The following is a 55759-nucleotide window of genomic DNA, read 5'->3' on the forward strand; positions in this document are numbered from 1 at the left end:
GACGCCGATAGTTGCCTGTCATCCGGGGCGATCGGCAAGCCGCCATATTCTGAAACGCCCAGCCGAATCCATTCGGAGACGGGCTTGCGGATCGTGCCATCGGCCAGCGTGTAGTCGAAGCCCTCGGCGAGATCGACCTCGAACCCCCACGGCTGGCCACGTTGCCAGCCGGAGCTTTGCAGGTAATGCGCAGTCGAAGCCAAGGCATCGGTGGCGCTACCCCAGATGTCGCGGCGGCCGTCGCCATCGAAATCCACCGCGTGGGTGTTGTACGTGGTGGGAATGAACTGGGTCTGGCCCATGGCGCCGGCCCAGGAACCGAGCATTTTTTCCGGTGTGATATCGCCCTGTTGCAGGATTTGCAGCGCGGCGATCAATTGCGCATGGGCGAAGCCCGGGCGTCGTCCTTCGTAGGCCAGGGTTGCCAGGGAGTTGATCACCGATTTGCTGCCCTGGAACTGGCCAAAGTTGCTCTCCATGCCCCACACAGCCACCAGCGCTTCGCGATCGACGCCATAACGCTGTTCGATGCTTTGCAGGACCTGGGCGTTCTGCTGGATCAGGCTCTTGCCTTTGTTGACCCGCAGTGGCGACAGCGCGCCATCGAGGTATTCCCACACGGGGCGGGTGAATTCCGGCTGGCTGCGGTCGGCCTTGATCACGCTCATGTCCGGGCTGACGCCGATAAACGCACGGTCGAACAAATCGGCGCGGATCCCGGCGGTCAGGGCTTCCCTGCGAAACCCGGCCTGCCATTCAGCGAAGGTCTGGGTGGGCGCAATGGCCAGGTCATCACCGGTGGGCACCACGGGCGGCACGATGGCCGGAGCGGTCACGGCGGGAACGGTCTGGAGCGGTTGGGCGTCGGCGGCGGTAGGTTTTTCGGCGCAGGCGACAAGCAGGACAACGCTTGCGGCAACAATCATTTGGCGCAGTGGCCAACGATGGGAAAGACAGAAGGGCATGCACGGGTCCAGAAATACAAATCAGGTGCTGACCTTAACATGCGAAAGGGGCGTAGGGCTTGTCCGAGTGTTTCAAGCGGCCAGAAAGCAAGAAGCCTCCCAGTTGTCAGACTGGAAGGCTTCGCGGCGGTAGCTGCCTTTGCCCTTGGCGGGTCGTTCCTGGCGGCTGCGGAACAGGGGCTGGGCGACGATGGACTTGGCCTTGTTGGGGCCATGCCTGGATGGCTTTTTGCTCATGATGGTGTCTCTCGTGGGGGTGATTTTGCGGTGCAAATCATGGGGCAGAGTTGGGGGGCTGTCCAGTCCCTGCCTGCGAGAGAAATTGTCGCCTGAAATAAAGCTTTCGTGGCGAGGGAGCTTGCTCCCGCTGGGCTGCGAAGCAGACCCAAAAAACAGGGCCGCTTCGCGCCCCAGCGGGAGCAAGCTCCCTCGCCACAAAAAGCCCTCTGGCTTGAATAGTGTGTTTACTCGGCAGGCAACGCCAGTCGTTGACCGGCCATCAACAACGACAACCGGCTCAGGCTCATCCACGGCGAGCCGGCGGCCTGGCCCTTGATCTGCGCATCGATGCGCTGGGCTTCGAGCAGCAATTGCGCCCAGCGCGGTGCGGAATAACGTTGCAGGGCCTTGCTCATCAGGGGTTTGCGCTTGTCCCAGACGGGCGGGCGGGCCTGGCTGAAGGCCTTGTCCAGCGGTACGCCCTGGCTGTACTGCAGGGACAGGTTGGCCAGCAGGCGCAACTCCCGGGCCAGGGCCCAGAGGATCACCGGCGGCTCGACGCCTTCGCCCCGCAGGCCTTCGAGCATGCGCAGGGCATGGGCGGCTTCACCGTTGAGGATCGCATCGGTCAGGCCGAAGACATCGAAGCGTGCACTGTCGGCCACGGCAGCCTGTACCGTTTCTACGGTGATCTGCCCGCCTTCGGCCATCAGCTTGAGCTTTTCGATTTCCTGGGCAGCGGCCAGCAGGTTGCCTTCGACCCGGGCGGCTATCAGTTCCACCGCGTCCTGGCTGGCCGAGAGGCCGGCCTGGGACAGGCGTTGGCGGATCCAGCTGGGCAACTGGCTGACATCCACCGGCCAGATCTGCACGAACTGGGTCTGCTGGCCCTCGACCAAGGCCTTGCCCCATTTGGTCTTCTGCGCGCTGCCGTCGAGTTTCGGCAAGCTGATGAGCAGCACCGTGTCCTCGGCCGGGCGTGAGCAATATTCGATCAGCGCAGCGGCGCCCTTGTCCCCGGGTTTACCGGAGGGCAAGCGCAGTTCCAGCAGGCGTTTTTCGGCGAACAACGACATGCTCGCCCCGGCCTGCAGCAGCGTGCCCCAGTCGAAACTGGCGTCGGCGGCGAAGACCTGGCGTTCGTCGAAACCTTGCTGGCGTGCGGCAGTGCGGATGGCGTCGGCGGCTTCCTGGCACAGCAGCGGGTCATCGCCACTGATGATGTAGACCGGCGCGAGGGCGCCTTGCAGGTGTTTGCCGAGTTGGGCGGGAGCGAGCTTCATAAGAGAAAGCGAGCGGGGCGCCGGAGCGCCCCGCAAGGCTTATTCAGCCGGGATCTGCATCGGCGACTGTTGCGGGGTTTCCGCTTCAGCCTTGCGCGCCGCTTCCAGGGCTTCGGCCTCGGCTTTGGCCTTGGCGTCGGCGGTCTGTTGCAGCTGGTCCAGTTGGGCCGGGTTCAGCTGTTGCAGGCGCAGCATCATGCGTTGTACGAGGTCACGACGCATTTCTTCGCGCACTTCGCTCGACTCCTGGTCGGAACCGGTGATGTTGTTGCCATCGTGCAGGTAGACCTTCTGCACTTGCAGCTTGTCGTCCAACAACACCAGATCGTTCTGGCCGCGGATCTCATAGCTCAGCACGTTGTTCAGTTCGTACTCGGCCGACCGACCGGCACCGGCATAGCTCAGGCTGCGCTGGGTTTGCTGTTCACGGGTCAGTACCAGCTTGTACGGCGCCCCGCCGTAGACTTTCACACCGCTGTTTTCCAGGCTGGCGCGCAGCAACTTGACGGTGTCGCCATAGGCGTCCCGTGCGCTGAGGTCCAGTTCCTTGATTGCCAGCTCGGTGGTGCCGGTGCCGCGCAGTTGGAAGCCGCAGGCGCTCAACAGGACCGCCAGGCCCACTACCAGCAGATTACGTTTGATCATCTTGTTGCTCCCCTTGAACCCTATGGGGGTCGACCATGCGACCCCGCAGGTTGTATTCGGCGCCAGGCTTGAGCCTCGCGCCCGATCCAATTAGCTTGCGACGATGTTGACCAGCTTGCCGGGCACGACGATCACTTTGCGAATCGTCAGGCCATCGACAAAGCGCAGCACGTTTTCATTGGCCCGCGCAGCGGCTTCGACTTCTTCACGTGTGGCGGCGGCCGGCATTTCGATCTGGCCGCGCAGCTTGCCGTTGACCTGGATGACCAGGGTCAGGCTGTCCTGCACCAGCGCGGTTTCGTCCACCACCGGCCAGCGAGCGTCAATCACCGGGTCGGCGTGACCCAGTTGATTCCACAGCTCGTGGCTGATGTGCGGGGTGATCGGCGCCAGCAGCAGCGTCACGGCTTCCAGGCCTTCGTGAATCAGCGCGCGATCCTGCTCGGTGCCTTGCGCGGCTTTTTCCAGCACGTTCATCAGCGTCATCACCTGGGCGATGGCGGTGTTGAATTTGTGGTTCTGGCCGACGTCATGGCTGGCCTGCTTGATGGCCAGGTGAATCGAGCGACGAACGGCTTTCTGCTCGTCGTTCAGGCCGGCGACGTCCAGCTTGCTCGGCAGGCCCTGGGTGACGTGGGCTTGGGCCAGGCGCCAGACGCGCTTGAGGAAGCGGTGCGAGCCCTCGACGCCCGAGTCGGACCATTCCGCGCTCATGTCAGGTGGCGAGGCGAACATCATGAACAGGCGGCAGGTGTCCGCGCCGAACTGGTCGATCATCGACTGTGGGTCGACGCCGTTGTTCTTCGACTTGGCCATTTTCTCGGTGCCGCCGATTTCCACCGGCAGGCCGTCGGCGATCAGCTTGGCGCTGATGACCTTGGCCTTGCTGTCGCGTTCGAGCTCGACGTCGCTCGGGTTGAACCAGGTGTAGGCACCGTTGGCTTCGCGACGATAGTAAGTCTCGGCGATCACCATGCCTTGGGTCAGCAGGTTCTTGAACGGCTCGTTGGAGCTCACCAGGCCTTCGTCACGCATCAACTTGTGGAAGAAGCGTGCGTAGAGCAGGTGGAGAATGGCGTGTTCGATGCCGCCGATGTACTGGTCCACCGGCAACCAGTGGTCGGCCGCGGATTTTTCCACCAGGCCGCCTTCATAGTGCGGCGAGGCGTAGCGCGCGTAATACCAGGAGGACTCGACGAAGGTGTCCATGGTGTCGGTTTCACGCTTGGCCGGTGCGCCGCATTTCGGGCAGCTGCACTCGTAGAACTCGGGCATGCGTGCCAGGGGCGAGCCGGCGCCGTCGGGCACGACGTCTTCCGGCAGGACCACGGGCAACTGGTCTTCCGGCACCGGTACGTCACCGCAGGTGTCGCAATGCACGATCGGGATCGGGCAGCCCCAGTAGCGCTGGCGGCTGATGCCCCAGTCCCGCAGGCGGAACTGGGTGCGCGAGGCACCGAGGTTCTTCTTGATCAGGGCGACTTCGATGGCATCGAATGCACCTGGGAAGTCCAGGCCGTTGAACTCGCCGGAGTTGATCAGTTCGCCGTGTTCGCCATAGGCGTCCTGCCAAGGTGCCGGAGTCTGGTCGCCGGCGCTGGTGCGCACCACCGCTTTGACCGGCAGGTTGTACTTGTGGGCGAATTCGAAATCACGCTCGTCGTGGGCCGGCACGGCCATCACCGCGCCGTCGCCGTAGTGCATCAGCACGTAGTTGGCGACCCACACCGGCAGCTTCTCGCCGGTGAGCGGGTGCTCGACGAACAACGACGTCGCCAGGCCTTTTTTCTCTTGAGTGGCGACATCGGCTTCGGCGACGCTGCCGCCCTTGCATTCGGCGATGAACGCCTGCAGCTCGGGGTTGTTCTGTGCCGCCAGGGTGGCCAGCGGATGCTCGGCGGCCACGGCCACATAGGTGGCGCCCATCAGCGTGTCCGGACGGGTGGTGAAGACTTTCAGGGTGCCGGCTTCGCCAATGGAGGCGACGTCATACGGGAACTGCACTTCCATGCCCCGGGACTTGCCGATCCAGTTGCGCTGCATGGTCTTGACCTGCTCGGGCCAACCGGTCAGCTCGTCGAGACTCTCCAGGAGTTCATCCGCATAGGCGGTGATCTTGAAGTAGTACATCGGGATCTCGCGCTTTTCGATCAGCGCGCCGGAGCGCCAGCCGCGACCGTCGATCACTTGCTCGTTGGCCAGTACGGTCTGGTCCACCGGGTCCCAGTTCACGGTGCCGTTCTTGCGGTAGATCACGCCTTTTTCGAACAGGCGGGTGAACAGCCATTGTTCCCAGCGGTAGTAGTCCGGCTTGCAGGTGGTCACTTCGCGGGACCAGTCCACCGCCAGGCCCAGGCTGCGCAGCTGGGTCTTCATGTAGGCGATGTTTTCGTAGGTCCACTTGGCGGGGGCCACGTTGTTCTTCATCGCGGCGTTTTCCGCCGGCATGCCGAAGGCGTCCCAACCCATGGGTTGCAGGACGTTCTTGCCTTGCATGCGCTGGTAGCGGGAGATCACGTCGCCGATGGTGTAGTTGCGCACGTGCCCCATGTGTAGCTTGCCGCTGGGGTAAGGGAACATCGACAGGCAGTAATAAGTCTCCTTGCCTGGCTGTTCACTGACTTCAAAGGACTTTTGCTCGTCCCAGAACGACTGGGCGGCGGCTTCGATTTCACGGGGCTGGTAGTGTTCGTGCATGGCTACTTTTGTACTGAATGGGGTGGCCCAATCCTCTTCGTGGCCATGCTGGACGCAGACGACGCCGAATGCGGCGTTTTCGATGCCCAGCCAAGCTGGAAGTGGAGTTACAGGAAGCGCCGTAGCATACATGACCGCGCTCTACCGAGGGAAACCCTGATTGCGTGCTGGCCATCGACGATCACCGGCGCGAACCCGTGTTCAGGGCCGTTGGTCGCGGCGCCCTGCCGGTTTGCCCAGCGAAGCTAAGCTTCTCAATGGGGAGTGAGTCTTATCTTCAATGAGGTGAGGGATGGTTGAATCACAACGAAAAGTCGCTACACCTGAGTTGTATGAAAAACTGATCGATCGTCTCGGGGCGGCCCTGGACGCTGCAAGAACCGCCGGCCGCTTGCGGGATGAGCGTCCGGTAGAGCTGGAGCTGCGTGGCTTGAGCCCCGCAGAGTTCGAACTGGTCGAGGCTTACCTCGAACAGGCCGGACATCAACCCCCCGCCAGTGGGGCCCAGGTAATCAAGCGTCTCGAGGCGCCCCGTTCGGCCAAGGTTGTATGGCTCAAGGACCGGACGCCTGACAAGGATGCTGTAAAGGTCCGGTCACTGCAGTTCAAGTAGCGCCGGATTCACGCGTGTCGCTTTTTTTGATTCAAGGTTTTTTCGAATCTGTTGTCGCTTTGCGTCAACCCACCTAGGCTTCGGGCATCTATGGAGATGCCCGATGCCGTTTCGCTATTTCATCAAACAACTTTTATTGCCGCCCGGCATTCTTTTGCTGTTGTTGGCGCTTGCCTGGTGGTGGCGTCATTCGCGGCCGCGCCTGGCTCGCCTGTGTTTCGCCGTGGGCCTGGGCGGCTTCTGGCTGATGAGTCTGCCGGTGGTGGTGCAGTGGAGCGCCAAGGCACTGGAGCGTGAACCGCCGTTGCTGCGCAGTGAATGGGCGACCCTGGCCCAGCGTGCCGACGCCATCGTGGTGCTGGGTTCCGGTCGCGAGCGCGGTGACCTGGCTTGGGGGTCGGACCAGCCCACCGGTGTCGGCCTCGAACGCCAGCGTTATGCGGCGCGACTGGCCAAGGCTTCGGGCTTGCCCGTGCTGACGACCGGTGGCTTGCACTATGGTACCCCACCCAGTGAAGCGAAGTTGATGGCCGATTCGATGCGGGACGACTTTGGCGTCACCGTTCGCTGGCAGGAAGAGCGCAGCCGCACGACCTGGGAAAACGCCCAGATGAGTGCCGAGATCCTGCTGCCGGAAAACATAAAGCGCATTGTGGTGGTCACCCAGGCCTGGCACATGCCGCGTGCGGTCTGGAGTTTCGAGCGCTCAGGATTTGAAGTGGTGCCGGCGCCTGTCGGCTTCCTGGGCCCGGACAACGCCCGGCCATTGGGTGGCTGGATGCCGGAGTTCAAGTCGATCTGGCAGTCCGGGCAGTTGATGAATGAGGCGATGGGGTTGGTGGGGTATTGGTTGTTCTATCGCTGAAGATGATGAGGTAGAGAGGGAGTCCCCATTGTGGCGAGGGAGCTTGCTCCCGCTGGGCTGCGCAGCGGCCCCAAAATTTCTGGGAGCGCTTCGCACTCCAGCGGGAGCAAGCTCCCTCGCCACAAGTGCTTCCAGAAGGCTTTAAACCGTCTTGGCCATCCGGCTCGCCACCAACGCCCAGCCCAGCAGCAACACGCACAAAATGATCAGCGGCCACGAGCGCCATTGCAGGTACGGGGTCAGGTTGTGCATCGGCACCACTTCGCCGTAGAGGATGCCGCGCTCGAATTGCGGGATCTGTGCGGTGATCTGGCCGAAGGGGTTGATCAGGCCGGTCACGCCGTTGTTGGTGGCGCGGATCATCCAGCGGCCGGCTTCCAGGGCGCGCATCTGGGCCATTTGCAGGTGTTGCAGCGGGCCGATCGAGGTGCCGAACCAGGTGTCGTTGCTGATGGTCAGCAGCAGGTCGCTACGCGCCGAGAGGCTGGCGGCGAACTCCGGGTAGACCACTTCATAGCAGATGAACGGGGCGATCTGGTAACCCTTGGCTTGCAGCAACGGCTGGTCGGCCGGGCCCCGGGCGAAGTCCGACATGGGCAGGTCGAAGAAGGCGATCAGGCCGCGCAGGATGTCCTGTAGCGGCACGTATTCGCCAAACGGCACGAGTTTTTGCTTCAGGTAGGTACCGTCACCTTCGCCGGTCACGGTGATGCCGTTGTAGTAACGCTTCTCGTGATGCACCAGTTGCCGAATCGGCACGCCGGTAATCAACGCCGACTGCCGCTCGGCGGCGAAGTTGCCCATCATGTCCAGGTAGCCCTGGGCGGACTCCTTGAGCACCGGCACCGCGGTTTCCGGCCAGATCAGCAGGTCGACGCGCTTGGAGGCGAAGCTCATGTCGCGGTACAGCGCCAACTGCGCGTTGAGCTGTTCGGGGTCCCACTTCATGCTTTGTTCGATGTTGCCCTGGATCGCCGCGACGCTCAGCGGGTCGCCCGAGGGGCTGGTCCAGGCATGCCCCTTGAGTGCCATGCCGGCCACCCACGGGCCGATCAACAGCAGCACGCCCGCGGCAATAAAACCTTTGCGGGCACCGCGGATCAGCCGCGGCGCGTTGTACAGCAGCGCGGCGGTCAGGGCCAGGGTGAAGGAGATCAGCCACATCCCGCCCAGCGGCGCGAGGCCGGCCAGGGGGCCGTCGAGCTGGCTGTAACCGGAATACAGCCACGGGAACCCGGTGAGGAACCAGCCGCGGAAGGCTTCCTGGCCCAACCACAGCGCGGCGAACGCCAGGGCATCGGCCAAGGGCGCCTCGTTGCGGCGCAGCCAGCGCGCCCACAGCCAGGCGGGCAGGGCGAAGAACCAGGCGATGGCGGCGATGAACAGCAGCATCAACAGCCCGGCGAGCAGCACCGAGGCGCCACCGAAGTTATGGATGCTGACGTAGATCCAACTGGTGCCGGCGCCAAACAGGCCAAAACCGAAACACCAGCCACGGCCCAGGGCCTGGCGTGGCGAAAGCTCGCGCAGCCCGGCATAGAACAAGCCGACCGCCAGCAATGCCAGCGGCCAGAGGTCGAACGGTGCCAGGGCCAGGGTGGTGATCGCACCGGCCGCCACGGCCAGCAGGTTACCGGGCCAGCCGGGGCGGGTTATCCAGCGCATGTATATCCTTAGCGGGTCTCGCAGGGGTTATCGGCCAATGGGTGACAGGCGCAGCAAGTGAATCCGGCGGCTGTCGGCATTGAGGATGCGGAAGCGCCAGGAGCCGATTTCCGTGGTTTCGTTGCGCTTGGGCAGGTGCCCGAAAGCACTCATCACCAGGCCGCCGACGGTGTCGAACTCATCGTCGGAGAATTGGCTGTCGAAGAATTCGTTGAAGTTCTCGATCGGCGTCAGGGCCTTGATCAGGAAGTCACCGCTGGGCAGCGGCTTGATGTAGCTGTCTTCCTCGACATCGTGCTCGTCCTCGATGTCGCCGACGATCTGCTCGAGGACGTCTTCGATGGTGACCAGGCCGGCCACGCCGCCGTATTCGTCGATGACGATGGCCATGTGGTTGTGGTTGGCGCGGAATTCCCGCAGCAGCACGTTCAGGCGCTTGGACTCGGGCACGAAGGTGGCCGGGCGCAGCAGGTCCTTGATGTTGAAGCTGTCGCCGTTCTCCTGAAGGATCAGCGGCAGCAGGTCCTTGGCCAGCAGTACGCCCATGACGTCGTCATGGCTCTCGCCAACGACCGGGTAGCGCGAGTGAGCGGAGTCGACCACGGCGGGCAGGAATTCACGCGGGGTCTGGGTCGCCTTGATGCTGACCATTTGCGAGCGCGGGACCATGATGTCCCGCACTTGCAGGTCAGCGACCTGGATGGCGCCTTCGACGATGGCCAGCGCTTCGCTGTCCAGCAGTTTGTTCTGGTGTGCATCGCGCAGCAGCTCCAGCAGCTCCTGGCGGTTTTTCGGCTCATGGGCAAAAGCCTGGGTGAGCTTGCCCAGCCATGACTTCTGCCCGTTGCTCGATCGATCTTCGCTCATAGCGATTACTCTGAATCCTTTGTCGTTACAGTTGATGTATCAGTGTTCGTCGCCGGCGTAGGGGTCGGGATGACCCAGCTCTGCAAGCAACGTTCGTTCCAGTGCTTCCATTTCTTCGGCTTCGTCATCTTCTATATGGTCGTAACCCAGTAGATGCAAGCAGCCGTGAATCACCAGATGGGCCCAGTGGGCCTCGGGGGTCTTGCCTTGTTCCGCCGCTTCACGCTCCACCACCGGGACGCAGATCACCAGGTCGCCCAGCAGCGGGATGTCGAGCAGCTCGTCGGGAACGTCGGCGGGGAACGACAGCACGTTGGTGGCGTAGTCCTTCTGCCGCCAAGTGTGGTTCAGCTCGCGGCCTTCGGGCTCGTCCACCAGGCGGATCGTCAGCTCCGAGTCGGCGCTGCGCTGGCGCAGGGCCAGTTCGCACCATTGGCGGAACTGGGCTTCGCTGGGGGCGGCGTGTTCGCAGGCCACTTGCAGGTCGAGTTCAAGCATTGTGGCGATTGCCTTTGCCTTCGGTCGTGTCGTCGGCCTCGCGATTCTCGAAGCGCTCGTAGGCTTCGACAATGCGCTGTACCAACGGATGGCGCACGACGTCCTTGGGCATGAAGTGCGTGAAGCTGATGCCTGGCACGTCCTTGAGGACCTGGATCACATGGTTCAGCCCGGACTTGGTGCCACGGGGCAGGTCGACCTGGGTGATGTCCCCGGTGATGACGGCGGTGGAGCCGAAGCCGATCCGGGTCAGGAACATTTTCATCTGCTCGACCGTGGTGTTCTGGCTTTCGTCGAGGATGATGAAGCTGTTGTTCAGGGTACGACCGCGCATGTAGGCCAGCGGCGCGACCTCGATGACCTGGCGCTCGATCAGCTTGGCGACGTATTCGAAGCCGAGCATTTCATACAGCGCGTCATAGAGCGGGCGCAGGTACGGGTCGATCTTCTGGGCCAGGTCGCCGGGCAGGAAGCCGAGTTTTTCACCCGCTTCGACCGCCGGTCGCACCAGCAGGATGCGCCGTACCTGTTCGCGCTCCAGCGCATCGACGGCGCAGGCCACGGCCAGGTAGGTCTTGCCGGTACCGGCCGGGCCGATGCCGAAGTTGATGTCGTTGCCCAGGATTTCCTTCACGTAGCGCTGCTGATTCAAGCCGCGCGGGCGAATCATGCCTTTTTTCGTGCGCAGGGCCACGGCAGGTTCCGACGGGGCGTGGTTGTCGAGTTCTTCGACAGCCGATTCCTGCAGGAACAGGTGGACCGTATCCGGCGACAGCTCGCTCCCCTTGGTTTCCCGGTAGAGACGGCGCAGCAGGTTTTCCGCGGAGGTGGTGTGCTTGGGTTCGCCGATCAGCTCGAACTGGTTTCCGCGGTTGCGGATCTCGATGGCCAGGCGCTGTTCGATCAAGCGCAGGTGCTCGTCGAATTGCCCGCACAGATTGGCGAAGCGGCGAGCCTCAAAGGGCTCGAGAATAAAGCGATGTGGTTCGATGGGTGCGTTCAAGGTCGTTTTTAGCCGCCCAGGGGCAATTGAGATGAAACCAAGGATAGCGCCAGTAGGCTGGGTGCGAAAGCTCTTAAACAGGCGAATCCGATCACAGGGTTGGCACAACCTATAGTGGGAGCAAGGCTTGCCCGCGATGAAAGCACCGCAACCTTGCTGAAGAGCGCGGTGCCCTGATCGCGGGCAAGCCTTGCTCCCACAGGTCTTGCTTGCACAGGCAATAGTGTTTTTGAAAAGGTTACTGGATCAGCGAACCCCGCAGGGAGTGCGGTTGCGCGGCGTCGATGTACACATCGGCGAACTGGCCGATCAGGGCCGGGGTGTCGCAGCGGAAATTGACGATGCGGTTGTTTTCGGTACGTCCTTGCAGCTCGCCGGGGTCTTTTTTCGAATAATCGGTCACCAGAATCCGCTGGACGGAACCGACCATTTGTCGGCTGATCTCGAAGCCTTGCTGGTTGAGGCGATGCTGCAAGGCGTTGAGCCGTTCTTTTTTCAGTTCTTCCGGGGTGTCGTCCGCCAGGTCGGCCGCCGGGGTTCCAGGGCGCTGGCTGTAGACGAAGGAATAGGAGAAGTCGAAGCCCACGTCTTCGATCAGCTTCATGGTCTGCTGGAAGTCTTTCTCGGTTTCACCGGGGAAACCGACGATAAAGTCCGAGCTGATGCAGATGCCCGGCACTGCCGCACGCAATTTGCGCAGCTTGGATTTGTACTCCAGTGCCGTGTGGTTGCGCTTCATGGCCGCGAGGATCCGGTCGGAACCCGATTGCACCGGCAAGTGCAGGTGCTTGACCAGCTCGGGAACCTCGGCGTGGGCCTGGATCAGGCTGTCGGAGAACTCCAGTGGATGGGACGTGGTGTAGCGGATGCGGTCGATGCCGTCCACCGCCGCCACCACGCGGATCAGCTCGGCGAGGTCCGCCAGGCGCCCGTCATGGGTCAGGCCGCGATAGCCGTTGACGTTCTGCCCCAGCAGGGTCACTTCGCGCACGCCGTTTTCGGCCAGGTGGATGATCTCGGCGATCACGTCGTCGAACGGTCGGCTGACTTCTTCGCCGCGGGTATAGGGCACCACGCAGAACGTGCAGTACTTGCTGCAGCCTTCCATCACCGACACATAGGCGCTCGGGCCGTCGATGCGCGGTTCGGGCAGGTGGTCGAATTTTTCGATTTCCGGAAACGAGACATCCACTTGTGGCAGCTTGGTCGCACGCGCGGCGTCGATCATCTCCGGCAGGCGGTGCAAGGTCTGCGGGCCGAAGACCACGTCCACGTACGGGGCACGATCGCGAATGGCCGCGCCTTCCTGGCTGGCCACGCAACCGCCCACGGCGATGACCATTTCCGGGTTGGCCAGCTTCAGCTCGCGCCAGCGGCCGAGCTGGGAATACACCCGGTCCTGGGCGCGTTCGCGAATCGAGCAGGTATTGAGCAGGATCACGTCCGCGTCTTCGGCGCGGGCGGTGACTTCCAGGGCCTGGTGTTCACCCAGCAGATCGACCATGCGCGAGCTGTCGTACTCGTTCATCTGGCAACCGTGGGTTTCGATGTAAAGCTTCTTGGCCATGGACGGAGTCATCACGTGATTCAAAGAACCGCGCATTATAGGGAACAAGTCCCCCGGTTCCTACCGCTGTGCGAGCAGTGGCTATGCTATAGTTCGCGCCCTCATTTTTACCCGCCGATGTGTTTCGCCAGCCATGACCAAACGTGAAGCTCCAATCTACAAGGTGATTTTCCTTAACCAGGGCCAGGTGTTCGAAATGTACGCCAAGCAGATCTATCAAAGTGATCTGTGGGGCTTCCTGGAAGTGGAAGAGTTCGTCTTTGGCGAGCGCACGCAAGTGGTCGTCGATCCGAGCGAAGAAAAGCTCAAGGCGCAGTTCGAAGGCGTGGTGCGCAGTTTCGTGCCGATGCATTCGATCGTGCGCATCGACGAAGTCGAACGCCTGGGCACGCCGAAAATCAGCGAAGCCCGCGGCGCGGTTGGCAACGTGATGCCGTTTCCGATGCCGATGCCTGAGAAGTAAACCTGAGCACAGTCCTCTGTGGCGAGGGAGCTTGCTCCCGCTGGAGTGCGAAGCGCTCCCAGAAATCTTAGGGCCGCTGCGCAGCCCAGCGGGAGCAAGCTCCCTCGCCACAGGGGCCGGCGGCGGATTCAGGGCAGCGGTGAAAAAGGCGTACGCCCATCGGCGTTCTGCAATTCCATCAGGTATTTGCGAAAGATCTGGCCCAGCACCTGGGTCGCCACTTCCAACTCGTCGCGGGGCATCTGCTCGGCGACTTCGTCGGCGGTGTCCAGGGCTTCTTCGGCGCCATTGACCGCGGCCATCTTCAAGACGATGTAGGCCTGGACGTTGTTGGCCGGCACGCCTTCGCCATGGAAGAACATGCCACCGAGCTTGAATTGCGCCTGGGCATGGCCTTGCAGCGAGGCTTTTTCGAAGTAGTTGAGGGCTTGCTTGAGGTCGCGGGGTGCAGCCTTGCCTTCGTAGTAGAACTCGCCCAACTCGTATTGCGCTTGTGCATCGCCTGCGTCCGCCGCTTTTTGACAGGCGTCGAGTGCCGGTGCGAGATCTTGTGGCTGGGTATTGAGCGTGCAACGGCCCAGCGCCGGGATCAACAACGAGTTGCCGCCTGCCTGTGCATTCGCCAGCAGCGGCTGAAGGAGCAACAGGCAGCCCAAGGCAAGGGTGCGGCCGGTGCGGTTCATGGGAATCGACTTACCTCTGAGGGGCGCGCGGACCCTCCGGGGGATCCAATAAGCGCGCATTATGAAATAAGCGGGGCCATCCTTACAAAGTCTTTACTCGTTTTTCTGCTGCACGGGAATGCTAATAGCAGCTTCGGGCATAAATACGTAGGAAAAGGGCGGGAGGTTGTCAGCAATCACTGACGCCAGCTTCAGCCAGCGTCAGTTATCCACAGGCTTACTTCAGTGCCGCGAAGGCCCGCTCGGCTGCATCGAGGGTGATCTTCAGCTCGGTCTCGCCATGGGCGATGGAGGTGAAGCCGGCTTCGAACGCACTCGGGGCCAGATACACGCCGCCGTCGAGCATCAGGTGGAAGAAGCGCTTGAACCGGTCGGCATCGCTGGCCATGACGTCTTCGAAGGTGATGATGTCATCGGCGCCACTGAAATACAGGCCAAACATGCCGCCGGCCTGGGTGGTCACGAAGGGGATGCCCGCCGCATCGGCGCGGATCTGCAGGCCGTCGAGCAGGCGAGTGGTGTAGTCGGTCAGTTCGGCGTGGAAGCCCGGGCGGCTGATCAGGCGCAGGGTGGTCAGGCCGGCGGCCATGGCCAACGGGTTGCCCGACAGCGTGCCGGCCTGGTAGACCGGGCCCAGCGGTGCGATGCATTCCATAATGGCGCGCTTGCCACCGAAGCAACCGACCGGCATGCCGCCGCCGATGATCTTGCCGAAGGTGCTCAGGTCCGGCGTGACGCCGTAATGGGCCTGGGCGCCGCCGAGGGCGACGCGGAAGCCGGTCATCACTTCATCGAAAATCAACACCACGCCATGCTGGTCGCACAGGCTGCGCAGGCCTTCGAGGAAACCCGGTGCCGGCGGTACGCAGTTCATGTTGCCGGCCACCGGCTCGACGATGATGCAGGCCACTTCCTGGCCGACTTCGCCGAGCATCTTCTCGACTTCTTCAAGGTCATTGAACGGCAGTGTCAGGGTGTGTTTGGCGAACGCCGCCGGCACGCCGGCCGAGCTTGGAACGCCCTGGGTCAGTGCGCCGGAACCGGCCTTGACCAGCAGGCTGTCGGAGTGGCCGTGGTAGCAGCCTTCGAACTTGATGATGCTGTCGCGCCCGGTGTAGCCCCGCGCCAGGCGGATCGCACTCATGGTCGCCTCGGTGCCGGAGCTGACCATGCGCACCATTTCCATCGATGGCACGATCGAGCAGACCAGGTCGGCCATCTCGGTCTCCATCGCGGTCGGGGCGCCGTAGGACAGGCCGTGGACCAATTGCTTGCGCACCGCATCCAGCACGTCCGGATGGCTGTGGCCGAGGATCATCGGGCCCCAGGAACCGACGTAGTCCACATAGCGCTTGTCGTCTTCGTCGGTGACGTACGCGCCTTCGGCGTGCTTGAAGAACAGTGGGGTGCCGCCGACGCTCTTGAACGCACGGACAGGCGAGTTCACGCCGCCGGGGATGTGTTTCTGGGCGTTGGCAAACAGGGTTTCGGAACGGGACATGGTTGGGCTCTCGAAAACGAAAAATGGACTATTTGATCTGCAGCAGTTCGTTGAAGGCGCGGGCGCGGCGCGTCACTTCAGCGCTGCTGTCGGCGCCGAACAGGCCGTGGACCACCGCCAGCAGGTCGACCCCGTGGGCCACCAGCGGGGCGGCGTTCTCCAGGGTGATGCCGCCGATGGCGCACACCGGAATATGCAGTTTGATGCGCGCCTGTTCGAGCAGTTCAAGGTTTGCGCTGGGGGCGCCGGGCTTGGTGTTGGAGTTGAAGAAGCGCCCGAAGGCGACATAACTGGCGCCTTCGCTGGCGGCCTGTTCGGCCAGGGCCAGGCTGGCGTGGCAGGTGGAGCCGACGATCGCCTTGTGCCCGAGCAGCGCCCGCACCGGCGCCAGCGGGCCATCGGTCTGGCCCAGGTGCACACCGACGCCCAGGCGCGCGGCCAGTTCGGCGTCGTCGTTGATGATCAGCTGGGTCTTGTAGCGCTCGCACAGGTTGCGCAGGGCTTCGGCCTCGCGCAGGCGACGGGCTTCGTCGCTGCTTTTGTCGCGGTATTGCAGCAGGGTCACGCCACCCTCCAGCGCCGCTTCTACATAAGCGAGGAACTTGCCGGCCAGCAATTGGCTATCGGTGATGGCGTACAGGCCACGTAATTTCATTCCACAGGCCTCCGGTGCTACGAGCAGAAATCCAGCGGCAGGCGACGCGGCACGAACTGGCCTTTGCCCAGTTGTTCGGCATCGCGCAAGGTGCGCCAGGTGTAATCCAGTGCTGTCTTGACGGCGCTGGCGAGCTGTTCGCCCTGGGCCAGCCGACCGGCCAGGGCGCTGGCCAGGGTGCAGCCGGAACCGTGGTAGCTGCCGGGCAAGCGCTGGCAGGTAAAGGTTTCGCGGCGGCCATCGCGGCTGTACAGGCGATTATGGACTTCATGTTCGTCGCCGTGACCGCCGGTGATCAACAGGTGTTTGACGAAGGGCAGCAGTTTTTCCGCGCACTCGTCGGCGCTGCCCTCGGGCAGTTCAGCGAGGATGCGTGCTTCAGGCAGGTTGGGGGTGGCGATGATTGCCAGGGGCAGCAGGCGTTCGCGCATGGCGTAGCCGACTTCATCCTTGCCCAGGCGTCCACCACCGCCGGCGCGCAGCACCGGGTCGCAGACCATCGGCAGATGTGGGTGGGCCTGGAGCAGTTCGACCACCGTGTCGACCATTTCCAGTGAGCCAAGCATCCCCAGCTTGACCGCCGCAACCGGCGAATCGTTGAGCACGGCATTGGCTTGCGCCAGCACCCACTCGCGATCGAGCACGCGGAAATCGCTGACGTTGACGGTGTCTTGCACGGTCAATGCGGTAACGGCCGGGGCGGCATGACAGCCCTGGGCGAGCAGGGCTTCGATATCTGCCTGCAAACCGGCACCACCGCTGGGGTCGTGGCCGGAGAGACAGAGGACAACGGGGCGAGAGCTGTAGATATTCATGGTGCGCGAGCTTACCACCAAACCTGTTTTATCGGTGGTGGGAGTCAGAGGATTTGTACGCTGCCTGTGATGGCAAGGCCCGGCTCATCGTGGCGAGGGAGCTTGCTCCCGCTGAGGTGCGAAGCGCCTCCCGATAACAGGCGGCCGCTTCGCGCCCGAGCGGGAGCAAGCTCCCTCGCCACGGTGAGTCATCGTTCAAGATTCCTGTCTGACCAAAGCAACAGCTCTATCTCAATGCTTTGCTCTGAAACGCCCGTTCTAGAGCCTTCTGTAGAAAAAATTTCAATGGTGCAAATTGGCCATCAGCGGCTATGCTAGAGATGGATCCAACACATAACAGGTAATGCCGGTTTTACGTCTACTCAGGGAATGGGGGGCTTCCTGACTCAACCGGACAGGCCACGCTGGGGCTTAAATGCGCTATTTGCTGATGTTACTGCTGTGCTTGTCCCCTCTGGCAAGTGCCCTGGAATTCGATGAATTCACCCAAAGCCTACCCTTGGGCCATGCCTTGCAAGTGTTCGAGGATGCGGGTGGCACGGCCACCCTGGATGAGGTCCTGGCCCAGTCCGCAGCGGGTGCGTTCAAGCCCCACGACAAAGCCACGCTGAACGCCGGTTACTCGCGATCAGCCTTCTGGTTGAAAATCGACCTGCACTATCGCCCTGACAATCCGGACGCCCAGCGCACCTGGCTGCTGGAGCTGGCATACCCGCCGCTGGACCACCTCGACTTGTACCTGCCCGACGCGGCTGGGGCCTATCGGCTGGTTCGCCAGACTGGTGATGCGTTGCCGTTCGCCAGCCGCGAGATCCGCCAGAACAATTATCTGTTCAGCCTGGCGTTCAAACCCGAACAGCAACAGACCGTCTATTTGCGCCTGCAAAGCCAGGGTTCGATCCAGGCGCCGTTGACGCTGTGGTCGAGCACCGCGTACCTCGAGCAACAGCCGGTGCGCCTGTATGTGCTGGGCATCATCTATGGCGTGCTGCTGGGGATGCTGGTGTACAACCTGTTCATCTACCTGAGCGTGCGCGATACCAGCTACCTCTATTACATTTTCTACATCGCCTCGTTCGGCCTGTACCAATTGTCGGTCAACGGTGCCGCCGTGGAGTACTTCTGGCCGGACAACCCCTGGTGGGCCAACGCCGCGACGCCGTTCTTCATTGGCTGTGCGGGTCTGTTTGGCAGCCAGTTCGCCCGCAGCTTCCTGCAAACCGCCCAGCATGGCCGCTGGATGGACCGCATGCTGCTGGCACTGATCGGCTACAGCGCCGTGGTCATCAGCCTGTCGCTGATGACCAGCTATGCCCTGGCCCTGCGCCTGGCGACGGCGTTGGCGCTGGTGTTCACGGTGGCGATCTTTGCCGCGGGGTTGTTCGCCTGGTGGCGTGGCCTGCGGGTGGCGCGCTATTTCATCATTGCCTGGTCGGCGTTTCTGCTGGGGGGCATCATCAATACCTTGATGGTGCTGGGCTACCTGCCGAACGTCTTCCTGACCATGTACGCCAGCCAGATCGGCTCGGCCATCGAAGTGGCGCTGTTGTCCCTGGCCTTGGCCGACCGCATCAATGCCATGCGCGAACAGCAGGCCCAGACCCTGTTGGACGCCGGGCAGAAACTCGAGGTGCTCAACCAGCAACTGGCCCACGGTAACAAGCTCAAGGACGAATTCCTCGCCACCTTGACCCACGAACTGCGCACGCCGATGAATGGCGTGATCGGTTCCCTGGAGTTGATGGAAACCGTCGAGATGGACGAGGAGCTGACCCAGTATCAACAGACCGCCGCCGGGTCGGCGCGGGACATGATGCGCATGGTCAATGGCATCCTCACCCTCACCGAGTTGCAGGCCGGCAAGCTCAAGGTCTATCCGGCGCCGTTCAGCCTGCGTGGGGTGATCGATGCGCTGCAGGTGCAGTTCGGCGCCAATGCCGCGGCCAAGGGCCTGGATTTCAAGGTCGACATGTCCCCGGGCCTGGCGGACCGGTTGATCGGCGACAGCGGCAAACTGGCCCAATGCCTGGAATGCTTGCTGGACAACGCGATCAAGTTCACCCGGTTGGGCGGCCTGGCGCTGCGTGTCAGCGGTCGGCCGACGGAGCTCGATCGGCTGGTGTTGTCCTTTGCCGTCATCGACACCGGGATCGGCTTTACCGACCTGGGGGAAGCGACCCTGTACCAGCGCTTCTTCCAGCTCGACGGCTCGATGACCCGCGAATATGGCGGTCTCGGCGTGGGCCTGGCCATCTGTCGGCAACTGGTGGAGCTGCTGGGCGGGCGCCTGACCCACACTTCCGAGCCCGGTCGTGGCAGCCGGTTCCAGTTGGACGTGGAGTTTGACGTGGCCTTGCCGGCGGCGGTCCCGACGCCGTTTTCCTTCGGTGGCCGCCAGGGCTCGCGCCAGCCCCAGGATTGCACGGTGCTGCTGGCGGATGACAACAACATCGATCAGTTGGTCATGCGTGGCATGTTGCTCAAGTTGGGTTATCGGGTGCGCACCGCCGACAGTGGCCGCGCCGCGCTGGATCTGCTGCACGGCGAGCGCTTTGACGCGGTGCTGCTCGATTGCCAGTCGCCGCCGCTGGACGGTGTGTCGGTCTGTTGCCAGATCCGCGCGTTGTCTGGCTGCGAAGAGCTGCCGGTACTGGTGGTCAGCCCGAATCTGGGGCAGGAGCGCTGTCCCTCGGGCGCGTTGATCGACTACCTGAGCAAACCGGTGAAATTCGAGGCATTGCAGGCCACGCTCCAGCGCCGGGTGCTTTGCCCGAGGCAGGGTGAAAGCGCCGATATTTAGGCGTATATGACACTTTGTTCGGCCTGGAGGCGGTGCTTAACTGAATCCCTGGCCGATCGAGGAGCCCTGTCATGAACCTGCACCAGTTCGCTGAAACCCACGACGTCACCAATCAGCCGCCGTCTCTGGATGGCGCCAATCTGTACCGCATCGACCTGCCGTTGCAGCAGTGGTCGCAGCGCTTCGGGGCTGGCTGGGCGCAGGCGCGGATCGATGCGTATGGGGCGCTGGCCGGCGGGCCGTTGATGGAAGCGGGCTTCCTGGCCAACCAGAACAAACCGGTTTTTTCCAGTCATGACCGCTACGGCCATCGCATCGACCTGGTGGAGTTCCATCCCGCTTATCATCAGTTGATGCGCACCGCCGTCGAGCATGGCCTGCCGAGTTTGCCTTGGGCCCATCCACAGCCCGGCGCACATGTCGCCCGGGCGTCGATGACTTATCTGCACAGCCAGGCCGAAGCCGGTACGGGTTGCCCGTTGACCATGACCTTCGCCAGCGTGCCGGCGCTGCGCCTGCAACCGGATCTGGCCGAGCGCTGGGTGCCGAAGGTGCTCGCCACCGAGTACGACCCGCGCAACGTCGGCATGGCCCACAAGGCCGGGGTGACCCTGGGCATGGCGATGACCGAAAAACAGGGTGGCACCGATGTGCGGGCCAACACCACCAAGGCCTATCCGGTGGGTGCCAGCGGTCCGGGCCAGGCCTATGAGCTGGTGGGGCACAAATGGTTCTGTTCGGCGCCGATGTGCGACGCTTTCCTCACCCTGGCCCAGACCGACAAGGGCCTGACCTGTTTCCTGTTGCCGCGCCATCGCCCCGACGACACGCGCAATCAGTTCTACATCCAGCGCTTGAAGAACAAGCTGGGTAACTGTTCCAACGCCTCCAGCGAAGTCGAGTTCCGTGGCGCACTGGCCTGGATGGTCGGTGAAGAAGGCCGCGGCGTGCCGACGATCATCGAGATGGTGGCCATGACCCGCTTCGATTGCATGGTCGGCTCCAGCGCCCTGATGCGCCAGGCGTTGACCCAGGCCAGCCATCACTGTGCGCACCGCAAGGTCGGTGGCAAGCTGTTGAGCGAACAGCCGCTGATGCAGAACGTCCTGGCTGACCTGGCGTTGGAAAGCGAGGCCGCCCTGGCCTTGAGCCTGCGCATGGGCCGGGCGCTGGACCATTTGAATGACGAGCATGAGGCCAAGTTCGCCCGGCTGGTGACGGCGGTGGGCAAGTATTGGATCTGCAAGCGCGCCCCCGCGATGATCAATGAAGCCGCCGAATGCATGGGCGGCGCCGGCTACGTCGAAGACAGCATCCTGCCGCGCCTGTACCGCGAAGCACCGGTCAACTCGACGTGGGAAGGCTCCGGCAACGTGCAATGCCTCGATGTGTTGCGCGCCCTGTCCAAGGAGCCGGGTGTGCTGGAGGTCTTGTTCAGCGAACTGGGCGACGGCCACGGCGACAAGCGCCTGGCCGGGCACATCCACCAATTGCACGCAGCCTTCAAGGACACCGACGACATCCAGTACCGCGCCCGGCAATTGACCGAAGACATTGCCGTCGGCCTGCAAGCCAAGCTGTTGCTGGAGGCGGGGAACAGTGAGGTCAGCGATGCTTTTATCGCCAGTCGCCTGGGTTCGACCGGCCGGGTGTACGGTGCCCTGCCTCGGGGCTTGAATGTCGAGGCGATCGTGGCACGCTCGACCCCGCACGCCTTTTAGAAACACCACATACCCCTGTGGGAGCGAGCCTGCTCGCGATGGCGTCGGCCCATCCAGCCTCTATGGTGACTGACACACCGCTATCGCGAGCAAGCTCGCTCCCACAGTGGACCTGAGTTGTACACAACCTCTGATTACGCCATCGAACCTTGTGGGAGCGAGCCTGCTCGCGATGGCGTCGGCCCATCCAGCCTCTATGGTGACTGACACACCGCTATCGCGAGCAAGCTCGCTCCCACAGTGGACCTGAGTTGTACACAACCTCTGATTACGCCATCGAACCTTGTGGGAGCGAGCTTGCTCGCGATGGCGTCGGTACATCCAACCTCTATGGTGACTGATTCACCGCTATCGCGAGCAGGCTCGCTCCCACAGGGATTGTCGGCGAATGATCGAGCGCGCCAATACGCCACTGTTCCCGTCGGGCGGCGATGCAGGCAAGATGAAGGCCTGCAAGTCAGAACACAGGAAGCTGATCGTGACCGAAGCGTTTATTGTCGTTCAAACCGCCGAACAAGCCGTGGATCGTCTAGCGGCCCTGCACGAGCGTGCGACCACCGCGCTGAACCAGGCGCTGATGCGTTATCTCAAGGACCGCATCGAACCGGATGCCGAGCAGCGGGCGCTGTTTCGCTATCCCGCCCTGCGCCTGACCTATCACTGCCACGGCGAAGTCCCGCAAACCACGCGGGCCTATGCCAAGGTCCAGTTGCCGGGCACCTACAGCGTCACCGTCACCCATCCCGCCGCGTTCCGTAAATACCTGCTGGAACAGCTGGTCCCGTTGATGCACGACTTTACCGTCACCGTGGAAGTGGGCGTCAGCGAGCAGAACATCCCATACCCGTACGTGGTGGAGCAGGGCGACGAACTGGCCGGCTCCGGTGTGACCGCCGCCGTACTGGCGCGGGTATTCCCCAGCACCGACCTGTCGGCCGCCACCGATGGTATCGCCGACGGCCTCTACGACTGGGAAAACACCGACCCGCTGCCCCTGGCGCTGTTCGATGCCGCGCGGGTGGACTTTTCCCTGCGCCGGCTGGTGCATTACACCGGCAGCGACTGGCGCCATGTGCAGCCATGGATCCTGCTGACCAACTATCACCGCTATGTCGACCAGTTCATCGTCCATGGCCTGGAGCAGTTGCGCAGCGACCCGCGCTTTGTGCGCATGGTCCTGCCGGGCAACGTGATCATCGACAAGAACATGGATCATGGCGAAGCGTCGGCCATCGCTGCCGGTGTGGTCTGGCACCGTTACCAGATGCCGGCTTATCACCTGCAGACCAACGACGGCCATGGCGTGACGCTGGTGAACATCGGCGTCGGCCCGTCCAACGCCAAGAACATCACCGACCACCTGGCTGTGCTGCGCCCGCATTGCTGGCTGATGATCGGCCACTGCGGCGGGCTGCGGCAGTCCCAGACCATCGGTGACTACGTGTTGGCCCACGCCTATATGCGTCGCGATGGCATTCTCGACCGGGTAGTGCCGCCGAACATTCCGATTCCAGCCCTGGCCGAAGTGCAGATGGCGCTTCAGCAGGCGGCGGCGAACATCACCGGTGAGAAGGGCGACGAGCTGAAAAAGCGCCTGCGCACCGGCACCGTGCTGACTTACGACGATCGCAACTGGGAACTGCGCTGGGCCCAGGAACGTCCGCTGATCAACCTGTCTCGCGCTGTGGCGGTGGACATGGAAAGCGGCACCATCGCCGCCCAGGGTTATCGTCTGCGGGTGCCCTATGGCACGTTGCTGTGTGTCTCGGACAAACCGCTGCACAGCGAGATCAAGCTGCCGGGCTCGGCCAACGCGTTCTATGAGCGAGCGGTCAACCAGCACCTGAAGATCGGCATCGAGGCGCTGGACCTGTTGCGCACCGAACTCAACTCGTTGCATTCGCGCAAACTGCGCAGCTTCGACGAGCCGCCGTTCCGCTGATCGGATGGTGGTCATTTAACGGTCGGGCCACTAGCATGGTCGGCCCCGACCGTTAGATGTTGTATTCGCCATGCCCCGTCCTCCACGCCCTGCTTCCCGTCGCCCTGGCGCGAAGCTTCCCGCCGCCGCGCCGCGCCGTGTGGCCAAGGCTCCGCCGGCCGAGCCAAAGCTGATCCTGTTCAACAAACCCTTCGACGTGCTGACGCAATTCAGCGACGGTGAGGGGCGGGCGACGCTCAAGGATTTTATCGACGTACCGGGCATCTACCCGGCCGGGCGGCTGGATCGCGACAGTGAAGGTTTGCTGTTGCTGACCAACGATGGGCAATTGCAGGCGCGTATCGCCGACCCCAAGCACAAGCTGGCCAAGACCTATTGGGTGCAGGTGGAAGGCGAACCGAATGCCGAACAGTTGCAGCGTTTGCGCGATGGGGTGGAATTGAACGACGGCATGACCTTGCCAGCCGAGACGCGCCAGTTGGACGAGCCGCAGTTATGGCCGCGCAACCCGCCGGTGCGTTTTCGTAAAAGCGTGCCCACGAGCTGGCTGGAGCTGGTGATCCGCGAAGGGCGCAACCGCCAGGTACGGCGCATGACCGCCGCGGTAGGCTTGCCGACACTGCGCCTGGTGCGGGTCAGGATCGGTGACTGGACGATCGAAGGGCTCGATCAGGGCCAGTGGAAAGAAGTTCCGGCGCGCTTATAACGCGCCTGATTCGATCAGGCCGATCACTACGCTCTTGATGATGAACGCGGCCACGCCGAGGCCCAACACGAAAAACAGGATGAACGAGCCAAAACGCCCAGCCTTGGATTTTTTCGCCAGGTCCCAGACGATGAAGCCCATGAAAATGATCAGGATGCTGACCAGGCCGGTCATCATCCACTCTTCGAAAACAGCAGGATCCATCAGGACACTCCGGCGTGGGCGGGATTGAAAAGGCGCGGCGAGTATAAGGCATGGGGGGCGGGCGGGGGATTGGCCTGCGGCGGTGTGTCGCAGCTATTCATCGCCTTACCGATGGCGTGACTGCCCCGGAACCTGTGGGAGCCGAGCTTGCTCGCGATGGCGGCATTACGGCTGACAATGACTTGGCTGATCCACCGCCATCGCGAGCAAGCTCGGCTCCCACAGGGTTCATGGCGATATTCAGCTACGCAGGTGAGTCAACGGCAACTCGGTACTGTTGAGCACCTGGTTCAGCACAAAGCTTGAGCGCACGCTGGTGACGCCATCGATCCGGGTCAGGTGCCCCAACAGCAGTTTCTGGTAATGGTCCATGTCCGGCACCACCACCTTGAGCTGGTAATCCGCGTCCATGCCGGTGACCAGGCTGCATTCCAGCACCTGCGGCAGGTTGCGGATGGCGGCTTCGAAGTTCTCGAAACGCTCGGGTGTGTGGCGGTCCATGCCGATCAGCACATAAGCCGTCAGGCTCAGGCCCAGTAGCTTGCGGTCGAGCAGGGCGACCTGGCGGGTGATGTAGCCGTCATCCTCCAACTGCTTGACCCGCCGCGAGCAGGGGGAGGGCGACAGGCCGATGCGTTCGGCCAGTTCCTGGTTGGAGATGCGCGCATCGCGCTGCAATTCCGCCAGAATGCTCAGGTCGTAACGGTCGAGTTTGCTCATCGGTCGGGCCTTTATCTTGATAATTGCGGAGGATTATCCATCCGGGGTTAAAAATTGCGCAAGTGATGTTTATTTCCGCAATCTTCGCAATCATCTGTCGGTACCCCAGGCTTATGCTTACCACCAAGATCACTGCTCGGACAAACAGTCCAGTGCAGCCCGCCCAATCCGGCCGGCTGCGGTCGCAGTACCCACCGGTACTGGCAGACCCCCGAGCTGCACACCGTCCAGAAGACGGCGTGAGGTGAGCCGACGTCATAAGCGTCGAGCACGGACGAAATTCTCAAGGGGAGGCCGACGGGCCTCCCTTTTTTAATGCCTGCGAAATAAACCCCGTGGCTGATAATCTGTCGCAGAACCGGCCTGGGCTTTTCCGAGTCTTATCATCAGGCCCTGAACCGTTGTGAGGAATTTCATGAAGTCGCGCATCTGGCGTTTGGCAGGTGTTGGTCTGTTGTGGGCAAGTGTCAGTGCGCAGGGAATCGCCGACGATCAGCAAAACCGTGGCGGCCCGGACGGCGGTCGCGGGCAGGACGGGCGCGGCGGCAACGGCCAGGGTTACTCGGGCCAGCCGCGGCCGCAGAGCAACGAAATCATTCGGGGCGACAACAGTCGTCAGTTCGAGGTCAGGCCGCAGAACCCGGGTGGACAACACTACGATCGTCCACCGCAGGACCCTAACGCTCACGGTCGTCCGCCGCAGCCGCAGCCTGGCAACAACTTGCCCATCCAGGGCCGGCCCGACAGCGTGACCCAGACCCGCGAACCGCAACCGGGGTATTACCGCGATATCCCTCGGCGCAACGATGGCTATCCGAACGCAGGTCCGCGACCAGACCATGACGGTCGTCCCGATCAGCATTGGTCCGGCCGGCCGGGTGGGCATGGCAACGGTTGGGGCCCGGGGCCGCAATACCGTCCGGGTTATGTGATCGACCGTTTCCCGGATCGCAACTACCGCGTGCCCTATCGCGGCCAGGACTATTTCTATTCGGGCGGCTACTGGTATCGCCCGCAAGGACCGCGTTACGTCGTGGTCGCGCCACCGCGGGGCATCCGCACCCGTTACCTGCCCGATTACGCCCGGGAAGTGTGGATCGGCAGTTCGCTGTTCTTCCTCGCTGCCGGCGCCTATTACATCTACGAAGCCAACACCCAGGATTATGTCGTGGTCGATGCGCCGGTCGCCAACCCGCAGCCGCAACCCCAAGGCAACAGTTTCGATGTGGTTGCCTATCCGGCCAACGGTCAGTCGCCCGAGCAGGTCAATCAGGATGGCTACGACTGCTATCGCTGGGCGGTGCAGCAGAGCGGGTTCGATCCGCGCAACTACACCTATCCACCGGCACCGGAGGTGGTGCAGACCTATCGCCAGGCCCAGGGCAGTTGCTTGAGCAGTCGTGGGTATCAGGTGACTTACTGAATATCCAGCGCAAATCCCCTTGTGGCGAGGGAGCTTGCTCCCGCTGGCCTGCGCAGCAGGTCCAGGATCTTGCGGTCGCTGCGCAACCGAGCGGGAGCAAGCTCCCTCGCCACGGGTTCTGTGTTCGGCATCACGCGCTGGCGCGCTTCACCACGTCCGATGGATCGGCATGCACCAGCACTTCGGCCTTCGGATAAGCGTGGTGGATGGCATCGGCGGCCTGGTCACTGATGCCGTGGGCCACTGACAGGGTCAGGTCCCCCGGCAACTCCAGGTGCAGTTGCACGAACCAGTGGTTGCCGGAGACCCGCGTACGCAGGTCATGGGCGCCAAGCACGCCGGGCACGGCGCAGGCCAGTTCCAGCATGCGCTGGCTGACGTCGGGCGGCAGTTCTTCATCCATCAGCACCGCGAAGCTTTCCCGGGCGATCTGGATGGCGCTCCACAGGATGTACGCGGCGATCCCCAGGCCGAACCAGGCGTCGAGTTGATACCAACCGAACCCGGCCAGTACCAGCGCGACCAGGATGCTGCCGTTGAGCAGCAGGTCGGAGCGATAGTGCAGCGAGTCGGCGCGCACGGCGTTGGAGCCGGTGGCGCGGATGACCCGATGCTGCAACGCCAGCAGCGCCACGGTCAGCCCCAGGGAAAACACAATCACACCGACGCTGAGCCAGGGCGCCTCCACCGGCACCGGGGTTTTCAGGCGTTCGAAGGCCTGCAAGGCAATCAATACCGCACTGGCGCCGATAAACAGCGCCTGGGCCATGCCGGCCAGGGATTCGGCCTTGCCATGACCGTAGCGATGGTCATCGTCGGCGGGGCGTAATGCATAGTGCACCGCCAGCAGATTGAGCAGCGAAGTGACGCCGTCCAGGGCCGAGTCGGTCAGGCCGGCGAGCATGCTCACCGAACCGCTGAGCCACCAGGCCAGGGCCTTGGCGATCACCAGTGTGAGCGCCACGGCCACCGACGCCCGGGTGGCCAGGCGCAGCAGGCGAGCGTGTTCGGTGCTGGTGGTCATGGCGCGGTCGTTCCTTGAGTGGCGCCGGTCATGCGGCCGGTTTCAGACCGAGGGTGGCCAGTTGCTGCGCGCTGCCTTTGTGCTGGATCAGTCGAGGATCGTCCAGCGGGAAGCTGCGGCCCAGTTCGCGTTCCAGGATCGCCTGCAGTTTTTGGTTATTGACCGTGCCGTCGGGGTTGATGGCCGGCTTGAGTTTCTCTGGCTCGATCTGGACGCTGCGGCCCGGTTCGAAATAGATGGCGCCGGTGGCGAAGTCCACGGCGAACGCGATCAGGCCGGGGATGATGTAGAACAGCAGGCCAACGGCATCGAGGGCGGCGATGGCCGGGTCGATCTTGCCGTCGATCTGGCCGCGACGGTCCGGGTAGAAGATCGAGCCACAGGCGCTGATTTGAGTCAGCAGGGAGGCGACCAGCACGCCACCGATCACGCGAAAGGGAATACGCATAGCAATCTCCTGAACAGGTAGTAGAGGCGTTGCTGGTTGGAGTCCAGACCACGCTAAACAGTTCGCCGTTATACTCGGCCCTCTGTTTTGGAGCCAGCATGATTTCTTTGCCGATTGATGAAGTTTTACCCGCCCTGCGCCAAGCCTTGGCATCACGCCACGAAGCCGTGCTCGAAGCGCCGCCCGGTGCCGGTAAAACCACCCGTGTTCCCCTGGCCTTGCTGAACGAGCCCTGGCTGGCCGGACAGACCATCCTGATGCTCGAACCCCGGCGCCTGGCGGCACGGGCGGCGGCCGAGCGGCTGGCCAGCGAACTGGGGGAAAAGGTCGGTGAAACCGTCGGCTACCGGATTCGTCTCGACAGCAAGGTCGGGCCCAGGACCCGCATTGAAGTGGTCACCGAAGGCATCCTCACCCGCCGTTTGCAGGACGATCCGGCGCTGGAAGGGGTGGGGCTGCTGATTTTCGATGAATTCCACGAACGCAGCCTCGATGCCGACCTGGCCCTGGCCTTGAGCCTCAACGGTCGGGAGTTGTTTCGCGAAGAGCAGCCGCTGAAGATCCTGCTGATGTCCGCCACCCTGGAAGGCGAACGCCTGGCCGGGCTGTTGGACAACGCGCCGATCCTGCGCAGCGAAGGCCGCATGTTCCCAGTGACGGTGCGCTGGGGGCGGCCGTTCCAGCCCGGCGAATTCATCGAGCCGCGACTGGTGCAGACCGTGCTTGACGCCCTGCACGATGAAACCGGCAGCGTCCTGGTGTTCTTGCCTGGGCAGGCGGAGATCCGCCGGGTCCATCAGCAACTGGCCGAGGCCTTGGGCGAGGGCGGCAACGTGTTGCTCTGCCCGTTGCATGGTGAACTGGACCTCGCCGCTCAACGCGCCGCCATTGACCCGGCACCTGCTGGCCAGCGCAAGGTGGTGCTGGCCACCAACATTGCCGAAACCAGCCTGACCATCAATGGCGTGCGCGTGGTGATCGACGCCGGACTGGCCCGGGTGCCGCGTTTCGACCCGGGCAGCGGCATGACCCGGCTCGACACCCAGCGCATTTCCCGGGCCAGCGCCACCCAGCGGGCCGGTCGCGCCGGGCGCCTGGAGCCGGGTGTGTGCTACCGGTTGTGGTCCGAAGACCAGCATGAACAATTGGCCGCTTACGGTAGCGCGGAGATTCTGTCGGCGGACCTGGCCGGGTTGGCCCTGCAACTGGGGCGCTGGGGCGTGACGCCGCAGCAATTGGTCTGGCTCGACGTCCCGCCCGCCGCTGCGTATGCCCAGGCCCAGGACCTGCTGCAACGCCTGGGCGCGCTGGAGGGCGAGCAACTGACCCGCCACGGCCAGGCCATGGCCGAACTCCCGGCCCACCCGCGTATCGCGCATCTGCTGTTGCGCGGCCAGGCGCTGGGGCTGGCGGACATGGCCTGCAATGTCGCCGCGCTGTTGGGCGAGCGCGACATTCTGCGCGGTGCCGGTGCCGACCTGCACAGTCGCCTGGCCTTGCTGTCCGGCGACGAACGAGCGTCGCGCGGCGCCCAGGGCGGGGTGCAGCGGGCGCGGCAATTGGCCCGGCAATATCGCGGTTACCTGCGGGGCAAGGCCGAAGAGGCCGTGGCCGATCCCGATCATCCGCGCTGGCTTGGCGCGTTGCTGGCGTTGGCCTACCCCGACCGCGTCGCCCAACAGCGCCGGCCCGGTGGCGCGGAATATCGCCTGGCCAACGGCCGGGCGGCGTTGTTTGCCGAGGCTGACAGCCTGATGAAACAGGCGTGGTTGGTAATCGCCGACCTGGGCAGCCGCCAGGGCCAGCGGGAAGAGCGGATCTACCTGGCGACGGATTTCGACCCGGCGCTGTTCGATTCGGTGCTGGCCGAACAGGTCCGCGTGGTGGATCAACTGGATTGGGACGAACGCGAAGGCGTGCTGCGGGCCGAGCGCCAGCGCAAGGTCGGCGAGCTGGTGCTCAGCCGCGAACCGTTGACCGGCCTGGATGAGTCAGCCCGTAGCCAGGCCCTGGTGAACCTGGTGCGGCGCAAGGGTCTGGAATTGCTGCCCTGGACCCCGGAACTGCGGCAATGGCAGGCGCGGGTGGCCTTGTTGCGTGGCCTTGAACTGGAGGCCAAGGGCGAGAGTGAATGGCCAGACGTCAGCGACGCAGCACTGCTGAACACCCTCGAGCACTGGTTGATGCCGTATCTGGGCCGAGTCTCGCGTCTCAGCCATTTCGCCAACCTGGACCTGTCGGGCATCGTCCACAACCTGTTGCCCTGGCCGTTGCCGCAACGCCTGGATGAACTGGCGCCGCACCATCTGAGCGTGCCCTCGGGCTCGTCGATCCGCCTGGACTACAGCGAACATCCACCGATCCTGGCGGTGCGCTTGCAGGAACTCTTCGGCCTGGCCGATACCCCGCGCATTGCCGGCGGTCGCCAGGTGGTCAAGCTGCACCTGCTGTCACCGGCCCGCCGACCGGTGCAGGTGACCCAGGACCTGGCGAACTTCTGGCGCAGCACCTATGCCGAGGTGAAGAAGGATTTGAAGGGGCGCTATCCCAAGCATTACTGGCCGGACGATCCGCTGGTGGCGGAGGCGACGGCGCGGGTCAAGCCGCGTAAGGCCTAGCACCCCGTATCACAACGACTACTGCAGATGCCTCCCGACGATATCTGCAATCAAAAGGCCTATTTTTTCGGAAAAGGCCACGGATACCTGGCCGTTGGCATACTGGATTCTGGCCGGCGCGAGGGATTCGTCGCTTTCGGTCACGCCCTTGACCACGGCATAGCCATTGACCGAGACGGTCAGGCGAACTCGCTTGACCGGCAAGCCTTCTCCAAAGTCCTTTTGCAAGACGTCCGCTGGGACAATGCCTGAAATCCTCGGGTCCGACAGTGGCGAACTTGCGTCTCTCTCGTAGTGGTTGAAGAATCGCTCGATGAGTACCCCCTCTACCTGCTCGAAGGTGAACGCCAGGTTGTCGAAAAGCCGATGTGGGTCAAATTCTTGTGTTCTCAGGCAGAACGTCAAGACCTTCAAGATGATTTGCGACCCTTTGAAGTCAGGGTCATCTACCGCTGGGTGGGTGCTTTCGGAGAAGTGGAGCCGGGTCAGATACAGGGCATCGTCCTTGACCAGGATGTTCAAGTCGATCCTGGGAGGCGTGGTTTTTATCCCGATGGATTTAATGCCATACCATTCATAAAATCCGCCGAACCGGTCATGAATGGGGGTGTTGGGTTTGCGCCCGTTGTTGATGTCGGATTCGTAATACAGCATGTTGGAACACAAGGATTCCGCCAGTTCTTCAGTCGGCGAGATATGCGCCCAGGGCCAATTCTCGATTGAAGTGAAGCGTTCGTCTTCCGTTTCGATCTGGCTCTCTAGATAGTTTGTCCCGGAACCGGCGAGATAGCAGGTACCAAAGTTCTGGGTAGTCATCGTGGCTTCAGGGCGGTGGGTATAGGCGCACTTGCCACCTTTTCCATCCAGTAGAACGCCCAGCATGTGGAATGCACCCGCGGTCTGGCCCATGCTCATTACAACCTGGTCGATCGTGTTGGCATCGATCATGGCGTCGGGTTGATAGCCGAGCTTGATGTCAATCGACTTCGCAAGCGCCACCCAGAACTCATAGGCCGACCGGCAATCCCCTGCAAATGCGAGCATGCCGCTGTTGTTCGGCAGGATGTAGGTTTTTCGACCCATGCGCGCGATATGAAACGGCCCGTCAGCGTCATGCCAATCAGTGGGTATCAGCCCCAGCGAAGGAACCCACACGGACATCGACTGGCGCTTGTCTGGACCGTCCGCGCTGATCAAGCAGTCGGCGATCAAGTGTGGGTCATGCTCGGGGTTGATCAGGGCGATTACCGTCATGGTGAGATTCCTTTCAAGGTATGGCTGGCAACAAAAAACGCGCAATCACCGGTAAATGGTCGGAGATGCGCAAGGTGTCATCCTGGCGTACCTGGGCTTCGACCCGTTTGATCCGGGGGCTGTAGAACAGGTAGTCAACGGTGCGGTCCGGGCCGTTGAGGCCGGGGTCGTTCGGGTAGTGGGTCAGCCAGTGTTCGCGGTCGATGCCGCTGGCTTCGTTGTTAGTGGGAATCATCGGGTATTTGTCCCACAGCAGGTGCAGCGGGCTGTCGGCGGAGTAGGGCGTGCGTTGCTCGGACGGCAGGCGTCGGTACTGGCCCAGGGGCAGCAGGTTGAAGTCGCCGCCGATCAGCCAGGGCGTGCCTGCGGATTCGAACTTATCCAGTGCCTTGGTCACGGCGGTGATTTGTCTGGGCAGGGTTTCGTCCGGTTCAGTGGCCCGTTCCAGGTGCGTGTTGAGCACCGCCAGCTGGCTGCCGTCGCTCAGTGACAGATAGCTCACCAACAAGGCATTTTTCGGCTGGAACTGACGGCTGATGACGTTGGTGTCGGCCACCGGCAGTTGCACCCGTTCGGCATGGTCGATGCGGTAGCGACTCAGGGTCGCCAGTTGCCGGCCGACGCTGCCGAAGATGTGCGGGTCGGGGATGAAGTCGGCTTTCCAGTCGAAGGCGCTGGTGCCGCACGGATAGAGGTCGGCGAGGCGTTCCTGCAGCAGCTTGAGCTGGTCCTGGTAATCGCTGGCCTTGGCGCCCTTGTCCAGTTCCTGGAGCAACACGATGTCCGGTTGCTCGTCGCGGATGACCCGGGCCACTTCGTCGAGGCTGAAGGCCATGTCTTCCAGGGTCGGGCTTTCATCGTCGCCCTGGGCCAGGTCGTGCCAGAACACGTAGCGCTTGCCGGCGAGGAACTGGACGTTCCAGGTCATCACCTTCAAGGCCTGGCCGGGTGCCAGCGCTGCTGCGTTGGCGGTGCAACTGACCGGCACGCTTTCCCGTGGCTGTGGCCGCCAGGTCAGGCCGTAGATCGACAGGGCGGCCAAGCTGAGGATCAACAGCAGGCCCAGCAAGGTGTGGCGCAGTAGACGGGTCATGGCTCGGCTTATGGGCGAAACGCAAAAGTGCCCCCGAGCATAACCGAGAGCGGTTCTCAAGCCCAAGCCCAGGGCTGTCGCCGTGTGCGATCAGCGGCGCTCGGGCTTGGCTTCGATCAGCATGAACAGGCGGAACAGCACCACGGTGGTGAACAGTTGCAGGAAGCTGTGGACGCTGTCGATCAGCAAGCTGAGCAATGGGTTCTGTGGCGACGGATACACCGAGACGCTGGCGCCCTTGAGCAGCCACAGTGGGCCCATCACCGCGAGAATGCACAGCAGGATCCGCCAGAAGTTGCCGCGGGACAGGTTCAGGCTTTCCTTCATCGCCGCCAGGGGAGCCAGGCCCCTGAGGACCAACAGGTATTCGCCGAAGGCCAGGGTCACCATCAGCCACAGGCCCGGCAGGAAGTACAACGACAGCCCCACCAGGATCAACAACGTGTTGAGGGCCGTGAGCAAGGCAAAGCGTGGCCACAGCGTGAGGGCCGTTGCGAGCAGGTCCCGCGTGCGTGGTGCTTCACCGCGGCTGCGGGCGTCGAGAAACAGGATCAGCGCGGCGGTGTACAAGGGGTACACCAGCAGCCCGACGATCACGCTGTAGCCGGGAAAGCCGTCGGGGCCGAGGGCGCTGTCCACGCCTTGCTGCAGCAGGGCCTCGAGTATCACCAGTGGCAGGCACAGTTGGGCGATCCGGCCCAGATGGCGCTTGAAGAAATACAAAGAGTCGCGCAGCACGTCAAACGGATTCATGGGTCGGTATCGCAGTTGAAAAAGCGGTCCGACACTTTAACCGATCAGGCGCCCGCACAAGCAAACGTAAACATCAGGTAAAGACCATTGAAAGCTTTCCGGCGAGCCCCATTACTGATGAGCACCGGTCTTCGGGATCGGAATGGTTTCTACCCGGCAATCGAATGAGGTCGCCATGAACAACGAAGAACAAACCCTGATCGATGGACTGTTTTCACGGCTGCAACAGGCCGAAAAGGATTCAGCCCCGCGCGACGCCCAGGCCGAGGCGCGGATCAAGGAGCACCTGGCGAGCCAGCCAGCGGCGGGCTATTTCATGGCCCAGGCGATCCTGGTGCAGGAGGCCGCGATCAAGCGTCTCGATGAGCAGAACAGGCAACTCGCCCAGCAGGTCGAGCAATTGCAGGCCGAGCTGCAACAAGCGCGCAAGCAAGCGCCGGCACCCAGCGGTGGCGGTGGTTTCCTCTCGAGTATTTTCGGCGGCAGCCCGCGGGATTCACGCCCGGCGAGCGCGCCGGCCTCCAGCGCGGGTGGTTGGCGCGAACCGGCGCAACCGTCCTTCAATGCCCCGGCCCAACAGGGCTTCGGCGCGCCGCCCGGCAATTATGGCGCACCGCAGCAACAGGCCCCGGCAGCGGGCAGCTTCCTCGGCGGCGCCCTGAAAACCGCGGCGGGCGTGGCTGGCGGCGTGATGCTGGCCCAAGGCATCAGCAGCCTGTTCCACAGCAATCAGCAACCGCAGGAGATCGTCGAGGTCATCAAGGAAGAACCGGCGCAACCGGTCAACGACACCGCAGGCAACGGTTGGGGCGATGACTCGCGCGTGGCCGACAACGACACCTACGGCAACGACCAGGGCGGGTTCAGCGACGCGGACTACAGTGACGATTCATCTTCCTTCGGCGACGACGACTCCTTCGTCTGACCTGCCATTCGTCCGGGGCGCCCTGGCGCCTCGGGCCGATTATTCGCGGAACGATCCTTCGGGCTGGCATACTGGGCGACTTTTCGGCCCTGGTGGGCTGCGTACGTGTGCACCCAAGAGGAAACGCGGTGAAAAAAATTGCAGTGTTCGCCGATGTCCAGAACCTCTACTACACCGTGCGCCAGGCTTACGGTTGCCATTTCAACTACGCCGCGCTGTGGGCCGATGTCAGCAAACAGGGGCAGATCGTCGAGGCCTATGCCTATGCGATCGATCGCGGTGACAGCAAGCAGCAGCAATTCCAGCAGATCCTGCGCAACCTGGGTTTCGTCGTGAAGCTCAAGCCCTACATCCAGCGCAGCGACGGCTCGGCCAAGGGCGACTGGGACGTGGGCATCACGCTGGACATCATGGACGCCGCCGACCACGTCGATGAAGTGGTGCTGGCCTCCGGCGATGGCGATTTCGACATGTTGCTCGAACGCATCATCCAGAAGCACGGTGTGCAAGCCGTGGCCTATGGCGTGCCGGGGCTGACCGCCAACTCGCTGATCCGCGCCGCCAGTCGCTATGTGCCCATCGAAGGCGCGTTGTTGCTCAAGAATTGATTTTCACGGAGTTCAAAAGGTTTGGAACGCATCGCAGTCATCGACTTTGAAACCACCGGGATCACCCCGAGCAGCAGTTGCCGGGCCACTGAAATCGCAGTGGTGATGCTCGAGCAAGGCCGGATCGTCGACCGCTACCAGAGCCTGATGAATGCCGGTGTGCGCGTCCCTGCGTTTATCGAGCAACTGACCGGCATCAGCAACGCCATGCTGCGTAGCGCACCCTCGGCGGAAAAGGTCATGAACGAGGTCAACGAGTTCGTCGGCATCACGCCACTGCTGGCCCACAACGCCGCGTTCGACCAGAAGTTCTGGGATTTCGAGCTGGGACGTATCAAACGCACCCGCTTGCAGAATTTTGCCTGCTCACTGTTGCTGGCCCGGCGCCTGATGCCGACGGCGCCGAACCACAAGCTCGGCACGCTCAACGCGTTCGCCGGCTTGCCCCACACCGGCCAGGCTCACCGGGCCATGGCCGACGCCGAAATGGCCGCCAACCTCACCGCGCACCTGGCTTCGCAACTGCGGCAAAAGCATGGGTTGCGGGAGTTGTCCCATGATTTGCTGTGCAGTTTGCAGAAAGTGCCGGCGGCGAAGATCAACGAGCATCTCAAGCGCCATCGCGGTTTCTAAGTACACCGCCGGACAACTGTGGGAGCGAGCTCGCTCGCGATAGCGTCGGATCAGTCAGCCGCTTTGTGACTGACACTCCGCCATCGCGAGCAAGCTCGCTCCCACAGTTGACCAGTGTTATTTCCCATTGCCTTCCAACTGCCCCAACGGCACGCGCTTTTCAATGGCGCTGGACAGAACGATGGAAGTCTTGCTGAAACCGAACTTGGCAATGCGGTTGATCAGCTCTTCCAGCTCGGGCATCGAGCCAACCGCCGCTTGCATGATCACGCACGGATCCCCGGTGACCCGGTGGCATTCGGTCAGTTGTGGGATCTTGCACAGTTCGTCGTAGGTTTTCTGGTTGCCGTGCTGGTTCATTCGCAGTTCGATGACGCATTGCACCGGCAGGCCGATCTTCGCCATGTCGACTTTGGCTTGATAACCGGTGATGACACCGCTGGCTTCCAGTTTGCTGACCCGTTCGGCCACGGCGGGGGCTGACAGGTTAACTTTGCGGGCCAGTTCGGCGTAGGACGCACGACCGTTTTCCAACAGGGCGCTGAGCAACATGCGGTCGTATTTATCCACGGTTTGGCTTCCTGTCGGCGCGACTTTCGAAAGCGCGATTTATAGCGTTGATCGCCGTGTTTTGAAAAGTGTATGGCCTGGATAAACAGGTTTTGTAGCTTAATTTCCGCCTGTCGCCTTTCTAGAATAGCGTCTCTCATTGTCCTGACTTCGAGCTGAACATGCCTGGCCCACGTCGTTTCCCCCTGCCATTGATCGCTGCTTTCTTTGCCTTGTACGTCATCTGGGGTTCGACCTACCTGGTGATTCGCATCGGTGTAGAGCATTGGCCGCCGCTGTTGCTGGCCGGGATTCGTTTTGTGTTGGCCGGTTCGCTGATGTACGGCTTCCTGCGCTGGCGCGGGGCGCCGGCGCCGACCTGGGCGCAATGGAAGGCCGGGGCCATCATTGGCGTGTTGTTGCTCAGTTTCGGTAACGGTGCGGTCAGTGTGGCCGAGCACACGGGCGTGGCGTCCGGGGTCGCGGCGTTGGCGGTGGCGACGGTGCCTTTGTTTACCCTGCTGTGCGGATATTTCTGGGGCGCGCGTAATACCCGTCTGGAATGGGCGGGGATTGTGCTGGGGTTGATCGGCATCGCCATGCTCAACCTCGGTTCCAACCTGCAATCCAGCCCGTTGGGGGCGACCTTGCTGGTGTTCGCGGCGGCCTCCTGGGCCTTCGGCTCGGTGCTCAGCAAACACCTGCCGCTGCCGGCCGGGGCAATGGCCAGCGCCGTGGAGATGCTGGTGGGCGGTGTGGTGCTGTTGATCGGCAGCGTGGCCAGCGGTGAACACCTGGACAGCATGCCGCCGCTGGAAGGCTGGTTCGCGCTGGCGTACCTGACCTTCTTCGGTTCGATCATCGCCTTCAACGCCTACATGTACCTGCTCAAGCATGTGCGTCCGGCGGCGGCCACCAGCTATGCCTACGTCAACCCGGCCGTGGCGGTGTTGCTGGGCATCGTATTCGCCGGTGAAACCATCGGCATCGAGGAGGCCTTGGCGATGTTGGTGATCATCAGTGCGGTGGTGTTGATCGGTTTGCCGCAGTGGCGCAAACCCAAGCCTGCGCCGGCCGTCTCCTGATTTAGGGTAAACTGCCGCGCATTGCACACCTTGCGCTGATTTTTCCTACGGTATTTCCATGACTTTCGCCACCCTTGGCCTGATCGAACCCTTGCTGCGCGCCCTCGAGACGCTCGGCTACCAGACCCCGACTCCGGTTCAGGCCCAAGCCATGCCGGCAGTGCTCGCCGGTCGCGACCTGATGGCCGCGGCCCAGACCGGTACCGGCAAGACCGCCGGCTTTGCGGTGCCGTTGTTGCAGTTGCTGACCACCGAAGGGCCGAAGGTTGCGGCCAACTCGGTGCGAGCGCTGATCCTGGTGCCGACCCGTGAATTGGCTGAGCAGGTCCATGAAAGCGTGCGTCAGTACGCGCAAAACCTGCCGTTGAGCACCTACGCGGTGTACGGCGGTGTCAGCATCAACCCGCAGATGATGAAGCTGCGCAAAGGCGTCGACCTGCTGGTCGCCACGCCGGGTCGCTTGCTCGATCTGTTCCGCCAGAATGCGCTGAAGTTCAATCAACTGCAGACGTTGGTGTTGGACGAAGCCGACCGCATGCTCGACCTGGGTTTCTCCGAGGAACTGGCGAATATCTACAAGGCCCTGCCGAAGAAGCGCCAGACCCTGCTGTTCTCGGCGACCTTTTCCGATGCGATCCGCTTGCTGGCCGGGCAGATGCTCAATGATCCGCTAAGCATTGAAGTGAGCCCGCGCAACGTGGCTGCCAACACCGTCAAGCAATGGGTGGTGACGGTGGACAAGAAGCGCAAGCCGGAATTGTTCGTGCACCTGATGCGCAAGCACAAGTGGAAACAGGTACTGGTATTCGCCAAGACCCGCAACGGCGTCGATGCGCTGGTGGAGAAGCTCCAGGGCCTGGGCGTCAACGCCGACGGTATCCACGGTGACAAGCCCCAGGCCACCCGCCAACGTGCGCTGGACCGCTTCAAGGCCAGCGAGGTGCAGATCCTGGTCGCCACCGACGTCGCCGCCCGTGGCTTGGACATCGAGGATTTGCCGTTGGTGGTGAACTTCGACCTGCCGATCGTGGCCGAGGACTACATCCATCGCATCGGCCGTACCGGCCGGGCGGGCGCTACAGGGCAGGCAATTTCCCTGGTCTGCGCCGATGAAGTGAATCTGCTGTCAGCCATCGAGATGTTGACCCGTCAGACGTTGCCTCGCCAGATGGAACAAGACTTCGAGCCTGAGCACCGCGTGCCGGACACCGATGCCAGCGGCCAGGTGATCAAGAAGCCGAAAAAGCCGAAGAAACCGAAAACCTCCGGTGGTGGCGGCAAGCGCAACCTGGGCAAGTGGGTGGACAGTGGCGACGCTGCGCCTGTGGAGCCTTCGGTCAAGCCTGTGCGCAAAGTGCCGGTGTTCAATACCGGGCCGCGTAAGCGTAAGCCTTGATGACCTGCCAGGTCTGATAAATCGCTATCGCGAGCAAGCTCGCTCCCACAGTTGACCGGGTTCTGTCATAAGGATTGCGATAAATGTGGGAGCGAGCTTGCTCGCGATAGGCGCGCCTCGGTCTTCAACCCTTGCGCTGTAGCCACTCCAGCATTCCCAACCCCGCCGTCCGGCCACTGGCAAAGCACGCCGTGAGCAGGTAGCCGCCGGTCGGCGCTTCCCAGTCGAGCATTTCCCCGGCGCAGAAAACCCCGGGCACTTGCTTGAGCATCAGGCGTTCATCCAGGGCTTCGAACGTCACGCCACCGGCGCTGCTGATGGCTTCGTCCAAGGGGCGGGGCTTCACCAGGGTGAGCGGCAAGGCCTTGATTGCCTGGGCCAGCCGCGCCGGGTCAGTGAAACACTCGGCCGGCGTGAGCTCGCGCAACAGCGCCGCCTTGACGCCGTCGATCCCCAACTGGCTGTGCAAGTGCTTGGCCATCGAGCGTGAGCCCCGTGGTTTGTTCAGGGCCTGGAGGATTTTATCCACAGGCCGGCCCGGCAATAGGTCCAGATGAATGGTCGCGCTGCCGTATTGGTTGATCGCTTCGCGAATCGCTGCCGACAGGGCGTAGACCAGGCTGCCTTCGAGGCCGGTGGCGGTGAGCACGCATTCGCCGAGGCGCGGTACATCGTCGTTCAGGCCCATGGCGATGTTCTTGAGTGGGGCGCCAGCGAATTTGCTGATCATCAGGTCGCTCCAGGCTTCTACCTCGAACCCGCAGTTGCTGGGTTGCAGTGGCGCCAGGGCTACGCCGTGTTGTTCCAGCGGTAGCATCCAGGCGCCGTCGGAGCCCAGGCGCGACCAACTGCCGCCGCCCAACGCCAGCAAGGTGGCCTTGGGGTGCAGGGTTTTGTCGCCTTCCGGGGAGGCGATGCGCAAGCTGCCATCCTGGTTCCAGCCGAGCCAGCGATGACGCGTGTGGATCACCACGCCAGCATCGCGCAGGCGTTTCAACCAGGCGCGCAACAGCGGGGCGGCCTTCATGTCGGTAGGAAATACCCGCCCGGAGCTGCCGACAAAGGTGTCGATGCCCAGCCCGTGGATCCATGTGCATAACTCATCCGCCCCGAATGCCCGCAACAGCGGCGCGAGGTTTGGCGCGCGTTCGGCGTAGCGGGACAGGAAAGCCGGGAAGGCTTCGGAGTGGGTGATGTTCATGCCGCCCACGCCGGCCAGCAGGAATTTCCTGCCCACCGATGGCATGCCGTCGTACAGGTCGACTCGCAGGCCGGCCTGGCTCAACACCTCGGCCGCCATCAGGCCAGCGGGGCCACCGCCGATGATGGCGATGTTTGGTGTGTAGGATTGGGTGGCTTGGGTCATGGCAATTGGTGAGGCTGGGGAATAAGCCGCGCATTCTATCAGCACAGATCCCTGTGGGAGCGGGCTTGCTCGCGAAGGCGGTGTGACAGTCGGATATCCATGTAGCTGATACACCGCTTTCGCGAGCAAGCCCGCTCCCACACTTGTATGCGGTGTTCTTGAGGGTGTGATCAAAAAATAGCCAAGCGTTCGTAAGCTATAGGCAACATAGCCTGTAGGCCGTTTCGCTCAGGTTATCCACAGGCCGCTCCACAGGCATTGTGGGTAAAGCCCAGGTTTCAGTGACAACCTGATGACGTCCAGACCCTTTGTGCGCTGTGGTGCAGGATCCCGTGGCGGCGAGCCAGGGCCTGGCGGTCCTTGCTGTAGCCACCGCCGATCACGCCGACCACCGGGATGTCGCGCCCCAGGCAATGACGCATGACGCTCTCGTCCCGGGCGGCGAGGCCTTCGTCGGTCAGTTTCAAGTAACCGAGGGCGTCGTCCTTGTGTACGTCGACGCCGGCGTCATACAGCACCAGATCCGGCTGGTAGAGCGGCAGCAGGTAGTTGAGCGCGTCGTCCACCACCTTCAGGTAGGCGGCGTCCTCCATGCCCATCGGCAGGGGAATGTCCCAATCGCTGTGCGCCTTGCGTGCGGGAAAATTCTTTTCGCAGTGCAAGGAAACTGTCACGGCGTCCGGGGTGTCATGGAGTATTCGGGCGGTGCCGTCGCCCTGATGCACATCGCAATCGAAAATCAGCACCCGCGAAACCCGACCGCTGGCCAGGAAATAGCGGCTGATCACCGCCAGGTCGTTGAAAATGCAGAACCCGGCCGGGTGGTCGTAGTGGGCGTGATGGGTGCCGCCGGCCAAGTGACAGGCCAGTCCGTGTTCAAGGGCTTGTTCGGCGGCCAGCAGCGAACCGCCCACGGCGCGCACCGTTCGGCGGGCCAGGGCCTCGCTCCAGGGCAGGCCAAGTCGCCGTTGGTCTTCGCGGGACAACTCGCCGCCCATGTAGCGTTCGATATAGGCACGGTCGTGGGCCAGGGCGAGGATGTCCGGCGGACACAGCGCCGGACGCAACAGGTCGGCGTCACGGGTCAGGCCGCTGTCCACCAGGTGATCGCGCAGCAGGCGAAACTTGTCCATGGGGAAACGGTGTTCCGCCGGGAATTCGGGGCTGTAGTCTTCGTGATAGATCAGCGGCAGTGACATGGTGTTTTCAGTAGTGATTGAGTGACGGATCCTACCAGCGATGTAGACTCTGGAGCATGGAAAGGGAGTGAAGATGGAGCCGATACTGGAACTGGAAAGCGCACGGTTGCTCTTGCGGCAGTGGCGCGATGATGACTTGCCGGAATTTGCCGCGATGTGCGCCGACCCGCAGGTGATGCGTTATTTCCCTGAGCGCCTGAGCCGCCTGGAAAGCGCCGCCCTGATCGGCCGCGTTCGGGGGCATTTCGCCGAGCATGGTTTTGGTTTGTGGGCGCTGGAACGCAAGGACACCGGGGACTTCATCGGTTTTACCGGGCTCGGTGTGGTCGGGTTCGACGCGCCGTTCACGCCGGCCATCGAAATCGGCTGGCGCCTGGCCCGGGAGCACTGGGGCCTGGGGTATGCCAGCGAAGCGGCGTGGACCGCCCTGCGTTGTGCCTTCGACCAGTTGACGCTGGACGAAGTGGTGGCGTTCACCGCCGTCGATAACCTGCCCTCGCAAAAGGTCATGCAGGCCATTGGCATGCAGCACGACCCGGCGGACGACTTCGAGCACCCGACACTCGCCGTCGGTCATCCATTGCGTCACCATGTGCTCTATCGCATCAATCGTGAGCAGTGGTTGCAGACCCTGCACGGTTAGCCGACACGGACGTTTACAATGCCCGCCAAATGGCCCGGGCCAACAATCGATCCACCGCCGCAGCGTAGACTGCGCGGTCATTGCGCTGTGTGAGGAAAGTCTGAATGAGCCACGTGTTGGAAGATCTGGTCGACCTGCTGACCCTGGAACCGATCGAAGAGAACCTGTTTCGCGGTCGCAGCCAGGATCTGGGGTTTCGCCAGTTGTTCGGCGGCCAGGTGCTGGGCCAGTCGTTGTCGGCGGCCAGCCAGACTGTGGAAGAGGCGCGCCATGTGCATTCGATGCACGGTTATTTCCTGCGTCCGGGGGATGCCGCGCTGCCGGTGGTCTACCAGGTGGACCGGGTGCGTGACGGTGGCAGCTTCAGCACCCGCCGGGTGACGGCGATCCAGAAGGGCAACCCGATTTTTACCTGCAGTGCGTCATTCCAGTACGACGAAGAGGGCTTTGAACACCAGAGCACCATGCCCCAGGTGGTGGGGCCGGAAAACCTGCCTTCAGAACTGGAACTGACCCAGCAGCGGGCGCACCTGCTACCCGAGCACATGCGCGAAAAACTGCTGTGCCCCAAGCCGATCGAGGTGCGCCCGGTCACCGAAAAAGACCCTTACAACCCGCAACCGGCCGACCCGGTGAAATACGTGTGGTTCCGTGCCGATGGCGCTCTGGCGGACTCGCCGGCCTTGCACAAATACCTGCTGGCCTACGCGTCGGACTTCGGCCTGCTGACCACTTCGCTGCTGCCCCATGGCAAATCGGTGTGGCACAAGGATATGCAGGTCGCCAGCCTCGATCACGCCTTGTGGTTCCATGCCGACCTGCGCGCCGATGACTGGTTGCTCTACGCCATGGACAGCCCGTGGGCCGGCAATTCCCGTGGATTCTCCCGGGGCAGCGTGTTCAACCGCGCCGGGCAACTGGTGGCCTCGGTCACCCAGGAAGGCTTGATTCGCCACCGCAAGGACTGGGCATGAGCCTGTCCGAGGTTCGTCACTGGGTGTTCGACATGGATGGCACGCTGACCATTGCCGTGCATGACTTCGCGGCAATCCGCGTGGCCCTGGCGATTCCCGCCGAAGATGACATTCTCACTCATCTGGCAGGGTTGCCCGCCGAGGAAGCGGCGGCCAAGCATGCCTGGTTGCTGGAACACGAACGGGACCTGGCGCTGGGCTCCAAGCCTGCGCCTGGCGCGGTCGAGTTGGTGCGAGAGCTGGCCGGGCGCGGCGATCGCCTGGGGATCCTGACCCGCAACGCCCGCGAACTGGCCCACGTGACCCTGGAGGCCATTGGCCTGGCAGACTGTTTCGCCGTGGCGGATGTGCTGGGCCGCGACGAGGCACCGCCCAAGCCACATCCTGGTGGCCTGTTGAAACTGGCCGAGGCCTGGAACGTGGCGCCGGACACGCTGGTGATGGTGGGTGACTACCGCTTCGATCTGGACTGTGGCCGTGCGGCGGGTGCGCGGACGGTGTTGGTGAACCTGCCGGACAATCCATGGCCAGAGCTGACGGACTGGCATGCACGCGATTGTGTTGAGTTGCGGCGGATGCTTTTGGCTTGAGATGGGTGGTGACTGACCCGCCGCCTTCGCGAGCAAGCCCGCTCCCACAGGAGGGTTGTCGATTACAGAATCTGTGTTCGACACAAATCTATTGTGGGAGCGGGCTTGCTCGCGAAAGGGCCTTCCTAGTCGACACAAAGCTTACTGCCCGAACAACGCCTTCAGCCCCTCCGGCGAATTGAACATCCCGCTCCCATCGTGCCCGACCCCCGGCACCTCGATCAGCTGCTGGTTCAATCCCACTGGATGACGCCGCGTCAGGTAGTCGAAAAAGAAATGTCCGCGCAGTAACCGGTACGCCCCCTGGGTTTGCGCTTCACAGCCCTTGTCCAGCGCCGGATGCTCCGGGTCGACGTCCTGCTGCCCGAGCAGATAAACGATGTCGCGTTTGACGTAGTTCTCCTCCAGGCGGGCGGGCGTCTGTCCGGCGGCATAGGCGGGCAGGTCCTGCAGGCCGTATTTCCAGCGATTGAAACCAGGGCAACTGGCGGGGTCGAAGGCCATGGGCCGTTGCCCATCGAAATAGGCATAGGACGACGGGCTGGCGATGACAAACCGCGGGTTGATCCGGTACTGGCCTTGGGCGAGCAGGGCATAGCGCTGCACAACCTGGGCGCCGCCGGAATGGCCGGCGATGACGATCTCCTTCACTTCGGGAAACTGCTGCCGGTCACTGACCCGCGCAACGATGTCATCGAGCACTTGGAAGGAACTGACCGGATTCGGCCCTGTGGATAAACCACCGGCCATCCAGTCGTTGCCGTGCCAGCGTAAAAGGTCGTTGGGCAATTGATGCCTGGCCACGTCCTGTTCGTTGAGAAACTGCGGGGCGATGATCAGGGTCGTGGCCAATTGACCCGCCTGCTCGGCGGCCTTTTCGGCGCTGTGCAGGTAGGTGTCGGCATTGCGCAGCCGACCATGGAGGATGATCAGCACGCGCTGGATGGACGCCGGGGGCGGGCTGACGGCGACGGTCATGGCGCCGCCCTTGAGTTGCAGGCGCCCTTGGGCGACCACGTTGACGCCGTGTTCCTCGGCCTGGGCAACGGTGCAGCACAGCACCAGCCCGATCAACGCGCGCCACTTCATCTACAGGTTTTTCGCCGCGAACGTGTCGCACTGGCTGACCTGGCCCTGGGCGAAGCCGGTCTTGAACCAGCGCACCCGCTGCGCCGAAGTGCCGTGGGTGAAGGAGTCCGGCACTACGCGGCCCTGGCCTTGTTGCTGCAAGCGGTCGTCGCCGATGGCGTTGGCGGCGGTCAAGGCTTCCTCGATGTCCCCCGGCTCCAACCAGTTCAGGCGTTTTTGCGCATGGTTGGCCCAGACGCCGGCCAGGCAATCGGCCTGCAATTCCTGGCGTACCAACAAACCGCCGTCGCCTTCCATCTGCCGGCCTTGCTGGCGGGCTTCCTGGATCTTCGCCGATACACCCAGCAGCGTTTGCACGTGGTGGCCGACTTCGTGGGCAATGACGTAGGCCTGGGCGAAATCGCCAGCGGCGGCGAAGCGTTGGGACATTTCCTTGAAGAAGCTCATGTCCAGGTAGACCTGCCGGTCCGCCGGGCAATAGAACGGACCGGTCGCCGAGGAGGCCAGGCCGCAGGCCGAGTTGACTCGACCGCTGAACAACACCAGTTTGGGTTGCTGGTACTGGCGCCCGGCCTGTTGGAAAACCTGGCCCCAGGTGTCTTCGGTATCGCCGAGGATCGAGCGCACGAACTCGGCCTGTTCATCGTTGGCCGGTGGCGCCTGGCGGGTTTGTGACGTGGCAGGCGCGGACTGGTCCATCTGCCCGGCCAGCTGCCCGAGAATCTGCATCGGGTCCTGGCCAGTGATCCAGCCAATGCCGACGATCAGGAGAATGGCGGTCAGGCTCAATCCCTTGCCACCACCGAAGCGCATTCCGCCACCGCCCCCACCGTCACCACGGGCGTCCACCACGTTGTCACTGCGGCGACCTTTTTTCCATAACATGTGGGAAGTCCTCTGAATGACTCTGCTAGAAATGACTGCTGTGGCGGTGAGTCTAGCTTTTAGGCGCCCAAGGTGCGCGCCGCGCTTGAGCTGTCAGGCAACGGACATGGGTTTTGGTTCAGCGGTGAGCCAATCCTGTCTGGCTCCGGAATTTTCATTACACTTCGGATTCAGAACTTATCGGTATGCTCGCTGGCCCAATAACTGCAACGTGCGTCACGGCCCCTACATCAAGCAACGCAGGTTTTCCTCATGACCGTCAGCACCCCGCTCTCCGGTGTCAATCAGGCTTTCAAGGGCATCGTGCTTATTCTGGTCGCAACGTTCCTGTTCTCCAGTCATGACGCTTTAGCAAAATATCTCTCGGGTTTCTATCCGATCGTCATGGTGGTGTGGGCCCGCTATGTGGTGCACACATTGCTGATGGCGGGTATTTTCCTGCCCCGTTCTGGGTTGCGTGTCCTGCGTACCAAGCGCCCTTTATGGCAACTGGCCCGGGCTTTGTGCCTGCTGGGCACCAGTCTGTTTTTCACCACTGCATTGATGTTCATCCCACTGGCGGAGGCGACGGCGGTCAACTTTCTCGCGCCCGTGCTGGTGACCGCGTTGTCGGTGCCGTTGCTGGGGGAGCACGTGACGCGCGGTCAATGGATCGCGGTGATCTTCGGTTTTATCGGGGTGTTGATCATTGTCCATCCCGGTGGCGATCTGTTCACCCCGGCGGTGTTGTTGCCCTTCTGTTCGGCGTTGTTTTTCTGTTTCTACCAACTGCTCACGCGCAAGCTCAGCGAGATCGACAGCCCGACCACCAGTAATTTCTTTGCTGGCCTGTGCAACACCTTGGTGATGAGCGCGCTGGTGCCGTTCTTCTGGCAAGTGCCGAGCCTGTGGCATGGGGTGATGATGCTGGCGCTGGGTGCCTGTGGGATGACCGCGCACCTGATGCTGACCCAAGCCTTCCGCTTTGCCGCCCCGGCGCTGCTCGCGCCGTTCGGGTATTGCCAGATCGTGTTTGCCGGCCTGCTGGGCTGGTTGTTCTTCAGCCATACGCCGACGCTGACCACCGTGGTGGGCATCGCCCTGATCTGCTTGAGTGGGTTGGCGGCGGCGTGGCAACAGCGGCGGGTTTAGCACGGATTGTGGAGGGATCGATTGTGGGAGCAAGGCTTGCCCGCGATGAGGGCGATGCGGTCCTTGATGAACCGAGGCGCCTGTATCGCGGGCAAGCCTTGCTCCCACAGTAGAGAGTCATTCCCACAGCAGTGGCTTGGCTCCCACCGTTGGATGAATGATCCGGGCTGACTGGAATCAGTTTTCCAGGGTCGGCACCTTGCGCGGCGCCATGAAGTACAGCCAGGTCAGGGAAATGAAGTACATCGCCGGAATCAGGGTGAACAGCACGGTGTAGTTGTTGTTGGTGATCGTGAGGATGTGGCCCACCAACTGGGTCATGAACATCCCGCCGATGGCCGCGCACATGCCGCCGAAGCCGAACACCGTACTCATCATGTGCTTGGGCGTGTAGTCCATCACCAGGCTCCAGATGTTGGCGGTCCAGGCCTGGTGCGCGCCGATGGCCAGGGAAATGGCGAACACCGCCATCCACAGGTTGCTTGCGCCGGCGGCCATGATCACGCCGATGATGCAGCAGGCGAACAGCAGCATGGACACCAGCCGCGCCTTGATCGGATTGAGGCCGCGACCGATCAGGAACGAAGACAGGATCCCGCCGCCCACGCTGCCGAAGTCGGCGGTGAGGTAGATGATGATCAGCGGGATGCCCATCTGGGTCACGTTGATGCCCAGGTTGTATTGCTGGTTCAGGAACGGCGGCAACCAATAGAGATAGAACCAGAACACCGGCGCGGTGATCGAGTAGGCCAGGGCGAAGGCCCAGGTGCCGCGCATGCGCAGGATGCGTGAGAACGGTACGCGGACCTGGTCCGGTTCGTCCTGGGCCTGGATGTAGTCCAGCTCCGACTGTTTGACGGTGGGGTGGTCTTCGGGGTTGAAGTATTTCAGGCCCCAGAACAGCAGCCAGATCCCGCCCAGGGCGGCCATGCACATGAACGCGGCCTGCCAGCCCCACACGTGCAGGACCAGCGGCAGCAGCATCGGGGTGAACATCGCGCCAACGTTGGTCCCGGCGTTGAAAATACCGGTGGCCACGGCCCGTTCGCCCGCCGGGAACCACAGCCGGGTGGTCTTCACGCAGGCCGGGTAGTTGGCGGCTTCGGTCAGGCCCAGAATGAAACGGCAGACCATGAAACCCACCGCTGAAGTGGCCAGGCCATGGGCGCCGGTCGCCAGGCTCCAGAGCAGCACGGCGCAGAAAAACACGCGCTTGACGCCGACCCGGTCGATGAGCCGCCCCTGCAACACGAAGCCGATGGCATAACCGACCTGGAACCAGAAGTTGATGTTGGCGTAATCCATCGCCGTCCAGCTCATTTCCTTGGCCAGGATCGGCTGCATGACGCCGAGGGCGGCGCGGTCGATGTAGTTCAGGGTGGTGGCGAAAAACACCAGGGCGAGCATGCCCCAACGGGTCTTGCCCACGGCCATGGCGCCGCGGATCTTGTCACCGACGCTGCCGGTGGAGGCCCCCAGGCCAGGGGCCAGGCGGGAACTTTGGGAAGGAATCATAGCGTGTACCCGTTTTTGAAATTCTTATGGTCGGTCTGGGTCTGTCCATCGACGTCGGCGATCAGGGCTTGCGTCGATGTGGGGAGCGATGGTGCGCAGTGAGCAAAAAATCGTCAATTCGGCAATCGGCATTTTGTTCGATAATCGCCCAAAAAACTAACCGGATGGTACATATTAAATTGCTGAAAGAAACCGGCAGCTCAATAATCGCCTGACTCTTTCAAAAGCGGCGCACCTTTTGTAGCCGATGCCTGTCCCGGGAGCCGAAGTCATGCAGCGTTCCATTGCCACCGTATCCTTGAGCGGTACCTTGCCGGAAAAACTCGAAGCCATTGCCGCCGCCGGTTTTGACGGGGTGGAAATTTTCGAGAACGACCTTCTCTATTACGATGGCAGCCCGCGGGAAATCAGGCAGATGTGCGCCGACCTGGGCATCGCCATCACCTTGTTCCAACCGTTTCGTGACTTCGAAGGCTGCCGTCGCGATCGTCTGTCGCGCAACCTGGAGCGGGCCGAGCGCAAGTTCGACTTGATGCAGGAACTGGGCACCGACCTGGTGCTGGTGTGCAGCAACGCCTCGGCCGACAGCGTCGGCGATGAACAGATCTTGATCGATGACCTGCGCCTGCTGGCCGAACGGGCCGGTGCGCGGGGCTTGCGTATCGGTTACGAAGCGCTGGCCTGGGGCCGCCACGTCAATACGTATCAACAGGTCTGGAACATCGTGCGCCAGGCCGATCACCCCAGCCTTGGCGTGTTGCTCGACAGCTTCCATACCTTGTCCCTCAAGGGCGATCCGAGTGCGATCGCCGAGATCCCTGGCGAGAAGATTTTCTTCGTGCAGATGGCCGACGCGCCAATCCTGGCCATGGACGTCCTGGAGTGGAGCCGGCATTTCCGTTGTTTCCCGGGGCAGGGCGAATTCGACTTGCCGGGGTTCCTGGCGCCGATCATCAAGAGTGGTTATACCGGGCCGCTGTCGCTGGAGATCTTCAACGACGGCTTCCGCGCCGCGCCGCCACGGGCCAATGCTGCCGACGGCCTGCGCTCGCTGCTGTACCTGGAAGAAAAGACCCGCCAACGCCTGGCCGAAGAAGCGAGCGTCGTTGGCAATGCCGACATCCTGTTCGCCACCCCGCCGGCCAGCGAATATGACGGCATCGAGTTCCTCGAGTTTGCCGTGGACGATAGTCTCGGTGCCAAGCTCTCCCATTGGCTGGAGCGGCTGGGGTTCGTCAAGGCCGGCCAGCACCGTTCGAAGAATGTCAGCCTGCTGCGCCAGGGCGATATCAACCTGATCCTCAACAGCGAACCGTACTCCTTCGCCCACAGTTTTTTCGAAGCCCACGGGCCTTCGTTGTGCGCCACCGCCGTGCGCGTGAAAAACAGTGCCAGCGCCTTGGAGCGGGCCGTTGCCTACAAGGGCCAGCCCTACCGCGGGCTGGTGGGGCCCAATGAGCTGGAGCTGGCGGCGGTGCGCGCACCGGACGGTAGCCTGATCTACTTGGTGGACCAGGAAGCCGACGTCTACGGCACCGATTTCAACCTGCAACCGGGGGCTGTCATCGGGGCCGGGCTCAAGCGCATCGACCACATGGCCATGGCGCTGCCGGCCGACAGCCTCGACAGTTGGGTGCTGTTCTACAAGAGCCTGCTGGATTTCGAGGCCGACGACGAAGTTGTCTTGCCCGACCCCTATGGCCTGGTGAAAAGCCGTGCGCTGCGCAGCCGCTGCAGTTCGATCCGCTTGCCGCTGAACATTTCCGAGAACCGCAACACCGCGATCTCACACGCGCTGTCGAGTTATCGCGGCTCCGGTGTGCATCACATCGCCTTCGATTGCGACGACATCTTCGCCCAGGTCAGTCGTGCCAAAGAGGCGGGCGTGCCGTTGCTGGACATCCCGCTCAACTACTACGACGACCTGGCGGCGCGTTTCGATTTCGACGACGAGTTCCTTAGCGAACTGGCCTATTTCAACGTGCTGTACGACCGCGACGCCCAGGGTGGCGAGCTGTTTCACGTTTACACCGAGCCGTTCGAGGGGCGGTTTTTCTTTGAGATCATCCAGCGCAAGAACGGTTACGCCGGTTATGGCGCCGCCAACGTCGCGGTGCGCCTGGCGGCCATGGCCAAGTCCCGCAGCGGTGGCTTGCGGCACGCCAAGTTGTAGAGAAATCGTAAACGCGGCGGTAATGGACAGTGGCGTGGCTTCCTTCAGTGCACGGTGCGGCCCATAATCGCCAGCCTGTGCAGTGATGGCCGTGAGCCCCGCAATGACTATGAATCCAGAGCTTTCCGCAGCGCTCGACGAACCCGTCGCCACGCCGCGCAAGAGTCGCAAGAACAACCCGGAAAAGACCCGGGAAAACATTCTTCAGGAAGCCATCGTCGAGTTCGTCCAGCAAGGCCTGGCCGGCGCCCGGGTCGATGCCATCGCCGAGCGCATCCACACTTCCAAGCGCATGATCTACTACTACTTCGGCAGCAAGGAGCAGTTGTACGTCGAGGTGCTGGAAAAACTCTACGGGGATATCCGCACCACCGAGAGCCGCTTGCACCTGGCGGAACTGGCCCCGGTCGACGCGATCCGGCGCCTGGTGGAATTCACCTTCGACCACCACGACCGCAACGTGGATTTCGTGCGCATCGTCTGCATCGAGAACATCCACAACGCCGAGTACGTGAAGCAGTCAGGCACGATCAAGGCGATGACCAACACCATCCTCGATTCCCTGGGGGTGATCCTGCGTCGCGGTGCCGAAGAGGGCGTGTTCCGTGCCGGTCTCGAGCCGCTGGATATACACCTGCTGATCAGCTCGTTCTGTTTCTACCGGGTATCCAACCGCCAGACGTTCGGTGAGATCTTTCAGATCGACCTGTCGGCTGAAGCGGTCAAGCAGCGGCATCGGCAGATGGTTTGTGAGTCGGTGTTGCGCTACCTACAGCCCTGACACCGAACCGAATGTGGGAGCGGGCTTGTGTGGGAGCGAGCTTGCTCGCGATAGCGGTCGATCAGTCAGCATCGATTGTGACTGAGACACCGTCATCGCGAGCGAGCTAGCTCCCACAAGTCATTCCCACAAAGGATTTATCACCAGGCTTTAGTGATTCATGCTTTGAAAATGCGCCAGCATCCGCTGCGCATCCGGCGCCACGCCGCTGAACAGTTCGAACGCCTTCACCGCCTGGAACACCGCCATATTGCCGCCATCCAGGGTGCGGCAGCCGATGGCGCGGGCGTTGCGCAGCAGTTCGGTTTCCAGTGGGAAGTAGACGATTTCCGCGACCCACAGGGTGCCCCGCAACAGCTCGACCGGCACCGGCATGCCCGGTAGTTTCGCCATGCCCATGGGCGTGGTGTTCACCAGGCCGTCGGCCTCGGCCATGGCGCTGGGCAGGTCATGCCCGGCGCGAGCGCGGCCTGGGCCGAAGTGTTGGTTCAAGTTGTTGGCCAGCGCCTCGGCACGGCTGACCTCGACGTCAAAAATGCTCAGGGTTTCCACGCCCTCCAGCAGCAGCGCATGGGCCACCGCCGCGCCGGCGCCACCAGCGCCCATCTGGACCACGCGCTGGCGCGCCACATCCCCCAGGCCGCGACGAAAACCTTCGGCGAACCCCTGGCAGTCGGTGTTGTGGCCGATGCGCTTGCCGTCCTTGAGCACCACGGTATTGACCGCGCCGATGCCGCGGGCCTCGGGCGACAACTCATCCAGCAGCGGGATGATCGCCTGTTTGCAGGGGAAGGTGATGTTCAGGCCGGTGAAGTCCATGCGTTCGGCCGCCACCAGCAAATCAGCCAGGGCGCCGCTGTCGAGCTTCAGCGCGTCGAGGTCGATCAGCCGATAGAGGTAACGCATGCCTTGGGCATCGCCTTCCTGCTCATGTAGCGCAGGCGTGCGTGACGCCTGGATGCCCGCACCGATCAGGCCGGCCAGCACAGTGATATTCGACATGGACATCAACCCTTCAACCGCTGACTGAAATGTTCAAGGGCCAGGCGATAACCATGGCTGCCAAACCCGCACATCACGCCAATGGCGACGGATGAGACGAAGGAGTGATGGCGGAATGTTTCGCGGGCGTGGACGTTGGACAGGTGGACTTCGATGACCGGTACTTCGCTGGCCACCAGGGCGTCGCGGATCGCCACGGAGGTGTGGGTCCAGGCCGCCGGGTTGATGACGATACCGGCGCACCGGCCCCGGGCGCCGTGAATCCAGTCCAGCAGTTCACTTTCCTGATTGGTCTGGCGAAACTCCACCGCCAAGCCGAATTCTTCAGCGGCGCAGCCACACAGTGCCGAGATGTCGGCCAGGGTTTCATGGCCGTAGGTTGCCGGCTCGCGGGTGCCGAGCAGGTTCAGGTTCGGGCCGTTGAGCACCAGAACGATCGGAGGCATCGCAATTTCTCCACATTTTTATTGTTGGTGTCGGCGGGGTTTCAGCCGGTGGAGATAAATTGTACTAGATGGTTAATTTGGTCAAATAAAGCCGACGCCCATGGCCATTAAGTGTTCGATGATCGAACAAGGGGCTCAGACTCGGTAGTTGGGAGACTGCAACTGTGGCGAGGGAGCTTGCTCCCGCTGGGCTGCGCAGCAGCCCCAAGCTTTTTGCGGTTGCTGCGCAACCGAGCGGGAGCAAGCTCCCTCGCCACACAGGTGTGTGACTGGACTTACCGCCGAGTCAGCAACACCCCGGACTCCATGTGGTGGGTCCAGGGAAATTGATCGAACAACGCGCAGCGCGTGATGCGGTGGGTGTCGTTCAGTTGCGCGATGTTCGCGGCGAGGGTGTCTGGGTTGCAGGAGATGTACAGGATGTTGTCGAAGCGCCGGGTCAGCTCGCAGGTGTCCGGGTCCATGCCGGCGCGAGGCGGGTCGACGAAGACGCTGCCGAATTCGTAGCTTTTCAGGTCGATGCCCTGCAGGCGGCGGAACGGCCGGACTTCGTTCAGGGCTTCGGTCAGCTCTTCGGCTGACAGGCGCACCAGCGTGACGTTATCCACAGCGTTTTCGCTGAGATTGCTCAGCGCGGCGTTCACCGAGGTCTTGCTGATCTCGGTGGCCAGGACTTTGCGCACGCGGGTGGCCAGGGGCAGGGTGAAGTTGCCGTTGCCGCAGTACAACTCCAGCAGATCGTCGTTGCGCTCCCCCAATGCCTCGTAGGCCCAGTTGAGCATCTTCTGGTTCACTGTGCCGTTGGGCTGGGTGAAGGCACCTTCGGGCTGGCGATAGCTGAAAGTGCGGCCGCCCACTTCGAGTTGCTCCACCACATAGTCATGGCCGATCACTTCCCGCTTGCCCTTGGAGCGGCCAATGATGCTCACGCCCAGGTCGGTTGCCAGTTTCGAGGCCGCAGCGTGCCAGTGTTCGTCCAGCGGGCGGTGATAACACAGGGTGATCATCGCGTCGCCCGCCAGGGTGGTCAGGAACTCCACCTGGAACAGTTTATGGCTCAGGGGCGCGCTGGCTTGCCAGGCGGCCTTGAGTTGCGGCATCAATTGGTTGATGCGCAGGCTGGCGATGGGAAATTCCTCGATGAGGATCGGCGTGCGCTTGTCGTCCTGGGAGAACATCGCGTAATGCCGTTCACCGGCCTCGCGCCACAGGCGGAACTCGGCCCGCAGGCGAAAGTTTTTCAGGGGCGAATCGAACACCGCAGGTTCCGGTGCCTCGAACGGAGCCAGCAGGTCACGCAAGCGGGTGACCTTGTCCTGCAACTGAGCGGCGTAGGCCTGGGAATCAAAAGTCATGCGTTGAACCAACCCAACTTGATCACGAACAGGATCGACAGAATGACCAGCGCCGGGTTTAGCTCACGGCCACGGCCAGACACCAGTTTGATGGCGGTCCAGGCGATGAAACCGAAGGCGATGCCGTTGGCGATGGAGTAGGTGAATGGCATCGCCAGGGCGGTGATCACCACCGGGGCGGCGACGGTGATGTCGTCCCAGTCGATTTCCGCCAGGCCCGAGGTCATCAGCACGGCGACGAACAGCAAGGCCGGCGCAGTGGCGAAAGGCGGGACGCTGGCGGCCAGTGGGGAGAAGAACAGCGCCAGCAGGAACAGGATCGCCACCACGATGGCGGTCAGGCCGGTGCGCCCGCCGGCGCTGACGCCCGCTGCCGATTCGATGTAACTGGTGGTGGTAGAGGTGCCCAACAGCGACCCGGCCATGGCGGCGGTGCTGTCGGCGATCAGCGCACGGCCCATCTTCGGCATGTGGCCGTCCTTGCCCATCAGCCCGGCGCGCTTGGCGACGCCGATCAGGGTGCCTGAGTTGTCGAACAGGTCGACGAACAGGAAGGCGAAGATCACGCTCACCAGGCCGATGTCCAGGGCGCCCTTGATGTCCAGTTGCAGGAAGGTCGGGGCCAGGGACGGTGGCGCGGAGATGACGCCGCCGAACGGGGTGAAACCCATCAGGATCGAGACAAGGGTGACCGCCAGGATGCCGATCAGCACCGCGCCGCGCACTTTCAAGGCTTCGAGGGCGACGATCAGGACAAAACCCAGGGTCGCGAGGATCGGCGCCGGTTGCTTCAAGTCGCCGAGGCCGACCATGGTCGCCGGGTTTTTCACCACGATGCCGGCATTGTTCAGGGCGATCAGCGCCAGGAACAGGCCGATACCCGCGGCGATGGCCGAGCGCAGCGGCAGCGGGATGCTGTTGATGATCCACTCGCGGATGCGAAAGATCGACAGCAGGAAGAACAGCACGGCGGAGATGAACACCGCGCCCAGCGCCACTTGCCAGGTATGGCCCATGTGCAGGACCACGGTGTAGGTGAAGAAGGCATTCAGGCCCATGCCCGGGGCGAGGGCGATCGGGTAGTTGGCGATCAGGCCCATGACCGTGGAGCCAATGGCCGCCGCCAGGCAGGTGGCGACGAACACCGCGCCTTTGTCCATGCCGGTTTCGCCAAGGATGCTCGGGTTGACGAACAGGATGTAGGCCATGGCCAGGAACGTCGTGACGCCCGCCAGGATCTCGGTCCGCACGTTGGTGTTGTGTGCCTTGAGTTGAAACAGCCTTTCCAGCATGTCTGCTCCCCGTGGCGCGCCCGGCGCCGTGAATGTATCGACCTCAACAGCAAAGCACAGGTCGCCAGCGGCGCCCGGGAATTTTCTGCGGGTCGGAAAAAGCCGCGCATCATACCAGCAGCGTAGCGTTGTGGCTGCGATCGTCGTCGATGTTTTGCCAACGCGCCAAGTGGGCCATACTGCGCGCGGTTCCGGGAGGTCTCTATGCTTCAGATGAATAAAAAGCTGCTAGCGGTCGTGGGTTGCGCGCTGGGCCTGTGGTTGCCCGGCCAGGCCGCCCATGCCGCGTCGGCGCCGCCCTTGAGTGAGGTCAAGGTGCTCAAGGTCGAGTCGCCGGCCTGCGGCTTCGAGGACATCGTCCCGGGGCAGGCGCAGACGCGTTGCGATCACGGCCCGACGATCAAGGTCTATG

The 55759-nt window shown here is 62.7% G+C and carries 52 protein-coding genes (2 of these 52 only partly in view); 21 read left to right on the forward strand and 31 right to left on the reverse strand.

The features are described from left to right. From IB266_RS26980 to leuS, 5 genes are all read right to left on the reverse strand, one after another. Positions 1-965: the 5' portion of a lytic murein transglycosylase gene (locus IB266_RS26980; protein WP_192263531.1), read on the reverse strand. 358 nt of this gene lie to the left of the window's left edge; only the first 965 of its 1323 coding nucleotides appear in the window; its start codon is at positions 963-965; its stop codon lies off the left edge, out of view. A 72-nt stretch (positions 966-1037) separates the two neighbouring features. Next, on the reverse strand, positions 1038-1202 hold the full coding sequence (arfA, locus tag IB266_RS26985; protein WP_030140368.1) for an alternative ribosome rescue factor ArfA: 165 nt from the start codon (positions 1200-1202) through the stop codon (positions 1038-1040). Between the two features lie 227 nt (positions 1203-1429). Further along, positions 1430-2467: a DNA polymerase III subunit delta gene (holA, locus tag IB266_RS26990; protein WP_060740485.1), complete on the reverse strand. Its 1038-nt coding sequence runs from the start codon at positions 2465-2467 to the stop codon at positions 1430-1432. Between the two features lie 39 nt (positions 2468-2506). Further along, positions 2507-3112 carry an LPS assembly lipoprotein LptE gene (gene lptE / locus IB266_RS26995; RefSeq protein WP_192263533.1) on the reverse strand — a complete coding sequence of 202 codons (606 nt, stop codon included), beginning with the start codon at positions 3110-3112 and terminating at the stop codon, positions 2507-2509. Positions 3113-3202: 90 nt separating this feature from the next. Continuing rightward, entirely contained in the window at positions 3203-5809 is a 2607-nt protein-coding gene (leuS, locus tag IB266_RS27000; protein ID WP_192263535.1) for a leucine--tRNA ligase, read from the reverse strand. A gap of 292 nt (positions 5810-6101) precedes the next feature. Between leuS and IB266_RS27005 the strand changes: the two genes are divergently transcribed. Then, positions 6102-6422 (forward strand): hypothetical protein, encoded by a 321-nt coding sequence (locus tag IB266_RS27005; RefSeq protein ID WP_192263537.1) that lies wholly within the window; start codon positions 6102-6104, stop codon positions 6420-6422. 103 nt (positions 6423-6525) lie between these two features. Further along, a complete protein-coding gene (locus IB266_RS27010; protein WP_103311293.1) occupies positions 6526-7287 on the forward strand; it encodes a YdcF family protein in 762 nt (253 codons plus the stop codon). 141 nt (positions 7288-7428) lie between these two features. Here the strand turns inward: IB266_RS27010 and lnt are convergent, their stop codons facing one another. From lnt to miaB, 5 genes are all read right to left on the reverse strand, one after another. Next, the gene (lnt, locus tag IB266_RS27015; RefSeq protein ID WP_060740490.1) at positions 7429-8952 is read right to left on the reverse strand and encodes an apolipoprotein N-acyltransferase; all 1524 of its coding nucleotides are present in this window, start codon (positions 8950-8952) and stop codon (positions 7429-7431) included. 27 nt (positions 8953-8979) lie between these two features. Further along, the gene (locus IB266_RS27020; RefSeq protein ID WP_003205870.1) at positions 8980-9819 is read right to left on the reverse strand and encodes an HlyC/CorC family transporter; all 840 of its coding nucleotides are present in this window, start codon (positions 9817-9819) and stop codon (positions 8980-8982) included. A 39-nt stretch (positions 9820-9858) separates the two neighbouring features. Continuing rightward, entirely contained in the window at positions 9859-10317 is a 459-nt protein-coding gene (gene ybeY / locus IB266_RS27025; protein WP_192263539.1) for an rRNA maturation RNase YbeY, read from the reverse strand. Continuing rightward, the gene (locus IB266_RS27030) at positions 10310-11320 is read right to left on the reverse strand and encodes a PhoH family protein (protein ID WP_060740491.1); all 1011 of its coding nucleotides are present in this window, start codon (positions 11318-11320) and stop codon (positions 10310-10312) included. The genes ybeY and IB266_RS27030 overlap by 8 nt, the downstream gene beginning before the upstream one ends. A gap of 238 nt (positions 11321-11558) precedes the next feature. Continuing rightward, entirely contained in the window at positions 11559-12887 is a 1329-nt protein-coding gene (gene miaB, locus IB266_RS27035) for a tRNA (N6-isopentenyl adenosine(37)-C2)-methylthiotransferase MiaB (RefSeq protein ID WP_192263541.1), read from the reverse strand. Positions 12888-13020: 133 nt separating this feature from the next. On the opposite strand from miaB, the gene IB266_RS27040 reads away from it, so the two are divergent. Then, on the forward strand, positions 13021-13350 hold the full coding sequence (locus IB266_RS27040; RefSeq protein WP_003185742.1) for a DUF1820 family protein: 330 nt from the start codon (positions 13021-13023) through the stop codon (positions 13348-13350). Positions 13351-13478: 128 nt separating this feature from the next. On the opposite strand, the gene IB266_RS27045 is transcribed toward IB266_RS27040, so the two are convergent. The 4 genes from IB266_RS27045 to IB266_RS27060 form a co-directional block, all read right to left on the reverse strand. Further along, on the reverse strand, positions 13479-14033 hold the full coding sequence (locus IB266_RS27045; protein WP_053188388.1) for a tetratricopeptide repeat protein: 555 nt from the start codon (positions 14031-14033) through the stop codon (positions 13479-13481). 217 nt (positions 14034-14250) lie between these two features. Beyond that, positions 14251-15534 carry a glutamate-1-semialdehyde 2,1-aminomutase gene (hemL, locus tag IB266_RS27050; RefSeq protein WP_103311063.1) on the reverse strand — a complete coding sequence of 428 codons (1284 nt, stop codon included), beginning with the start codon at positions 15532-15534 and terminating at the stop codon, positions 14251-14253. Between the two features lie 28 nt (positions 15535-15562). After that, on the reverse strand, positions 15563-16189 hold the full coding sequence (gene thiE, locus IB266_RS27055) for a thiamine phosphate synthase (RefSeq protein WP_060740494.1): 627 nt from the start codon (positions 16187-16189) through the stop codon (positions 15563-15565). A 17-nt stretch (positions 16190-16206) separates the two neighbouring features. Next, positions 16207-17004, reverse strand: coding sequence for a hydroxymethylpyrimidine/phosphomethylpyrimidine kinase (locus tag IB266_RS27060; RefSeq protein ID WP_060740495.1), 798 nt, complete (start codon positions 17002-17004; stop codon positions 16207-16209). Positions 17005-17419: 415 nt separating this feature from the next. Between IB266_RS27060 and IB266_RS27065 the strand changes: the two genes are divergently transcribed. The 4 genes from IB266_RS27065 (at position 17420) to IB266_RS27080 (ending at position 24173) form a co-directional block, all read left to right on the forward strand. Next, a complete protein-coding gene (locus IB266_RS27065; RefSeq protein WP_192263543.1) occupies positions 17420-19804 on the forward strand; it encodes a hybrid sensor histidine kinase/response regulator in 2385 nt (794 codons plus the stop codon). Positions 19805-19875: 71 nt separating this feature from the next. Next, positions 19876-21525, forward strand: a complete 1650-nt coding sequence (locus tag IB266_RS27070; RefSeq protein ID WP_192263546.1) for an acyl-CoA dehydrogenase family protein — start codon at positions 19876-19878, stop codon at positions 21523-21525. A 442-nt stretch (positions 21526-21967) separates the two neighbouring features. Next, positions 21968-23467, forward strand: a complete 1500-nt coding sequence (gene amn, locus IB266_RS27075) for an AMP nucleosidase (protein ID WP_162491255.1) — start codon at positions 21968-21970, stop codon at positions 23465-23467. Positions 23468-23606: 139 nt separating this feature from the next. After that, on the forward strand, positions 23607-24173 hold the full coding sequence (locus tag IB266_RS27080; protein WP_192263594.1) for a pseudouridine synthase: 567 nt from the start codon (positions 23607-23609) through the stop codon (positions 24171-24173). Here the strand turns inward: IB266_RS27080 and IB266_RS27085 are convergent. Together IB266_RS27085 and IB266_RS27090 are read right to left on the reverse strand one after the other, a co-directional pair. After that, the gene (locus IB266_RS27085) at positions 24168-24377 is read right to left on the reverse strand and encodes a DUF2788 domain-containing protein (protein ID WP_003228500.1); all 210 of its coding nucleotides are present in this window, start codon (positions 24375-24377) and stop codon (positions 24168-24170) included. The genes IB266_RS27080 and IB266_RS27085 overlap by 6 nt on opposite strands. Positions 24378-24617: 240 nt before the next feature. Then, positions 24618-25097, reverse strand: coding sequence for an Lrp/AsnC family transcriptional regulator (locus IB266_RS27090; protein ID WP_003185723.1), 480 nt, complete (start codon positions 25095-25097; stop codon positions 24618-24620). 415 nt (positions 25098-25512) lie between these two features. Here IB266_RS27090 and IB266_RS27095 point away from each other — a divergent pair, with 415 nt between their 5' ends. Beyond that, complete coding sequence (locus IB266_RS27095) at positions 25513-26520, forward strand: DUF6515 family protein (RefSeq protein ID WP_192263548.1); 1008 nt, start codon at positions 25513-25515, stop codon at positions 26518-26520. Between the two features lie 130 nt (positions 26521-26650). On the opposite strand, the gene IB266_RS27100 is transcribed toward IB266_RS27095, so the two are convergent. Together IB266_RS27100 and IB266_RS27105 are read right to left on the reverse strand one after the other, a co-directional pair. After that, positions 26651-27544, reverse strand: a complete 894-nt coding sequence (locus IB266_RS27100) for a cation diffusion facilitator family transporter (protein WP_192263550.1) — start codon at positions 27542-27544, stop codon at positions 26651-26653. 28 nt (positions 27545-27572) lie between these two features. After that, positions 27573-27992 carry a hypothetical protein gene (locus IB266_RS27105; RefSeq protein ID WP_060740501.1) on the reverse strand — a complete coding sequence of 140 codons (420 nt, stop codon included), beginning with the start codon at positions 27990-27992 and terminating at the stop codon, positions 27573-27575. Positions 27993-28090: 98 nt separating this feature from the next. On the opposite strand from IB266_RS27105, the gene hrpB reads away from it, so the two are divergent. Next, positions 28091-30610 (forward strand): ATP-dependent helicase HrpB, encoded by a 2520-nt coding sequence (gene hrpB / locus IB266_RS27110; protein ID WP_192263552.1) that lies wholly within the window; start codon positions 28091-28093, stop codon positions 30608-30610. Positions 30611-30628: 18 nt separating this feature from the next. Here hrpB and IB266_RS27115 read toward each other — a convergent pair whose 3' ends face one another. The 3 genes from IB266_RS27115 to IB266_RS27125 form a co-directional block, all read right to left on the reverse strand. Beyond that, positions 30629-31864, reverse strand: a complete 1236-nt coding sequence (locus tag IB266_RS27115; protein ID WP_192263554.1) for a hypothetical protein — start codon at positions 31862-31864, stop codon at positions 30629-30631. A gap of 13 nt (positions 31865-31877) precedes the next feature. Next, positions 31878-32957 carry an endonuclease/exonuclease/phosphatase family protein gene (locus IB266_RS27120; RefSeq protein ID WP_192263556.1) on the reverse strand — a complete coding sequence of 360 codons (1080 nt, stop codon included), beginning with the start codon at positions 32955-32957 and terminating at the stop codon, positions 31878-31880. A gap of 90 nt (positions 32958-33047) precedes the next feature. Next, entirely contained in the window at positions 33048-33710 is a 663-nt protein-coding gene (locus IB266_RS27125; RefSeq protein WP_192263558.1) for a YciC family protein, read from the reverse strand. Positions 33711-33885: 175 nt separating this feature from the next. Between IB266_RS27125 and IB266_RS27130 the strand changes: the two genes are divergently transcribed. The 3 genes from IB266_RS27130 to IB266_RS27140 all read left to right on the forward strand — a co-directional run bounded on the left by IB266_RS27130 (position 33886) and on the right by IB266_RS27140 (position 35876). Beyond that, positions 33886-34635 carry a DUF2076 domain-containing protein gene (locus tag IB266_RS27130; protein ID WP_192263560.1) on the forward strand — a complete coding sequence of 250 codons (750 nt, stop codon included), beginning with the start codon at positions 33886-33888 and terminating at the stop codon, positions 34633-34635. Positions 34636-34763: 128 nt separating this feature from the next. After that, the gene (locus tag IB266_RS27135) at positions 34764-35243 is read left to right on the forward strand and encodes an NYN domain-containing protein (RefSeq protein ID WP_053182045.1); all 480 of its coding nucleotides are present in this window, start codon (positions 34764-34766) and stop codon (positions 35241-35243) included. A gap of 21 nt (positions 35244-35264) precedes the next feature. After that, positions 35265-35876 carry a PolC-type DNA polymerase III gene (locus IB266_RS27140; protein WP_192263562.1) on the forward strand — a complete coding sequence of 204 codons (612 nt, stop codon included), beginning with the start codon at positions 35265-35267 and terminating at the stop codon, positions 35874-35876. A 117-nt stretch (positions 35877-35993) separates the two neighbouring features. On the opposite strand, the gene IB266_RS27145 is transcribed toward IB266_RS27140, so the two are convergent. Continuing rightward, positions 35994-36446 carry an Lrp/AsnC family transcriptional regulator gene (locus IB266_RS27145; RefSeq protein WP_003205835.1) on the reverse strand — a complete coding sequence of 151 codons (453 nt, stop codon included), beginning with the start codon at positions 36444-36446 and terminating at the stop codon, positions 35994-35996. 161 nt (positions 36447-36607) lie between these two features. Here IB266_RS27145 and yedA point away from each other — a divergent pair, with 161 nt between their 5' ends. Next, a complete protein-coding gene (gene yedA / locus IB266_RS27150; RefSeq protein ID WP_060740508.1) occupies positions 36608-37510 on the forward strand; it encodes a drug/metabolite exporter YedA in 903 nt (300 codons plus the stop codon). 58 nt (positions 37511-37568) lie between these two features. Further along, positions 37569-38906, forward strand: coding sequence for a DEAD/DEAH box helicase (locus IB266_RS27155; protein ID WP_060740509.1), 1338 nt, complete (start codon positions 37569-37571; stop codon positions 38904-38906). A 124-nt stretch (positions 38907-39030) separates the two neighbouring features. Here the strand turns inward: IB266_RS27155 and IB266_RS27160 are convergent, their stop codons facing one another. After that, complete coding sequence (locus tag IB266_RS27160) at positions 39031-40272, reverse strand: TIGR03862 family flavoprotein (protein ID WP_192263564.1); 1242 nt, start codon at positions 40270-40272, stop codon at positions 39031-39033. A gap of 278 nt (positions 40273-40550) precedes the next feature. Further along, the gene (locus IB266_RS27165; protein ID WP_060740511.1) at positions 40551-41471 is read right to left on the reverse strand and encodes a histone deacetylase; all 921 of its coding nucleotides are present in this window, start codon (positions 41469-41471) and stop codon (positions 40551-40553) included. A gap of 73 nt (positions 41472-41544) precedes the next feature. On the opposite strand from IB266_RS27165, the gene IB266_RS27170 reads away from it, so the two are divergent. The 3 genes from IB266_RS27170 (at position 41545) to IB266_RS27180 (ending at position 43678) form a co-directional block, all read left to right on the forward strand. Next, positions 41545-42114: a GNAT family N-acetyltransferase gene (locus IB266_RS27170; protein ID WP_072411436.1), complete on the forward strand. Its 570-nt coding sequence runs from the start codon at positions 41545-41547 to the stop codon at positions 42112-42114. A 104-nt stretch (positions 42115-42218) separates the two neighbouring features. Then, on the forward strand, positions 42219-43088 hold the full coding sequence (tesB, locus tag IB266_RS27175) for an acyl-CoA thioesterase II (RefSeq protein WP_060740513.1): 870 nt from the start codon (positions 42219-42221) through the stop codon (positions 43086-43088). Further along, a complete protein-coding gene (locus tag IB266_RS27180) occupies positions 43085-43678 on the forward strand; it encodes an HAD family hydrolase (RefSeq protein WP_192263566.1) in 594 nt (197 codons plus the stop codon). The genes tesB and IB266_RS27180 overlap by 4 nt, the downstream gene beginning before the upstream one ends. 141 nt (positions 43679-43819) lie before the next feature. Here IB266_RS27180 and IB266_RS27185 read toward each other — a convergent pair whose 3' ends face one another. Further along, positions 43820-44767 carry an alpha/beta hydrolase gene (locus tag IB266_RS27185; RefSeq protein ID WP_192263568.1) on the reverse strand — a complete coding sequence of 316 codons (948 nt, stop codon included), beginning with the start codon at positions 44765-44767 and terminating at the stop codon, positions 43820-43822. Then, on the reverse strand, positions 44768-45652 hold the full coding sequence (locus IB266_RS27190; RefSeq protein WP_060740516.1) for a neutral zinc metallopeptidase: 885 nt from the start codon (positions 45650-45652) through the stop codon (positions 44768-44770). Between the two features lie 252 nt (positions 45653-45904). Between IB266_RS27190 and IB266_RS27195 the strand changes: the two genes are divergently transcribed. Next, complete coding sequence (locus tag IB266_RS27195) at positions 45905-46783, forward strand: DMT family transporter (protein WP_060740517.1); 879 nt, start codon at positions 45905-45907, stop codon at positions 46781-46783. A 177-nt stretch (positions 46784-46960) separates the two neighbouring features. Here IB266_RS27195 and IB266_RS27200 read toward each other — a convergent pair whose 3' ends face one another. After that, positions 46961-48298, reverse strand: coding sequence for an MFS transporter (locus tag IB266_RS27200; protein WP_192263570.1), 1338 nt, complete (start codon positions 48296-48298; stop codon positions 46961-46963). A 271-nt stretch (positions 48299-48569) separates the two neighbouring features. Between IB266_RS27200 and quiC the strand changes: the two genes are divergently transcribed. Both quiC and IB266_RS27210 read left to right on the forward strand, forming a co-directional pair. Next, complete coding sequence (quiC, locus tag IB266_RS27205) at positions 48570-50471, forward strand: 3-dehydroshikimate dehydratase QuiC (RefSeq protein WP_192263572.1); 1902 nt, start codon at positions 48570-48572, stop codon at positions 50469-50471. A 103-nt stretch (positions 50472-50574) separates the two neighbouring features. Beyond that, positions 50575-51252, forward strand: coding sequence for a TetR/AcrR family transcriptional regulator (locus tag IB266_RS27210; RefSeq protein ID WP_060740520.1), 678 nt, complete (start codon positions 50575-50577; stop codon positions 51250-51252). 150 nt (positions 51253-51402) lie between these two features. On the opposite strand, the gene IB266_RS27215 is transcribed toward IB266_RS27210, so the two are convergent. From IB266_RS27215 to IB266_RS27230, 4 genes are all read right to left on the reverse strand, one after another. Continuing rightward, positions 51403-52254, reverse strand: a complete 852-nt coding sequence (locus IB266_RS27215; RefSeq protein ID WP_412548323.1) for a shikimate dehydrogenase — start codon at positions 52252-52254, stop codon at positions 51403-51405. 5 nt (positions 52255-52259) lie between these two features. Continuing rightward, a complete protein-coding gene (gene aroQ / locus IB266_RS27220; RefSeq protein ID WP_192263576.1) occupies positions 52260-52700 on the reverse strand; it encodes a type II 3-dehydroquinate dehydratase in 441 nt (146 codons plus the stop codon). A gap of 275 nt (positions 52701-52975) precedes the next feature. Then, positions 52976-54055 carry a tRNA (uridine(54)-C5)-methyltransferase TrmA gene (gene trmA, locus IB266_RS27225; RefSeq protein WP_092205477.1) on the reverse strand — a complete coding sequence of 360 codons (1080 nt, stop codon included), beginning with the start codon at positions 54053-54055 and terminating at the stop codon, positions 52976-52978. Then, positions 54052-55347 (reverse strand): NCS2 family permease, encoded by a 1296-nt coding sequence (locus tag IB266_RS27230; RefSeq protein ID WP_092174016.1) that lies wholly within the window; start codon positions 55345-55347, stop codon positions 54052-54054. The genes trmA and IB266_RS27230 overlap by 4 nt, the downstream gene beginning before the upstream one ends. 204 nt (positions 55348-55551) lie before the next feature. Here IB266_RS27230 and IB266_RS27235 point away from each other — a divergent pair, with 204 nt between their 5' ends. Then, positions 55552-55759 carry the 5' portion of a DUF4879 domain-containing protein gene (locus IB266_RS27235; protein ID WP_092205475.1) on the forward strand. The gene runs 245 nt beyond the window's last position, so 208 of the gene's 453 nt are visible here — the first part of the coding sequence; its start codon is at positions 55552-55554; its stop codon lies beyond the right edge, outside the window.

Source organism: Pseudomonas sp. Pdm06, from assembly GCF_014851795.1.
Taxonomy (GTDB): Bacteria; Pseudomonadota; Gammaproteobacteria; order Pseudomonadales; family Pseudomonadaceae; genus Aquipseudomonas; species Aquipseudomonas fluorescens_AA.

Excerpts from the sequence above, each read along its gene's own strand:
- arfA (WP_030140368.1), bottom strand. The coding sequence starts at position 1,202 with ATGAGCAAAAAGCCATCCAGGCATGGCCCCAACAAGGCCAAGTCCATC.
- holA (WP_060740485.1), bottom strand. The coding sequence starts at position 2,467 with ATGAAGCTCGCTCCCGCCCAACTCGGCAAACACCTGCAAGGCGCCCTC.
- lptE (WP_192263533.1), bottom strand. The coding sequence starts at position 3,112 with ATGATCAAACGTAATCTGCTGGTAGTGGGCCTGGCGGTCCTGTTGAGC.
- leuS (WP_192263535.1), bottom strand. The coding sequence starts at position 5,809 with ATGCACGAACACTACCAGCCCCGTGAAATCGAAGCCGCCGCCCAGTCG.
- IB266_RS27005 (WP_192263537.1), top strand. The coding sequence starts at position 6,102 with ATGGTTGAATCACAACGAAAAGTCGCTACACCTGAGTTGTATGAAAAA.
- IB266_RS27010 (WP_103311293.1), top strand. The coding sequence starts at position 6,526 with ATGCCGTTTCGCTATTTCATCAAACAACTTTTATTGCCGCCCGGCATT.
- lnt (WP_060740490.1), bottom strand. The coding sequence starts at position 8,952 with ATGCGCTGGATAACCCGCCCCGGCTGGCCCGGTAACCTGCTGGCCGTG.
- IB266_RS27020 (WP_003205870.1), bottom strand. The coding sequence starts at position 9,819 with ATGAGCGAAGATCGATCGAGCAACGGGCAGAAGTCATGGCTGGGCAAG.
- ybeY (WP_192263539.1), bottom strand. The coding sequence starts at position 10,317 with ATGCTTGAACTCGACCTGCAAGTGGCCTGCGAACACGCCGCCCCCAGC.
- miaB (WP_192263541.1), bottom strand. The coding sequence starts at position 12,887 with ATGGCCAAGAAGCTTTACATCGAAACCCACGGTTGCCAGATGAACGAG.
- IB266_RS27040 (WP_003185742.1), top strand. The coding sequence starts at position 13,021 with ATGACCAAACGTGAAGCTCCAATCTACAAGGTGATTTTCCTTAACCAG.
- IB266_RS27045 (WP_053188388.1), bottom strand. The coding sequence starts at position 14,033 with ATGAACCGCACCGGCCGCACCCTTGCCTTGGGCTGCCTGTTGCTCCTT.
- hemL (WP_103311063.1), bottom strand. The coding sequence starts at position 15,534 with ATGTCCCGTTCCGAAACCCTGTTTGCCAACGCCCAGAAACACATCCCC.
- thiE (WP_060740494.1), bottom strand. The coding sequence starts at position 16,189 with ATGAAATTACGTGGCCTGTACGCCATCACCGATAGCCAATTGCTGGCC.
- IB266_RS27060 (WP_060740495.1), bottom strand. The coding sequence starts at position 17,004 with ATGAATATCTACAGCTCTCGCCCCGTTGTCCTCTGTCTCTCCGGCCAC.
- IB266_RS27065 (WP_192263543.1), top strand. The coding sequence starts at position 17,420 with ATGCGCTATTTGCTGATGTTACTGCTGTGCTTGTCCCCTCTGGCAAGT.
- IB266_RS27070 (WP_192263546.1), top strand. The coding sequence starts at position 19,876 with ATGAACCTGCACCAGTTCGCTGAAACCCACGACGTCACCAATCAGCCG.
- amn (WP_162491255.1), top strand. The coding sequence starts at position 21,968 with ATGAAGGCCTGCAAGTCAGAACACAGGAAGCTGATCGTGACCGAAGCG.
- IB266_RS27085 (WP_003228500.1), bottom strand. The coding sequence starts at position 24,377 with ATGGATCCTGCTGTTTTCGAAGAGTGGATGATGACCGGCCTGGTCAGC.
- IB266_RS27090 (WP_003185723.1), bottom strand. The coding sequence starts at position 25,097 with ATGAGCAAACTCGACCGTTACGACCTGAGCATTCTGGCGGAATTGCAG.
- IB266_RS27095 (WP_192263548.1), top strand. The coding sequence starts at position 25,513 with ATGAAGTCGCGCATCTGGCGTTTGGCAGGTGTTGGTCTGTTGTGGGCA.
- IB266_RS27100 (WP_192263550.1), bottom strand. The coding sequence starts at position 27,544 with ATGACCACCAGCACCGAACACGCTCGCCTGCTGCGCCTGGCCACCCGG.
- IB266_RS27105 (WP_060740501.1), bottom strand. The coding sequence starts at position 27,992 with ATGCGTATTCCCTTTCGCGTGATCGGTGGCGTGCTGGTCGCCTCCCTG.
- hrpB (WP_192263552.1), top strand. The coding sequence starts at position 28,091 with ATGATTTCTTTGCCGATTGATGAAGTTTTACCCGCCCTGCGCCAAGCC.
- IB266_RS27115 (WP_192263554.1), bottom strand. The coding sequence starts at position 31,864 with ATGACGGTAATCGCCCTGATCAACCCCGAGCATGACCCACACTTGATC.
- IB266_RS27120 (WP_192263556.1), bottom strand. The coding sequence starts at position 32,957 with ATGACCCGTCTACTGCGCCACACCTTGCTGGGCCTGCTGTTGATCCTC.
- IB266_RS27125 (WP_192263558.1), bottom strand. The coding sequence starts at position 33,710 with ATGAATCCGTTTGACGTGCTGCGCGACTCTTTGTATTTCTTCAAGCGC.
- IB266_RS27130 (WP_192263560.1), top strand. The coding sequence starts at position 33,886 with ATGAACAACGAAGAACAAACCCTGATCGATGGACTGTTTTCACGGCTG.
- yedA (WP_060740508.1), top strand. The coding sequence starts at position 36,608 with ATGCCTGGCCCACGTCGTTTCCCCCTGCCATTGATCGCTGCTTTCTTT.
- IB266_RS27155 (WP_060740509.1), top strand. The coding sequence starts at position 37,569 with ATGACTTTCGCCACCCTTGGCCTGATCGAACCCTTGCTGCGCGCCCTC.
- IB266_RS27160 (WP_192263564.1), bottom strand. The coding sequence starts at position 40,272 with ATGACCCAAGCCACCCAATCCTACACACCAAACATCGCCATCATCGGC.
- IB266_RS27165 (WP_060740511.1), bottom strand. The coding sequence starts at position 41,471 with ATGTCACTGCCGCTGATCTATCACGAAGACTACAGCCCCGAATTCCCG.
- IB266_RS27170 (WP_072411436.1), top strand. The coding sequence starts at position 41,545 with ATGGAGCCGATACTGGAACTGGAAAGCGCACGGTTGCTCTTGCGGCAG.
- tesB (WP_060740513.1), top strand. The coding sequence starts at position 42,219 with ATGAGCCACGTGTTGGAAGATCTGGTCGACCTGCTGACCCTGGAACCG.
- IB266_RS27180 (WP_192263566.1), top strand. The coding sequence starts at position 43,085 with ATGAGCCTGTCCGAGGTTCGTCACTGGGTGTTCGACATGGATGGCACG.
- IB266_RS27185 (WP_192263568.1), bottom strand. The coding sequence starts at position 44,767 with ATGAAGTGGCGCGCGTTGATCGGGCTGGTGCTGTGCTGCACCGTTGCC.
- IB266_RS27190 (WP_060740516.1), bottom strand. The coding sequence starts at position 45,652 with ATGTTATGGAAAAAAGGTCGCCGCAGTGACAACGTGGTGGACGCCCGT.
- IB266_RS27195 (WP_060740517.1), top strand. The coding sequence starts at position 45,905 with ATGACCGTCAGCACCCCGCTCTCCGGTGTCAATCAGGCTTTCAAGGGC.
- IB266_RS27200 (WP_192263570.1), bottom strand. The coding sequence starts at position 48,298 with ATGATTCCTTCCCAAAGTTCCCGCCTGGCCCCTGGCCTGGGGGCCTCC.
- quiC (WP_192263572.1), top strand. The coding sequence starts at position 48,570 with ATGCAGCGTTCCATTGCCACCGTATCCTTGAGCGGTACCTTGCCGGAA.
- IB266_RS27210 (WP_060740520.1), top strand. The coding sequence starts at position 50,575 with ATGACTATGAATCCAGAGCTTTCCGCAGCGCTCGACGAACCCGTCGCC.
- IB266_RS27215 (WP_412548323.1), bottom strand. The coding sequence starts at position 52,254 with ATGTCGAATATCACTGTGCTGGCCGGCCTGATCGGTGCGGGCATCCAG.
- aroQ (WP_192263576.1), bottom strand. The coding sequence starts at position 52,700 with ATGCCTCCGATCGTTCTGGTGCTCAACGGCCCGAACCTGAACCTGCTC.
- trmA (WP_092205477.1), bottom strand. The coding sequence starts at position 54,055 with ATGACTTTTGATTCCCAGGCCTACGCCGCTCAGTTGCAGGACAAGGTC.
- IB266_RS27230 (WP_092174016.1), bottom strand. The coding sequence starts at position 55,347 with ATGCTGGAAAGGCTGTTTCAACTCAAGGCACACAACACCAACGTGCGG.